Genomic DNA, 57671 nt, shown 5'->3' on the forward strand with positions numbered 1-57671 from the left:
GCCCGTTCAAAACCGACCATAATCCAAGCAAAGCCAGCGTTCGCGCTGGTTTTTTTCTAAATTGCAGGCAAAAAAAAGCCGCGAGGTAAGTGTTCGCGGCACAAGAAGCTATTACAAAGGTTAAAAATGAAGTTTCAACGTTAGTTGACACCAGTCGATTGGGATGCCGATCTGGTAAAGCAAATATACTTCCTATTCCGAACATAGTCAATACCTAAGTACATATTAGTTAAGCTAAGTTTGGGAGTTTATAAAATGAAAAAAGTCTGTATTGTTGTTGGCCATAGTTTTAAAGATGGCGGCGCTTACAACGAAACATTCGGAATGAATGAGTATGGCTATAATCATCCCCTAGCCAGCTTATTGGCCGCCGAGCTACATAAGCGAGACATTCTTCCAGTGATCATGTATCGAGACACCTACTCACGGATGATCAGTGATGTGAACGAATCGGGCGCTGACTATGCCATCGAGTTACATTGTAACAGCGTGGCCAATAAGTCAGTTCAAGGTTCAGAGACATTGCATTGGCATAAGTCGGACAAGAGTCAAGCACTTGCTCAGCGCCTACAAAAAGCGGTGGCTGGACTTATCGGACAGCGTGATCGTGGCCTTAAGCCTATCTCGAACACTGGTACTGATACTCGCGGTTGGCGTTTCTTGATGAAAACCAAAATGCCAGCCGTGATTTTGGAGCCGTTCTTTTTGTCTAACGACGAGTCGTTACAAAAGGGATTGGAACTGCGCGAAAAGCTAGCCGTAGCACTGGCAGAAGCGTTCGCAGAACACATTAAAGAGAGCAACTAATGATGGGACTAGCAAAAGTGTTTACAAGTAGTCTATTTAAGAGCGCCACCAGCGAGAAAGTAGGTGGCATTATCCACGAACTGACCGAGTTTGGTGATCGTGTGTTTACCAGTGACGAAGAACGCAAAGAGTTTGCCTACAAACTGGCAGAGCTTGAAGCGGCCAGCTCTAACACATTGGTACGTACTGGACGCGCCGCTATGATGTGGAGCATCGCGCTGGTGGTCATTTATCAACTCATTGTTCGTGACTTTTTGGCCGTTTTCTATGGGGTTGAGCTTCCAAGCTTAGAGACTGACACACAAGAGCTACTAAGCAACGTGTTCGGCTTTTTGGCAGGAACCCTATAACAACTGAAAATTTTTTAAATTTTTTTTAGATGCCCTTTCCTATCCCCTTTTCTCTCAACAAAAACACACGATCAACGACATAGAAATCCCCTGTCGTTACCATTCCCACAAAAGCGCACAAAAAGACACAAATTCATTATATAACAATAAGTTAAACGAAAATTTACCCCTGTTTTTTTCACAATAAATCTTAATTACTATCCGAAATTGAGCGAATTTTTACCGCTTTTCTGCGGCTTAACGATTCCGAACACACTCATTTAATAACTAAGGTTTATTTACATGGCAGATAAACGTTCTAACTTCAACAAACGCATTGAGGCGATTCATTTAGGCGCTCAAGCAATGCGTAATCTGTGTATCGAATCCCAATTCGATTCACAAACAGGCATGTTTCTAACTGACGACAATTCTCGTGGCGCGGCTATTTTGTCAGCCATTGCGAATGAGCCTATGTTCGAGTCAGTGTCTCAAGAAACAGCGGTTGGCATCGTATCAGGCATGCAGTCTGCGGTACGTGAATACGAAAAGACTTACGGCCACCTACCTAGCGATGAGCTAATGGCATCAGCTCACGCAACTATGCGTAACATGATGACGCTAGAGGGCGCTAAGCGCGATGGCTCAACAGGCGCAATGATGCTTGAGTCTATCAACCAGTCTCTATCAACATCAGAGGGTGTTGAAATCCGCGCGAAAATGGTTGGCCTAGTGCTGCCTGTTCTTCTAGAAACAGCAACACTTGACGCTGTAACCATGATCCCAGCGGGTGCGAACGAAGTTGAGATCTTCAAAGTGTACCGCCGCACTGGCTCAAACTTTGGTGACTTCGCTGCGGGTACTGAAATCGACCAAGCAACGGTTGGCCAATACTCGTCTATGCGTCAGCGCTACAAGTTTGTCGCTGAACAGCAACCAGACGGCACTAAGACAACTCACGTCTTTGACTCTAAGACTGACCTACAACACACCAAGTTTGAAATCCCATTCACTAAGACTTCCGTTTCTCTGTTCGTAAACCACAAGCGAGTGGCGCGCGATCTAGACAGCAACGGCGGTGCAATCATGACTGGTACTCACAACGGTGTAGTGATCAACTGTCAGATTGACCATGCCAAAGGCAAAGTGACTGTTACTCCAACATCGGCACTTCCAGAAGAAACCGTTCTACACATCGAGTTCGAGGTAGACATTGAGAAACGTCCAGATCTGATCCCAACTATCGATCACGACATGGACTCTCGCACGCTACGCCCACGTCAAAACGCAATCGCAGCAGACGCGACTATCCAAGCGATGTTCACAATGCAACGCGAGTTTGGCCAAGATCTGAAATCTCTACAGATGAGCCACATGCGCAACACATTGGCATCGGAAAAAGCGACTCGCCATCTAGTAGATATGGACTTTGCTTGTACGCGCGAAGAAACATTCAATATCTACGTAGCGGCTGGTGAAGATTGGCGTCTACATCGTGAACGTCTAAACGAAGTTCTTCTAAACGTTTCTACGAAGATCCTACAAGCGACTCGCACAACTGGCATGACAGGTATCTTTGCTGGTACTGGCGCGTCAACAATCCTTAAGTCTCTTGGTGCTCCGTATTTCGTTGCTCCGGCTAACTACCAACAGAAAAACGCTATCCACTACGCGGGTAAATTGTTCGGTATGTGGAAAGTGTTCGAGTGTCCGGTAGTGATCGGTACGAACGACATGCTTTGTTACGGTCGCGGTTCTTCTCACTCAGAAGCGGGCTACGTAGCAGGTGATGCAATCGCAGCAACCATGTACACGCATCCAATCGGTAAAGGTCTAGTAGCGTCTAACACGCTATACGAACTGGCCTACGGCGAAATCCATCCATTCGACGGAGAAGACTACTTCTACCGCGTGAAACTTATCGATGAAGCTCCTTTAGCAGCAGCGGCATAAGGCAAGTAAGCGGCAGTCTTACGGGCTGCCGCTCTTGGGGGATTCGATGAAAGAAACGATCGTTTTAATCACCAACCACACACCAAAGGAAATCACGGTTCAGGGTCGCGCTATGCCGCCACTGGCCAAAGATTTCCCTCTCTCAGTTTTCAACGTGAACCGCTTCAAACACGAAGTGGAAGCGGCCTATCCAAACGGCCTCGTTTCGGTTCGCCTTGAGCCAACGGTTTTACCAGAAGTTCAAAAGCAACCAGACACAGCCACCAGCGATAACGGCACAGCGCTATCCGCGCTTGAGCTTAGTGCAAGCGTTGAAAAAGCACTGATTAACCACGGTGTGACAACGGTTGAGCAACTAACCGAAATGACGAAAGACAACGTGATTGCGGTGAAAGGTATTGCTCAAGCGGGTTTGCAAGAAATTGTAGACCAGCTTGCAGCACAGGATCTAACGCTGAAAGAGACAGAGAATGAGTAAGATTGAATTTTCAATGGATAACGTCTCACAAGTTGCGGTTTCGCCAATTAACGCTGACTCGACAACTAAGCAAGGCACTGGCTCTAACCAGCTAGTGTTTGGCGGTGTGATTGTGTCTCAAAAAGGTAAGCCGTTCGAAGTGATTCCGGTAACGGCGGCTAACTTCCTAGACAAGCTAGGTAAGCCTTACCACTCAAGCCTTGGCAAATTGGCTGACGGCATGCGCGTTCTTGATGAAGCCTTGCGCGGCGGTAATGGCCTTGTGGTTCGTGTCGTACCAAAAACGGCAACCTATCCAGCTATCAAGCTAACCAAACCAGCAGACGAAGTGACGATCACTAACGAAGCGATCAACTACTCGGCTGACCTGTCACTTGAAGATGGCGAATTTTTAGCGATCGCTATCAAAGACGGTGCGCAATCCGATAACCGCTCTATCACGCTTGCGAAAGCAGACGAAGCGACTTACGGCGCTGGCATGTTCACTCTTACCCTAGAGGAAGAACAGGCGGCTGGTGGCTCTGTAGTGCTAGAAGAATGGGTTGTATCCCTAGAGCCTACAGCAGTAGACCAAATGGGTAGCGCTGCGTTTATCGAGACTGTTCTTGAAGAACGTTCGCAGTACCTAACTTGTCGCATCGATGCAGAAACAGCGAAACGCGAAGTTACTGCAATTGCGAAAACCAAATTCACTGGCGCGACCAACGGCAATATTAGCGACATTACGGCTGACGACTACCAGAAAGCAGTGAAAGCACTACGCACTACCGTTTACAGCTACAACTACGTTTGTGGTTTGGGCTGCTACGACACTGCGGTAATCACTGACCTTGCGCAAATCTGTAAAGACAAACGCATTTCTGGCTACTTCGATATTGATCCTCGCCTAACGCACGAAGCGGCATTGGAGTTCAAAAAAGGTCTGAACTTCAACAACCATCGCGCTTCATTCGTGCATATCCCTTACCAAGCTAAGTGTCGTTTCTACGGCAACATGGCGGTATGGGGCGGCTCGGGTATCGGCTTTGCAGCTAAAGCGCTTGGCGTTGCTAAGACCTCTCCGGTCGGCGGTTGGCACTACACACCAGCAGGTGTTGAACGTGCTGTTATTCAGCGTACTGGCCTAAAACCAATCCAAGGTGCTGGCGAGCCTAACTACCAAGAAATGTACAAGGCACGTCTAAACAAACTAGGCACAGACGAAAACGGCAACCTGTTCATTGATGACTCTCTAACGTCATCTGCGGCTGAAAACTACCTACGTTTTGAGCAAGTCGTGTCTATTGCTGACGCTATCTCACGCGACTTCTACGCACTAGGTAATCGCCTAAAACACCAACCTGACGGTGCAACGCTTGAGGGTCTAACTGACGGTGTGGCCAGCATCCTAGAGGGCTATGAAGCCGTTGGTGCGCTAGTGACACCTCGTAATCCAGATCAAGACGGCGAAAGCGCTTGGACACTGGAAATCAAGCAAGTCGAAATCGACTACTGGAGAGTCACTTGGTCGTTCTGTCCAACTGGCTCTGCGCGTCGAATCCTTGGTGAACCTGTACTAATCCGTTAATCAACATAAGAGCAAGAATAGAATGAAATCAATGTTTTCTGAGGGTTCTGTTCTTGCTCGCCCATTTGTGATGCCACAAGTGGCCGAGCAGGAACAAACTGAAACTGCATTTTTTGAGTCTGTAACAGAAGACCAACTTCTTGAATCCATCAATCGTGCATCAACCATCATGGCTCGCCAAGACGCAGCAGCGGCTTGTGTTCAGTGGGTTAACGGTGGTGACAGCTCAATCGACAACCTAGACGCAATGCTATTTGGCATGGCTGGTGGCGATGACGATACCGAGCTAACCGATGGCCAAGCAGCACTATACGAATCGCTACAGGAAGCGGCTAGCGAGTTCATTGCTCAAGTTGGCCAGCCAAAAGAGGGCGACATGCTAGAAGCACTGGAAGATCCAGAAGCAGCAGATCGCATCTTTGAATCCCTAGAGCGTGGCCTAGACAACGTGGACTCAGACGAAGCGATTGCAGAGTTCGCCGTTCGTGAATCCATGATGCTTGAAGCGCTTAAGAAAGTGATCCGTGATGGCAAGGTAACTTACATCAAAACGAATCGCCGTAAGCGCCGTATGAGTGCAGCACAAAAAGCAGCACTTAAGAAAGCGCGCGCGAAAGCTCACAGCTCAGCGGCTAAAGCAGCTCGCAAAAAGTCTAACCGCATGCGCGATTCTCGCGGTATGGACAAGTAAGGGTAAGCAATGGCTGTAATTGTCGGCGTACCTAATGATGATGGCGTGTCTATCCACAATAAATGCGCCATTACACAAGTCATAGGCGGTCAAGAGGTTACGGTCATTGGTTACATGACTGATGAGTGTCAGCTTGCCTTTAGAGCGATATGGGAAGCGCCGTTTGAGGGCGATTCCGTGGGTAACATCAATGCCCTAGATAAAACGTCCTCAGTCGCGCAAACCGTGTCGGATAAGACGAGTAAAACACTATGGAACAGTCAGCAAGTTTGGCAAGGAAATGAACCGCCAGAAATCACAGCAACGCTGAAATTTGTCGCGTTCACCAATGCCAAATCAGAGGTTAATGATCCCATAAAATACCTGGCTCAGATGATAAGTCCCGAGCTGCAAAATACTGTTCCAGTCAGTTCCGATGGCCTTGGTGGCCGTGTTCCAAGTGATGCGCGATTCAAGATTGGCAAAGCGCTCAATCTACCCATGCGTATTAGCGAGGTGAGTTATGACATTAACGCACCTAAGACGCGAGACGGGAATTTCGCTTACAACACGGTAACTATTACCGCCGCTCCTAAGCAAATGATTAATCAGTCACAGATTCCAAACCACTTCCAATAGAATAGGTGTAATTATGGCCGGAGCATTTAACGCAAAAGGCGATATGAATTTCTTAAAACAGAAATTCACTAAGAACGTCCAAGCTGGCGAAAAGATGATGGGTACAGAGTTCGAGATGAAAATCGAAGAATACCCTAATCTTAGCGTTTTGGTACGTTCTACTCAGTTTCCAGCAATGGGTCGTGCAGACGTAGAAGATTTTGGCCAAATGGGCTTGGGCTACATCCAAAATGGTGCGCTTGAGAACAAAGGCGAAATCGCGGTGACGTGTGTAGAAACGATCACAGGTACAGTGCTAGAAATGCTACGTGAGATCGTTCGTGAAAAGAAAATGGTCACTGTCGTTATCGAGTCTACGCCTGAATCAACTAAGGGTAAGGGGGCAACCTCGCATCGATTCCGTTTGGAGCACGTAAAAGTACGTTCAGACGTGATCGACCTATCGACAGAAGATTCAGCAGCACTTGTTAAGCCAGCTATCACACTGCAATACAACTGGGTAGATTTCTAATCGCCAACCAGTCCTATTCTATTCCCTACAAAAAGGCCGCCAGTTTGGCGGCTTTTTTGATGCTCTTAAGCTTTGGTTAGCCTATCTTTCAAGTCGGCTGGTGCAATGTAGGTATTCTCGTTGCCTTCCTTTGATTTGAACAGCAATTTCAGCTCCACCAGCTTCTCAAGATACTTGCGCGCAGAGGTATGAGATACGTCAAAATCAGACTGGATTTCCTTAACAGAAAAGACACGTCCGGCTGTTTCTAATCCCTTGGCCAGAATCACAATGTGCGGCAGTTTCAACACGCTCTTAAGCTTGGACTCGCCTAGCAGCTCGCGCACCTCTCTCGTATCTTCAATCTTAGATTTGATGTACTCGTTAAAGCGCTCAATCGCATTGATGATGACCGTTAGCTGGTAGTCCACAAAGTGCGTTAAGTCATTGTCGTCCGTTTCGGTGTAAACGTAGCTTCTAACGTACTTGGTTGGCGCGCTCTTAAGTGGCGCAGAGATCGAGACGTACTTAAAGTTCTCATAACCATGCTTAAGGATAAACCAGTAGAAAAGCGCCCTAGCCGTTCTCCCGTTGCCGTCCATGAATGGGTGAATGTAGCCAATCATGAAGTGCAGAATACAAGCCTTAACGATTGGGTTAATAAAATTGGTGCTGGTGGTATGGTCGGTGTTGGCGAAGTCACATAGTTGCTCGATGAGCTTCAAAACGTGCTCATGTTCTGGCGCTTCATGAATAATATCGCCAGTGGCCACGTCTCTAACCATGACTGCATCCGTTCTGTATTGGCCAGCAACGTGCTCATTCTCTAACACTCCATCGGTGGCGATGCCATTAAACCCGCTAATCAATTCTGGTGTGAGCTCTACATCCTTAAGTTCATCGGCCATCATGATCAAACGCCAGTTATTGATAATCATCCGTTCGGAGTCATCTTTAGGCTCACGTTCTGTTTCAAGCATTTCCTTGGCCACCTTGCGCGTTGTGGCCGCTCCCTCCAATTGAGCGCTGCTAATGGCTTCTTCCATAATCACGCTTTTCACTAGGTGTGCCTTTTTGTCTTGAGCAGATAGCGGCAAATCTTCTAGTTTAAGCTGTTTATCGATGCGGAATAGCTTAGCGTCGAGACTGGCGGCACTAAGCTGGAACGGATTGCCATTTTCATCAACAAGCGAAATGTCGTTAAGGCCACGTCTAATTTTTAGGGCATGCCAAGCGTAACCCTTTTGGTCGCCTTTAAACTCTTTTGAACGGTACTGAAAGTCATTCCAATGCAAGTAGTTACCGCTGCTGTCAAACCCGTATTTAATTGGATCTAGCTTGTCGATTAGCTCTACTACTTTAATAAAATCAGTAGGTTTTGCTGGTGGGATGCTGACTCCCGCAATCTTTTTGCTCATACCGTGAAACTTTTTTAAAATGTTTAATACACCCAGTATTGCATACAGACAGTGGGAGTCAATCGCTTATCTATCTGGTAGTTACAAGGGGTGTAATGCTTTGCTGTGCGGCAACTGAAACACTAAAAGCCTATGTAGATAGTCAATCGACCTCAGATTAAACAGCTATCGCATTTCCCGCTCCTCTAATCAGATACGAGTTTACAGAGAAATTGCCGAAAAGCCGGAATAGCTTAAAGCTATCATGTACGATTGATCCCCAATTTAACAGATACCCCCAACAAGTTTGCCAATGCAATAAACGATGACAACGATGGATTATCAGGTGGGTGTAAAGTGTTCTCGATACCTTTTTGCTTTGCTACAGCCGCCAAAGCGTCTGCAATGATTGCAGGCTCACCAGTGTTTGCCGCTTCATCGATATAGGCTTGTATAGACTGTTTTTTATCTAAGCAAGCCGACGGCTCAAACTCTTCAAGTTGAGTTGCCATATATACCCTCTAATTACAAAAAATTATTTCTGATGCTCAAAACGTCACCAAGTAACAAATGGCAACGAACAGATACACCATGTGTGCTAAGTTTTATATTTTTCTGATTTTAGCTTCGCCGTTGATTGTAAGAAGCCCACTATGCTAGTGGCTCAACAAATGAGTCCGCTACTGCTTACCACAATTATTTATTTTGCAAGGGTGTTTTACAATTGTAAACAAGAAGTATCTTCTACCCAGGGTGCCAACAACTCAGGCAGCATCACTATTCATACGCTTGTACTATGTTTGATTCCACTTAAGAAGTGTTTTCTTAATCCTTCAACGACTCATACACACTTTCTAAGTTAAGCACTAACGCTAAGCTTCCTGTTGCTAAACTAATAATGTATTGTCTCCTTACCACACTCACATCATTTCCTCTATAAGTCTTGATAACAATCAAACCCCTTCATATTAAATCCCCCCTTATAAAATTACCAAGAAAAATAATATATATATTTTGACTTTACTAATGAATAATACGTGAAAATCAATTTAAAAATATTAGAACATCGGACCAGTTAAGTGTTCTATCTAATTTTTCTCATTCTGAGAATCACAATGACAAATATCAACAAATAAATATTAAATAATTTCTCATAATAAAAGTTATAAACGTATCCACCTGATATTTAAGGACTTAAAAAACTGGCACGCTAAGTGCTTAAGTACAGTAAAAGGGAGATTTAATATGAAGAACTCGATATCTACTTTAATTCTATCTTTACTAGCTACTGGATGCTCAAACGGACTTAAATATGAATCCGATATAGTAGAACCTTATTTTAGTAGTCCAGTACTTACAAATGAAACACCATATTCAAAGTGCTTATCGAGTCTATCTAATATTAAAGCCGATAAGTTACCAGTTTTCACAGTTGGTCAAGTAGTTGATAAAACAGGCCAGCTATCTTATTCAACATTCAACGACAGCACCGCCTTATCTCAAGGCGTATCAGAAATGATAATAAGTGCCTTATACAAAACAAAGCGCGTTGTTTTAACAGAAAGATTAGACATTAGAGTCCCTATAGCGGAACAGCAGCTATACGAAAATGGGGCCTTCAAGGGTGAAACCAAAAAGTTATCCGCTATCCCCGCTAACTTTGTGGTTCTAGGCGCTCTGACTGAACTGAATTATAACATTCTTTCAGATGGAGCAAGGTTATATATTGGATTAATCGGAGGTGGAGTAAGAAGAGCAGTCATTAATGTAGGCATTGATCTGAGGTTGGTTGATGTAAGGACGTTACAAACAATTTATGTCAGTAGCCTACAGAAGCAAGTTATTGGATTTGAGGTAGAAACTGGGGTCTATCGTTTCTTCGACAACCAGTTGGTCGAGTTTGACGCTGGCAGCGTTAAAAATGAACCACTTCAGCTAGGCGTACGTTCGGTCATAGAAATTGCCGTGTACAACATGCTTGTGGAAGGCCTCAAGTTTCCACTAACGGACGAGAGCGACAATTGTAAAGTGATTAATCAGTCATTTAAGGAAATATTATGAAAACTGTAAAAATCAATAAAGTAGCACTATCTTTAGGTCTTTTTGGTCTTGTTAGCTTTGGAGCGAACGCGTTTGATGTCGTATATTGGGAGTGGAATGCTTCCGTTGACACAACCGTAACTCAAACAATTAGTGCTAACACTGATGTGACACCGACAGGGCTTACAATGGTTGAAAACGAGCAGGATATGGTCGGTAGTGTATTAGCTACAAGTTCAATCATCGGTGCCGAGAATATCTCGCTCGACCCACTACTTGGTGGTCAAACGAGTGTAGAAAGTACTGCGACCGCTGTAGGTAACAACGCAAGTATTAGTTCAGATGTCCAAATGGATATCGACTCTAGTCAAAGCTTTGCCGGGGACGACTTACTCCTTATTGGCAACATCAGTGCTACCTCTTCTGTATTAGGCACTATTAATGCTTCCGTAGATAGCGCTGCTACCGCTGTTGCCAACAATATGTCGATGGATTTGACCACCACATCAGATCAAGATGCATTTATGCTGGCGAATAATGTTCAGTCATCTTCTGCAAACATCAACTCGCTATCCACTGTTGATGTTGCATTAACAACCGATTACTCAGGTACAGACCCTTTTGTTAGCTCTTCTGCAACCTCAGTCGGTAACAACTTAGATGTAAAAGTAGATGGTATCAACTAAACTGACTAGATAGGTGCCGCGAGATAAATTTTCTCGCGGCTCTACAAGGAGTTACTATGTATAAGCTGACCACTTTTTTTCTTTTGACTCTAGTTTCTGTTTCTATCAACGCTAGACCTCAAGACCCTGTCAGAGGCCCACACCCTTACGACTTTCCTGCGCGTAATGCTCAAACCTCTCTGGTATTACAAGAAAATCGAGATAGAAATAGAAATTCTGGAGCCAAACACCACGGTGTTCTAGGTGGTGATATGAGCGCTGGTGTCATTATTAATAACACTACTATTGCAGCAGGCAACTGGCAGCAGATTGAAATGACTCTCGGTGATGGCTCTGAAGGAATGATCATGTCTGAGTCTCACCAAGATAATACAGGTGACAGCCAAGCAAATAGCCAAGTAAGTAATAACTCAGAGTCACTATCAAACAAACAATCGTCAGATGAGCAATGAGATCGAGGAAGGCGTCATGATAAATGTAATTGAACTTGAACTATACGAGCCACTTTTAGACGAAAAAGTGCTCAAGAGGCTAATTAAAGATACTGATATTGAAACCGTTGAACTCGCTATCGACAGTTATTTGAAAGAATCGATGACTAGGCTTGAAAGGATACACCTAGCATTTGGCAACAATGATGTAGATACATTGGAGCTGGAACTGCACACATTGGGTAACATAGCGCTGACGTTTGGTAACAAGCGCTTAGCCCGCATAGTTATGGATACGGAAAACTGTCTAAGGATAGAGAATAATTTAGAAGCTCAAAAACGTCTAAGGGCATTGCCATCAGTCGCTCAGAAATCTTTCAATACTTTAATTCAGATGCGCTGCAATAATTTTATATGATGTTCCTCAGACTTTTCAAAGTAGGCTTCCTGTATATAACATAGGCACTTGGTTAGTAGCGTACATTTCAGAACACTACTAATAGTGGAGAAGTGTGGCCTCAGTGTAGAAAAATGTGTATTACCCGACCCAAATACGACCAGTAGTAACTGAAGTGCCGAGCTATTATAGAAAGATAATCTATCGCCTCCCCCATTAGTTTAGTTTAAGATTCACCAAGCCTATCCCCTATCTCAAAATGCGCCGCCACTACCGGAGTGGCCATGACACCAACTGAACTACTCGAAGACGTGAAAACGAGATTCCCTGTCTTGCTGCACGACGACGAAAAGGCGCTGTTAAGCCTACTGCGTAAAGCGCTGGCCAAGTACCAAGAGACTGCCGGATTTACCACGAAAATCCGCATCCACCAAAGCGACTTAGCCGATAATAATCAGTTTGAATTGCCGTCCGACTTTGCTGCAAGGCTGGTGGTCAAAGATGACCGTGGTCGTTATGTACGTAGCGAGGTTTGGGGCAACGTTCTTGAACTGAAGTTAACGAGCGCAGAAATATTCCCACTGACATTGATGTACATGCAAAACGTACTCAATGAACCGTTTGATTCGTTCCAGCTTCCAACGCCGTGCATTAGCTTGCTTGGCGACTATCTGGAGTTGCTGATCACTATCCCGAACGCAGAGCGTCAACGCCGTATTGCCATCGCTGGCAAGTTGGATGTGAGCGATATTGCTGCCGAACCTGATCTCGCCGCACGTAAAGCTGAGATTGAAAACTCAATGCGCGCGAACCGTGCCATTGTTCCACCAGTATCGTTGCTCTAAGCGAGGTCGCCATGAATCCATACATGCAGCTCGCCAAACGCTCGACCAATAACTTTATGAATAAGCCGTGGCTGCAAGGCTGGCAATGGGCGGTAGAAATCGACTCGCCGGACGCGCCAACGGACTTTGATATTTACGTAAAGGATATTGATTTTGGTGCTGGCTCTATCGATGCGGATTCATTCCAAGTCGGTTCAGGCTCTATTGCGCTGCCTACATACAGCAGTGTTGGCGAAATCACGCTAACGGTTCGTGATGACGAAAACCTGACTGTTTCTAAATGGTTTGAAAGCCGGATAAAGAAAGTCAGAAACCAAGACGGCACACTCAACATCCCCAAAGAGTACGTGTTCAAAATCAACATATTCACGCTCAATGAGGACGGCAAAAAGTCACTCTATAAGAGCTATCAAGTCTTTCCTACCAAGATTGGCAACGTGATGTTTTCACGCGAAAACGGCAACCAGATCCAGTCATTCCCGCTCATTCTCCAAAAATTTATGTCTGTAGGTAACAAGGTACTGTAATGCACATTCCATCATTTCCACTACCAAGTAACATTTCAGAAGTGATTGAGTTTCGAATCCCAACCGTGGAAGACGCTCTATTGTTCTGCGACCTCAACGAGTACCAAGAGGAAGCCAATACAACTCGCTATCTGAACCACATGCAAGACACCAGTAAGCGCCCTATGAGTGATAGCGGCCTATGGACTGGTGAAGATCGCCGCGCAGCATTGTGGTGGATTTTTATGTCCACCAGCGAGCTAGGCACTATTCCCTTTAGCTATGAGTGCGAGCACTGCAAAGAAACTCACTATCTCGATCTCAATATGGGCGAGCTAATGGAATCGGCCAAAGCGCTCAATGGATTGCCAAAACAAGAGATCACCTTAATCGTGAAAGGCAAGTCATACCTAGCGAACGTGAAACCACTAACCGGTTACGAAGCGGAGCAACTTGAGAACATTCGCAATGAGCGCGACCAGTACGAACCGGACAGCGCTGAATGGAAGCAACAAGCTAACCGCATGGCGCTCACTGAGCTAGCCTACTGCCTAACGTTCGAAGAACAACCCAAAGACCAAGACGATGCCCTAGTGTGGAAAATCGATCTATTGAAATCGATGTACCTCAACACGGAATTTCGTGTGGCCTTTGCCAAGGTTGAAAAGTGCCTACGCAATGCGCGTCACGGATTGCTCACCAAGTACGACGAGGGGCGTTACTACCTAGTCGCCACCATTCCGCAGTGCCAGAAAGTTATCGAGCAAGGAGGTGAAGCAACTCGAACGTTGCTCTTACCCTTTCGGCATAACGACTTCATTGCAACGTTTTGATTACGTTGGTTGGAACGTACTGATTGAGAACTTAACGATCTACGGTGGCCAGCCTATCGATGCGGTATTCAAAACACCTCAAACGATGGCCATAAGCCTAGATAAAGCGCTCCAAGACAAGGTGAAAAATGGACAGAAACCAACAAGAGGTTGATCTTTCACTGGTTGTTGATGCAGTGAAGCGAGCCAGTGACAAAGAGCTGACCGTGCTAGCTGAGATTAGTCGCAAACTCGATGGCAAGACTCTACCAACGAGCCAACAAAAGGCCGTCCTTGCAGTGGATACAAAGGGCATCGAAAAGGCGGTAACTAAGGGCGTTTCCAATGCCTCTCTTAACGTCTCTACTATTCCGAGCATTAATCCACAAAAAGGATTAAAACAGCAATCAAGCGGCACACCTAAACCAAGTGCAACCAAGACCAAGCGTACAGGTGAGATTGAGTTGTCATTTGCGCCTAGTCAGCCAGCAGAAACACAAGCCAAGCCGGACGCCAAAGCGATCGAGCAAAGCAGCTCTGTAAGTGGCGTAAAGTCGATTGCTGACACGCTGAAAAGCGAGGACGCGCGCGAGCCAGTAAAACAAGCGCCCGTTGTCGTGAATGTAGAAGCGCCAGAATCCAATTCTGAACGTTTGGATACCTCAATCCTTGATGATGTGCCAGAGAAGTTAGAAAAGGCTGTCTCTGACGCACTGGCAGAGTTTGAGGGCTATTGGGAAGACGCTAACGGCAAGCTTCGACGCTCCGATGGTCGCTATGCGAGTAAGCAAGAGCAATCGGCTTACAAGAACGCACAGCAAACCGCATTAGAGCGCCAAATTGAAAAGCAAACCGACACGGAAAAGGAAAGCCAGAACGTTTTTGCCAAGGTGGCCACCAGCCTTAAGCAACTGGCCATCAATAACGTGAAAGAGTTCCTACAGGAAGAAAACGACGCGACCGATGCGGCTGGCGCTGCGGCTGGTGGTTCGTTCTTCTACTCCGCTAAAGAGCTTTATCACTTAGGGCAAGACGCTAAAGAAGCATTGGATGATGTGACCGAAAAGGCCACCTCAACCAAGGACAAGCTAAAAGAATCGAAACTAGGCCGACTCTTTACCCGAGGCAAGCAAGCGCCAGAGGCAGACAGTCAGGCCGTCACAGCCATAGAGACAGTTAGCCATGAACAATTATCAGCGACAAAAGATTCGTTCGAGACAAGCCATTCAACGCAAATTACGTCTAGTGATCGACCTAGCCGTGATGGTGCTAGGGGTAACGTGCCTGTCAATCTTGTTGGGAGTGATTCTAGCCGGATAAGCACAGCTAGTGAGATCAAAAGCACCAAAGAACAGAGCTACCGAGCAAACATGCTTGAAGTGCTCCATGAATCGAGTGCTGATCGTGAACGCCAATTCGATGATGTACTAGATAAGCTCGACGATCTGATTTCGGCAACCAAAGCAGTGGCGAACGATGGCCAAGGTGGCCTATTAGACCTAGCTGGCGATATGTTTGAACGCCGCCGTGGTCGTAAAGCTGACGGTAAGCGTGGCCGAGTTAAATCGGTAATGTCAGGCATTGGCAGCAAAGCCTCAAACGTGGCCAACAAGGGCGTATCGATGGCGGGTGCCGCCTTTAAAGGTATGTCTAAAATCGGCTCTGTTGCTGGCAAGGCGATCCCTTTCCTTGCTCCGGCCTTAATGGCCTACGATGCGTTTAGCGGATTCGCTGACCAAGACAAACAAAAAGAGACGTTCAATCTCAAAGATGGCCAAGAAGCGACAACTGGCCAGAAGAGCTCAATGGCATTGGCAAACGCGCTCGATTTGGGTGGCCTAGTCAGTGGCGGTGCTGGTTTGCTTGGTTCGGCGCTTGGGGCGTTCGGCTTTGATGGCGCTAAGGAAGCGTTGACCTTTAATTCTGGCGATATGGCCAAAGGCATTTACAAGCTATTTGGCGGTGAGATTGAGGACGACAAAGAGGCTAAGGATTCTAAGGCTGAGAAAGCTCAACCGGAGAAAGAAGAACACCTTAAGAACGCCGAAGCCTACCACACGGCTAAAGCGTCCAATGACAGCCAAGCCATGCGCGAACTTGATGCGAAAAACTCAATTCAAGTGACCTCTCAAGAGGTATCGCAAAAGGCCAGCGAGCAAGGGATTAGCTACAAAGAAGCTTACTTAGCTGTAGAAAGAGAAAAACGTATTAGCCAGGACAAACGTGTGCAAGTGGCTAATGAAACAGGCATGGATATGTCCGGCATGGTCGAGCATCCCGAGCTTGGCCAAGTTTACTCGCCAGATAAGAAAGCTGAACAAGTGGCCGCCGTCGATGCGGAGATCAAACGCCGTAAAGAGGCTGAGGCCGTAGCCGCACTAACCAAGGCTGCAAACAACACGCAAACCAACAGCGTGACCACAGCCAGCCATGAATCATCCATCAATACCGAGCTAAGTAACCAGAAAACGGACACTCAATCCGTGGTGAAAGTGGACACCGAAAACACCTCGAATAAGACGGTTGCGACTCAATCATCCATTCAACGCAATGAGCGAGTTAGCGAGCTGCAAGCACAGGCAGCAATGAAAGACCTCAAAGAGAGCGGCAAGCCTCAAACCGTGGAACTTAGCAAACATTCACTGGATGCCATTGGGCGCGCGGTTAGCGGCAGTGATAACAACAAACCGACCACTATCTTTGCAGCGCCTAGCGGCAGCTCAAGCAAAGACAAGCCAGCGTCAGCCACTAAGGCTAGCGGCTCTATTCCTCTCAACTTTGATGACCGTTCGTTACAGCGTCAAAGCGCTGATATGGAGTAATAGATGAGCCAAGAAATTGATTACTTACTACGGGTCGATATTGACGGTGTAAAAGTAGCCGATGAGAAACACGCGATCGTTGCGCGCGTCTCTGAATGGCTCGATACACCTCAAGGCCAAGTTTGGGGCGCTCCAAAATGGGGCAACAGATTAGGGGCATACAAGCATGAACCAATAAACGAAACCACAGCAGCAGCTATCGAAAACTCAATCCTATTAACCCTCCCAATTGACGTGAAAGACGCGGTGGTTCAAGGCATTGCCGTAGAGCCAAGCGTGAACGGTATCGATGCCTACAAATTGACGATCGTTGTGAACGGTCAAACGTTGGAGAGAGGTATTACGTTTTGAGCAAGTTAGAAGAAGTCAAAAAGACCTTTAACGAGGCGATTGCTGGTTCAAGCTGGTGGTCACGTCATATTGGTTCGCAGTTCGTTGACTACCTTTGCTTATTTGTGGCCAAGATTGTTGAACGCATGGCAGCAATCAGTAGCCGTGCATTGCAAGAATCCTACCTAACGCTAGCCACTAAACGCACCTCCATTTTGGCGGGTGCTGAAACTGAGGGCTATGTAGGGCGAAAAGCAGCGCCATCGAAAGGCCGTGCGCTAGTGACCAATACCGGAACAAAGCGCGTTACCTTGCCGAAATACAGCCAATGCGTGGCTGACAATCAATTGCGCTATACGCTAATGGAAGCCATTGATCTTATGCCGCAAGAAAGCGCCGCAGTAGAGGTGCAACAGTTCGAAGTGTCCAAGATGACCTACACGGTCGATGAAGGAAAAAACTGGTTGGCCGTGGCGTTCCCTCAAGAGCTGACTAAGCGTATTCATAACATCATCGTGCGCGTGAACGGAGAAGAATGGACGCACGTCTTTAAGTTTCGTAATACGGACGGCAAATCCAAAGCCTACATGGAGTATTACAAGCCAACCGACCAGCTAGGCGTTCGTTTTGGTAACAACAATAACGGTCGCGCGCCAGCGACAGGTGATGTAATTGAGTTTGAGCTATGGCTGACTAATGGTGTGACTACGCTACTCGATGCGCAGCCTTTAGAGCTTATCGATATGGGGATTCAAAGCGCCTATAAAGACCAACTCTCAATCAAAACGTCCACCAGCATCATCGGCGGTGCAGAGCCGGAAGACATTGAATCAATCCGAAACAACGCCCTTTACTCGCCAATCTATGACGAGCAGATAGCGTGGGACTCGGATTACATGACCTTTGTTAAGCGCAATATTTCTGGTGTTACTTGGTTGTCGATTTGGGGTGAAGCGGAGCAGGAAAAACTCACAGGAACGCCGGACGTTCGCAACATCAATACGATCTTTATTTGTGCTTACTCTGCCGATAAAACCGACGAGATTTTGAATCAGGAAATCCAAGTTCTATTCGCTGGCCGAGAGGGCTATAACGAGCGCTATAAGCTGGTGGAGCGTAAGGACGTGCCATTTACCGTGACGGTCAAAGGAAAGCTTTACCCAAGTTCAAATCCAGAATGGGCGACAAAGGTACTGGCCGATGCGTTAGATGAGAAATTTGGCAAACAGACAAGTCGCAATGAGCGCATTACCAAAAACCAAATTTGGGATGTCATCCAAGAGCTCAACGTGACTTTGGGTATTAAAGAGTTTGAGGTCGAAGTTATTGGGATTCTTGACCGCATCCCGATTGATACTTACCACTATTTAGATGTGAATGCGTCAACCATTCAACTGAACTTCGATTACTCATAGAAGTTTTCGCACGGAGCAAGAAAGACACGGATGTTTTCGCATGCGAGAACTTTAAAACACAACATACTATATAGTTTTCGCATGCGAAAACTTTTACACCAACAAGGCGAAAAACATGGCATTTGGAGACTTCAGAAAATGGCTATCTGGCCAGCTAACCAAGGCGCGTCAAAAGGAAACCGCTTGGGTAGATTTAGCAAGCGCGATCGCAGAGTCAATTGAAACTCACGTAGAGTCATACATTGAAAAGCTTAAAGCGCGTTCTTCACTGTACGAAATGGACAAAGAATCGCTGCTAGAAGACATTAAAGAGCTGCGAAAAATCTTCCCACTAGGCGAAGTGGCCGATGAGGACTTGCCACACGTTGTGATGCAGCGTAAGGACGAAATTCACTTTAAAAAGACCATTTATCCACTTATCTCAACGCTCGCGCGTGAATTTAAAGGGTTACGTGTTAAGTGGGAACGAATCTACGCGCCAGTAGACCAAGAGCGATTTCCATACGGCACGTTCTTAGTTCCCGAGTCAGAGTTGGAGCTGCAAAACGGACTAAACCCGAGCGACTTTTTCCTGACCAGTCGCGGTGCTATTCGCATCCCTTTGAACGACATTGCAGGTGAGGACGGCATTACCGAGGAAGCCATTCGAGCATTCGAAGCGAAGATTAAGCGAGTGGTGCATCCTCTTATCCCATTACGAATTGTTTTAGATGGCCAATTGTATTCTATTGAATTTGAAGTCATGGATATGGTGGAAATACCTAACTATTCTGACCATGTTACGGTTGGAAAACAGACCACGACCGATATAGAATCAACACCGAGCTATAAACAGGATTTCGTTCAGACTGGAACGACGACACAGGAAGAACGCCCTGTTAGCCCTATGTATGGTACACCTAGAATGGATGCGATCCCCTTAGATGCGATCTCCATTGATAGACGGTACTATTAACCCTATTCCTATTCCCCGTCCCATTAAAGCGCCACGACTTATACGAGGTCGTAAAGGTGCTTACACAAAAAGTAGTCCTATCGCAGTGTGAACTGCTTAACCGTTATTACGACGAACGCGCCTTGTCGTCGTTGCCTACCAATGGTACTGAGCCTTATTTCCAATTTGGCGATCTTGAATGGGGTTTTGACCTTATCCAAGAAATTGAGGGCAAGCCTAGCTGCATGCCTATCCCACTGGATAAGACAACCGTTGAAAACGTGTTTTACCGTTCTAAGGCGAACTACGCCTATGTGAACGGCAATATCGTAATCACGGCAAACTTGCCAGCGGGTACGCTAGCAGAAGATGAACAATACCAGTTCTCTTGCGTCGGCGTGAAAGATGCGAGCGGCGGTCTAATTCTAGTGGCTGTCACTCAACCAGTTTGGATCTACTCTGACCGTGGTCTATCGATAGAAATCGTGATTAACACGGCTCGCACGGATAGCGCTCAATTGGCGCAGGTAGGTGCCTAATGAGTCGCCCAAACTTCGAAGAAACGATCATCATCCCGCCACTGCTAACGGACTGGCAAGCGCTACCGCTTATCACCGATACGCAGTACCTAGAACCACTGGCCAGTAACAGCCTAAACCGTAAGTTTTACGGCATCGTTCGCGCTGGTATTTTCCGTGGTTTTGAATGTGCTCCGGCTGGTGGAATGAAACTGCGTGTGAGCAGTGGTGAACAATTTGGCGTGGCGTTAGTTGAGCGCGACGACTATGTGTTAACCGTTCGACAACAACACGATGTTGATGTGGAGATTCCGGCTGGTGCCACTTCTTATGTGGTGCTCGAAGCGTTCTATAAGTTTGGCGTAAAGACAAAACAAGTCGATTTAGCGTCAGACATTGAAGCGTCCGAAATTAAGGTGCTTCCGCAGGAAGCGGTTGAAGAACATCATTTGATATTGTGTCGCGCTACCGTGCCAGATGGCGTTACCCAACTCAAAAGTGAACACCTTAACTTTGATGATCGTGAACAAGGCGGTTATGACCTACAAGGTCACGTTTCACATCCCGATCCACATAAGCAATATGCGATGCGCGCCGAAGCCAATGCGCACTACGCAGACCGTGAAAACCCGCACCATGTAACCAAAGCGCAAGTTGGCCTTAGCTTGGTAAACAACTGGGACGCAACCAGTCAGATAAACGTAGATAACGATCAGCTTTATGCCACTGCGAGAGCCATTAAGTTGGTTCACGACAAAGCTGCTGCTGCATACAACAAGTCGGTTGAACATTGGCCGTACATTGCGTCTGGTGGCGAAACAAAAATCGCATTGCCTTACGAAGTGCCGGAAGTAGATTCATTGTCTATCCAAGGTATCGTGCAGACCAAAGACAGTGCTTGGCAATTCTTGAAAGACACTAATGAGGTTGAAGTAGCCGAACCACTTGAAACGGGTGATGAAGTGGTGATTACTCTAGGTGTCCCATCACTAAGCTCAAGCTCTATCATTGCCGAGCTTCAAGAGCATATCGATAACCTTGAAGCCATCATAAACAGCGGTATCGCTGGCGCGCCTATGGAAGTATTCCATAGCCACTTCGCTAGTACGTCGAATACTTTCACTGTTCCACCAGTCTTTGAAGAACGCGCGATTAAGCTGGTGTTCCTACAGGGTGTGCAGCAATCAAGAGATATTGCTTACACCATCTCACCGGACGGTGATGTTATCCAGTTTGTTGACGAAATTGCAGCAGGAACGGAGATCACCTTGGTCGGCTAATCAGTTTTCAAATTCCCCTAGCCTTATTCCCCATAAATGCCCTTTTTACTAACAACGAAATTGGATTTTTTATGGCTACACAAAACAAATTAACTCGCATCAACCGTCTTGTTTCTGATCTTTCAGCGCAAGACGTTGGTGCATTACCAGCGGGCGCTCGCGCAACAGACTCATCAAAACTAGAGGGGAAAACCAAGGCACAAGTTGTCAGTGAAGCGCGCTCCAATCTTGTCCCAACTTCTCGCACTATCAATAACAAACCACTAACGGGCGATGTGACTCTGACTCACTCAGATGTGGGCGCAGCGCCAGCAAGCCACACGCACGACTACATCCCTAACAACAAGAAAGGCGTTGCAGAGGGTGTGGCTACACTAGATAGCACTGGTAAGATCCCACAAGGCCAATTGCCAGCTATCGCTATCAAAGAAACGTTCCCTGTCAAGTCAGAAGCGGAAATGCTTGCTCTTACAGCGCAAGAGGGTGATATGGCAATCCGTTCGGATCTGCGTAAATCATTCGTTCTTATGCGCCAACCAGCGAGCACACTAGCGAACTGGCAAGAACTATTAACACCGACTGACGCCGTTTCGTCGGTTAATGGTCAGCGCGGTAACGTAGTGCTTGAAGCGACTGACGTTGGCGCGGAACCAGCGTTTGAGAAAAAAACAGCATTCAACAAAAACTTCGGCACTAGCGCTAACACAGTGATGCAGGGTAACGACTCTCGCGTTGTGAATGCAGTGCCAAAGACTCGCACCATCAACGGTCACGCGCTAAGCGCAAACGTCGAGCTAACCGCAGAAGACGTGGGCGCACTAGACGCTGGCGCAACTGCCGTTAACGCAGCGAAGCTTGAGAACGCCACTAAATCGCAAATCATTTCACAAGCGCGTAGCGGTCTAGCAGCTAGCGGCGCGTCATACACCAAAGCGGAATCTGACGGTAAGTATGCCACCAAGGATAGTCTAGGCGCCTCAATCAAAGACGCGATCCGAACGGTGGATATTACTGTCGAATCTGCATCAACTACGGTGGCTCTGCCAGCGGGTACAGTCTCAGCAGTCCTTGTTCTAAGCGTTTGCGGCGTAATGCAGAACGCAGGTGTATGGAGTCTATCTGGTAACACAATCACGTTCGGTGAACAGCTACAAGCTGGCGACATCGTGACGGTTATCGGCTTCAAGTAAACATGACCTTTCCTTTCCTACTTCCCCATTAACGATGTGCTCCGGCGCTTTGTCGGAGTTGCTGGTCATTGAATTGAGAAAGGCATATTTCTGAATGGCATTAAAAAAATTGACTCAAGTTGGTGGTAGTCCAGCTCGAAAATTGCGTGAAGAAATCACAACAAAAGTGGATGAACACGCTAGCAATAAAACGAACCCGCACGGAGTCACAAAGGCACAAGTAGGCTTAGGTAACGTACCAAACTATCCGGCCACCAGCTCGGTAACAGATGCGTCCAACAGCAAACTTGCGACCGCTGGTGCTGTTAAACAGGCATACGACAAAGGCATCGAGGGTTTAAATCGCGGTAACGCAGCTTATGACCGCGCAGAACAAGCAGAGACTAACGCAAATACCCACACTGACAACCGCATTAGTGCTTTGATTGGTGGTGCGCCAGCAGAAGCGCTCGATACAATCAAAGAGCTTGGTGACGCGCTCATGGATCAAGAAGATGCGGTAGCGGCCATTACAACCAACATTGCTCAACACAAATCAGACTACTCGAACCCACACAAGGTTACGAAAGCTCAAGTTGGTCTATCAAACGTGCCGAACTACGCATTCACAGCAGCGGTTAATGATGCTAGCGATGTGAAATTTGCGGCGGCAGGTGCCGTTAAGAAAGCGTATGACCTTGCAGCCTCAAAGATGACGCAAGCGCAAGCCGATGGCCGCTACCTAAAACTGTCAGGCGGTACATTGACTGGTGGCCTACTCATTGATGAGGGCAGTTCCAATGTTTCTCAATTGCACATAGGTCATGCAGGTAAGCGCTTTCATATTGAAACGAAAACCGATGGCACCTTTGAGGTTGTAGAAAGTGACGTTTCAAGTCGATTAAAGATCCGCAAAGGTGGTGAATCAACACTATACGGCTCCCTAAACGCTACAGAGTCGGTATCTTCGAATCGTAGTGTTGAAGTGCAAGGCACTCGCGCTGGTAATAACGTTCCATCGAGCGAGCAAGTTAAGCTGGACGGGTACGGGTTGATTGGTAATCGTCGGGCGGTTTACTTAACGAACGGTTCTAATTCGTCGGATGCTTACGTTCAAATCGCGGTGGGTGGTGCTCATAATGGAGGGGACGCCAAGTTAGACCTGACTCGATCAAAGCTTAGTTCCAGTGTCCCTATCGAAGTACAAGGGAATAAAGTCGTTACAGAGGCGTTTAACCGTACAGAGGTTGTGCGCACCTCTTTAGGTAGTGACAACTCTTGGTGTTTGGTTGCCAATGTAACGATGCCTCAATCAAGCTCTACTGCGGTTATTGAGTTCTTTGGTGGTGCTGGCTTTAACACTGACTTGCACTATCAGTCGTCACGACATCAAATGATTCTGCGAGCCAGTAACGGAAACCCTAAAGGTCTAAATGGTCAGGTTATTACAGACCATCCTAGCGGCTTACCATTTAGTGAGTTTGGTTGGGTAAACACTAGCGGTGACAATTACGCCATCTATGTAAAAACACGTAGTGCCTACAGTACGAACATTCTTATTCGATACATGTGTAGTCACACCATTACGCCATACGTTAGCAATAAGGGGGCAAGCCAGCCAGCGGGTATTGTCAAAGGGCGAATGGTCACTAGCTATACGTCTTACAATAAAGACTTAGGGGCAATTAACTCTGTTGATGGAAAGGGTTTAGAGCTTGATTACTCTACAAAGAAAACTTGGATTGGTTCTCGTAATTCATCTTGGTGCCACATGGAGACAGAGGCCACCAGCGGCTTTTACTCTTACTCCTCGTTCACCTTTGCTAAAGGGATTGATGTAATGCTCAATCAGAGCATTTCATTAGGTGGGCGAGCTGCATTTCGTAATACAGACGGCAACTGGCTTCGCATCAATGATTTAGGAAAGTTTACTTCTGGTATCTTTTTCGGTAGCTCACTGGTTCGTACTGATGGTGAGTTTACGGCGGGTTCTTGGACTGGTTCGAATGATGCCGTTCGTATGGATAATAGTTTTATGGATTCATCATGGGCGACGAATGGCCGTGCGGGATTCAGTATCAACTGTAAAGATAGTTCAAGTGCGCATTGGGCGTTAGCCTCTTACTATGATGGCACCAATATCCGTTCTGGTATTCAGATCCTATCTAACTCAGAGGGTCGGATGCGCTTCTACACTAACCGCCGCAGTAAGTATGTAGACATTAAGGACGGCAATGTATATGCAGGTTCGCCTCAGAGCTCGGCTGGTAACTCTCTCGCACGTAAAGACTACGTTGATAGTAAACTAGCGGGTGTTTCATCACGCGCTGGAGAGGTTGCCTTGGGCTGTAATGCGGGGCTAAGAGAGGGCAACCTTACGATAGATGGCATTACATGGGAGTTCAAGAATTGGATAGGATGCTTCCTCGATCCGTTTGATTTGATTAACTACAACGCTCCGGTTGCTGGTTTTGATGTTCGTGTTGAGGGGTATTACGAAATTGAATGGACTGCGATACGACGCCGCAATGCTTCAAACTCATCGACTGTGTACTCTGCAATCGCCAAAAGCAATAAAATTATAGCGGAGGCTCAAAGTGATTCCAACGACTTCGATGCCGTGCCAACGACTTGTCGATGGGTAGGAAAATTATACTACGGTGAGCTTATTCAATTCTTAGACAGAGGTGCATCCACGCCTATTCAGGGTTCGCATTTCTCGATCCGCTACATCAAGCCATAACCATCAACCAAAGGGACACGATGCTGTCCCTTTTTTTTGCAAAAGTTTTCGCATGCGAGAACTTTAAAACATGGCATCCCCTAAAGTTTTCGCATGCGAAAACATGGGCGCATATTGATGCGAAAACCAATATTTATATAATTTTCCTCGTCAAATATCGATTCGACTCGACTATCCTCATTGGAAGTTTTGTATGCGTTTCCGCGCAACAAAACGCTTGGATTAGCCTCTCACCAGCCTTTTGGGTGAGAGGCTTTTTTTATATAGGCTCTTGAAATCTAACTTTTTTCCGCAAAACAGCCCTATTTAATACCCATTCAAAAGTAAGTAACGCCCGTCTATTGAGCAAAAGCCACTATTCCGAATACACTCGCTAGGTAATATACTAAAGGGGGATTTAATGCCAGTGTCAGTTGTTGGTGAGAGCTTTGCGATTAGCGTACTGGCTCTATCTGTCCTCAGTGGTGTTGGGTCATATCTCCAAGGCATACGCGAGCAACGTCTAGCTGGTGGATTCCTTGATTTTTTAACCGAGCTAACGCTGGCGTTGGTGGTCGGTTTGATAGTCGCTTACTTGTGTGAAAGCGAGGGTGTGGAGGCTGGTTATACCAGCGCGCTTGTCCTCATTGCGTCGAACAACGGAGCAGACTCGATCAACTTTATCCGCAAGCTGGCTAGCCAAATGTTAGCGAGATTTTTTAATACCGGAGGGCAAGGCAAATGATGGAATTTGCAGTAATTGGCCTAGCCATTGCTGACCGATTTTTGCTTAAACGAAACGCAGTAAAAATACTGCATGCAAACCAGATGGACGATCCCGATGTGATTCGATTCGTTCTTGGTTATCAATCTCAGCGAGCCATAACGAGTGGGACTTTAACCTATTCGTTGCGCAGTAAAAAACGACCAAAAGCCGTCATTACTCGCACACGTAAGCTCGACTTTTCACACGCCGGACATAACAGCGAATACCTGACGTTCGAACGCAAGTTACTCGAACTCGAAGCGGGGGAAAAGCTGCATGGCGAGTGGATTCTGGACGTTAAGATTGAGCGCTCCTGTTCCCTAATCAATCCGCTGTACAAAATCTTTCCTACCTGTACGACATATTCAGAGGAATTTGAAATTGCGTAACAACAGTAAGTTTGCACTAGACCAGTCACATAACTATGTGGTGGTCGATTTTGACAACGTGACCGAACGCGGCCTTAAGAGTCTGATCACTGCGTTAAAACAAGCTGGTGCGACTGTTACAGACGTAGAAGCCTCGAACAAGAGAACGAGACGAGACGGCGAGACAGTTAAACGCGCCAAGTTATTCTTTGATAATGGCCAGTCAATGACGCTGTTTATTGGTGATGAGGGTGATATTTTCCAAATGACACTCAACAGCACTAAACAGCCTATCCCTAGCGTGAAGAACGAGCGCGAGCTTGCGCGTGAAATGGTTCGCCTAATGAAGCGCAACCAAAGCAAGTTTGACAAGCAAGTTGCACGTAAAGCGGCTAAAGCCGTTAAAGACACCTCAGACATTCAACCAGCTACACGTTCTATTGCTAAGCGACTTGAAGAAGCCAAAGCGGCTGAACAAGTCGCTCAGTCCAATTACACCAATGCCCTAGCCGCTCGGGATAGCGTTCGCACTAAGTTGGAAGAAGAACAACGCCGCATAGCAGATCTCGAAACTGCATTAGAGCAAGAGAAGCAAGAAACCAAAGAACTTGAAGCACAATTAGAGGCGGCAAAGTCATGATGTTTACCAGTCAAAATCAAATCAAGATTGTGGATCGCATCGACCATCTGGCCAAGAAACTCACGCCGGAGCAGATTGAAGCGGTGCTGCAAGGTAAAAACGCCGATCAAATCCTAGAGGCATTGTCACTTGAGGATTTGGAGAACACCTACTTGTATCAGTGCAAACCTGTGCCACAAATGATGTTAGAGGCGTTCAAATCGAAAGCCTCAAGGCTTCAATTTCGTGCTCAGCAATTCGGTAAGCACTTGGAACGTAAAACCCCTACTCTATCGGTAGAAGCCGTAGAAGTAGGCAAACCGCGCAAGTCTGGTGCGGTTGCTGTCCAAATGGTGAAAATCCCGTTTTCAGATGGCCAGAGCATTTCTATTGCGTTCCATGCGCCGGATAACGATCCGCTAAAAATCAATCCAGATGACACGTTAATCGCGTTCCGCTTTCTAATGAACTCGCGCGATATTACTCACGTAGTCGCGCCAAAGGGCAACATGGATTTATCCCTTAAGGAAGTGACCAACAAGCTAGCGCAGTTGCTTGAAAACAACAGCGAGAAATTTGTCGCTGCTAAGGCCAAGAAAGACGCTGACAAGAAAGCATTGGAAGAAGCGCAACAAAAGGCACAAGAACTTGATGAACAAGCTGCGCAACTAGGCGAAGAAGCTACCGACTTGGAACAAAAGCTCGATGAGCTGGCCAAGAAAGAGAAGCGCTTGGAAACTCAGATCGCTACGCAGAACGAAATCCAAGAAGAACTACGCAAACAGCTTGCTGCTATCAGGCCAGCAGCAAATACAGCAACGACAAATGTAAACGCTGGTGGTAGTTCGTCTCAAGTGTTCGAGCAATGGGACGCTTCATGGACTAAGCAAGAGAAACGCGACTTCATCATTAACCGTGCTTTCAATGGCGATCTTGATGCCTTTGTTAAGCAGCTAAGCCAAGAGTTTAAAGACTCATTAGAGTTTGCAGGTGCAGCAAATCAAAACGTTCCTAGCACTTATTCAGAGTCGTATATCAATGATGCGATTTATGACCTCGATAAAGGTGCTATGACGGTATCAGAGCTTGCCGAGGCTAAAGAATACATCCGTGATTCAATTGAAAACGATTTTCCTCAGTTGTCAGACGAAGAACGGGAACGAAAAGCAAATATCGAGCGCAAAGAATGGCTATTGGCTCTTATTGGTCGCAAGACCATTGCTAAGGGCTGGAAGATGGATAAAGGCGAAGATAGCGAGCCGTTTGTCTACTTCGAATCGCCTGACGCGAACGACGATGATAGCTTTGGCCAGTACATGATCCACGCGCGCGATAACCAAACCTTGGCTGTCACTTACGGCGAGGGTTCACCGCTTGCTGGTGGCGACGATCTACAAGGTTGGGAAGCTGCTAAATCACTTATTCTGGCTGACTACGATCGCGAATCTAAGTTGCTTCAAGATACCGATGACAGCAACGAAGAACCACAACCAATTGAGAACGACGAGCCAAACGCGAACGACCAAGACAAAGACGAAACCACGGATAACCTATTCTGGTATGGCCTACGTCTACGCCCTTATGGCTTGGGTACGACGCCGCCACAACATCAAGTGGTTAAGTACCTCGATCCAGAATCGGCTAAAGAGCAATTCGCTGACGCTGGTAATGGCATTCGCCACGGTGCGATCGCTTATGACCAAAAACTGCCACCAGAATTAGTAAGTAACTTTGACCTAGAGCCGCTATTTGGCATGGTTGAGGGCGACCTAGAAGAAGCGGAGCGCATCGCAACCGAAGCGCTAGACCAATGGGTTGAGGACAAAGGCGTTGATGAAATTCCTCAGTCTACGCTCGATACCCTAAAACAAGTGGGCTTCAAAGCAGCGTTCGCTAAGCAGCTACGCCAGCAACCAGAAATGAAGAACCGCAAGGAAAATCCAAACGCGTACAAGCTATGGAGCGCATCGATTGACCTTGTGACGCCGGACATGATTCAAGAGATTGCCGAAGACCTAATGCTGGTTCAAAGCGATGCTGAATTACAGCGCCAAGCAAAACACACGCAAGGCCGCATGCGCTTCCAAGAAGCAGCTCTATCCCAACTTAAGGATATGCAGTCAGTAAACCCAAGCGATCGCAAACGTCTTGTTATGCTAGCTGACCTAACGCTAGGTACTGGTAAAACACTAAAACGTGGCGAGAAAGTGGATGACCAAGCTAAGCGTATTTCAGAACAAGCGCACCTAGTGGAATCACTACAAGGTGAAACCCTAGCGTCACTGGAAGCGCAATTTAAGAACCGCAAAGAGATCACTGATTTCCTAACGGCTCATCGCATTCCATTTAACCGCCGTGCGAAACGCGCTGACCTACTGCAAGCTATCTTGAACTACCGTGACGGATTCTTTAGTGCAACGGCGAAAATGTTCGACCTACGCGCGCTACGTGGCGACCTATACGAGAAGTTTGAGAACGGCGAAGCGTTAGCACTGGATGACGTAGAAAAAGCGTTTAGCGCGACTACGGTTTACCATGAGGGAGACGTAGCTTACACCAAGGCAAAAGGTGAAACCGTCATTCCAGCAATGGCAGACCAAGGCGAGGACTACCAAAAAGTTGAGCGCTTCATTAAGGCGATTGATGACGGTATCTACCCTGACCTGTCCGAACTAAGTTCAGATGAGCTCTTTGCTCAGCACTATGCAATGGCAAGTGTTACCAACCAAGACATCCTGGCAATTCATGGTTTTAGATACTTGGATAACGATGAGCAGATCGACAATGAACAGATGGCGCGCGCTATCCATAACTCGGTCATGCCATTGTGGTACACAAAAGCTATCGAAGCGGAATACGAAAGCCGTGGCTTCCCTAGCCTTGCTGCGTTGCCTGACTTGAACCATAAAGGTCAATTCAAGGCGACACGCGAGAAACGCTACGCACCAGTTGGCACTATTGGCCAATCTGATTTTAGCGTTATCGATACGTACACAGGCAAGGTGCTAGAAACTGGCCTAGAGGGCGCAGCAGCGCAGCAAAAAGCGACTCAACTAAACGACCAAGCAGTGAAAGAAAGCACTATTGCAATCTTTAGCATGCTTAAGGACGGCAAAACGCTTGAGCAAATTGCAGAGACGGAATACAGCGCACCACTAGAGCCTGTCAGTCCGGCCATGTTCACCACAATCAACGGCTTTGAATCATTGTATTCAACGTTAGCCATTAACGGCTCGGGTTCGCTTCACTCGCGCCCAACACTACGCGAGAACGCCGACAAGCTACTAGCTAAGGTGGACGCTGACGGCAAGATTAACGATATTGCGCTAACCGAAGAACAAGAGAACCAAATGGAAAATACATTTGGCTACAGTTTCTTCTCAGCGAAGTCGAACAAGGGTAAAGAGCTACGCTTTATCGCTAACACCAATTCTCGCAGCTACCTAACGGTTGACGGTGCTAACAAACTGCTTGAGCTATTGGGTGCTAAGAACGCCGTAGAATCTGACACAGCAGATGAAGTGAGCAAGGGTGCATCCGAGGAAGAAAAACAACTTCTCGCACTAGACCCAACTCAATATTCATTTGGCTCAATCTATGAGAGCGAGGGCATTCGAGATACGGGTGAAATCGCTAAGCGAATCCGCGCCTTTATCGCTCAGCTTAAGAAAGCTGGCAAGATCAGTAATGACGTTAAAATCTCAGTACGCAAACCTCGCTACGGCACACTAGACCTAACGCTGACTGACTTGCCAAGAAACGTCATGCTCTACAATCCAGCTTACCTACAGTTCGAGATTGATAACCCTAACTCGCCAGCGCCACACGGTATGAGCCGTTATACCGAAGCAGTAGATCAGCTGATCGAGTTCGTTAACGCTTATGTAGGCCAATACGACTACAACAACAGCGACACGATGACCGATTACCACGATCGCAATTTCTTTGGTGGCCGCCTAACCGTGGACTTTGATTTTGGTAAAGAGCGCAAAGTGGTAGAGCTCGCGTCTCTAACTGAAATGCACCAGCAAGGCGAACAGGCAGAGGATGATGTATTAGACGTTACCTCATTCCGTGAAAGCCTAGATGAAGAAGAAGCGAAAGCGCTTGAGCAGCTAGAAGCCTTTACCAACCTAGAGCTAAAACTTGGTAAGCAGGAAGTGACTTTCCCAACAGGCCGAGTGAAGTCGATTAATGCGAAAGATGAGGACGGACTCACTTACAGCCTAGACGTTCTATTCGACATTCTAGCGACCGACTTAAGCGAAAAAGCGAAAGCTCAACTTGAGACGATTAAGGACTGGCAATCTGCGGATACCTACTACAACGAAAAAGGCGCATTGGTACAACCAAGTGTTGCGGCAGGTATCCACTCAGTAAATGGCTCAGTGCCAGCGAACGTGTACGCTCCGCTAATCGCCCGTTCATGGTTAAATGAAAGCCACGCTGACATTTATCCGATCGCTAAAGATGGCGAGTACAAGTTCGCGCTATACCAAGGCAACGACTTGATCGGTGAATTTGACGATACAGCGAAAATGGAAGCGCTATTAGTGAAAACGTTCAATCTAAGTAGTGAGGCGCCTCAATCTGAAACAGAGGGCAATAACGAAGAAATGGAACATGTAGAGAAACTAAAGGAAATCCGAGATTTCACTGGTGAACCTACGCCGGAATTGGTTGATGAGTTCCAAACCGCACTAGAACAGGCTTACGCCCACTTCGAAGCTAACGACCAAATAGCAGAGAACGAAGCGTTGATGGATGCCGCTCTAAGCAACATCACCAGCATGATCCAAGCGCAAATCTAATCACAACCAAGGCCGCCACATCGGCGGCCTAAACCGGAGAGAATCAAGTGTTAAGCTTAAGAGAAAAAATGACGCTCAACCGCGATGCTGCGGGTTTGTTGAAAGAGCTTAAGAGTGGCCAGCTATCGATTGGTGAACGCATCAAAAAGAACCGTGAGCTGGTGGAAATTCTTAATAAACTGACAGGCGCTAACCAAAAGGTTGAGCAGGAACCGGTATCAAGTTCGGATGAGCCAATATCGGTAGAAGAATTTTCCAAGTTAGGCCGCTCCGATAAGATTGAAAAGCTCAATGAAGTGCTACTTTTGCCTAACTGGTACGAATACGAAATGGCGTTTTTCCCTAACTACCAAATGGTTGAAAAGGGGGATAACTACGTTGTTTACAAGGATGGCGAAAACTTCCAGTTTGGCTACAAGGGGCATGTTGCGCGCGGTTTGGACTACTGGAAAAACGATGCGGGCTCAGCCAAGAAAAATGGTGGTTTTGGTAGCTGGTCGCGCGCTGACCGTAGCAAAGCTATCAAGATCATCACTAAGCACATTGAGCAGAGTGAGCGCGACAATGGCGAACGTCCAGTTGAACAAAGCGAACTGGTTGCGAGATTCCTTGCAGGGGAGTTTAATACAGCCAAGCCATCGTTGTTTGTTGATGTAATGCGAGACGTTCACTCAGAGGGCTTGAAGCTAGATAGCATCAAGCAAAAAGCGATTGAATGGTTCGAGCACAATCCTGACAAACTGGCCGCTTAAGTTTTCGCATGCGAGAACTTTTTTGCATGGAGCGCGAAAGACACGGATGTTTTCGCATGCGAGAACTTTAAAGAATCTCGTTCGATATAGTTTTCGCATGCGAAAACTTTTCAGAGAACTTGAGAAAAAACGATGAATGTTTTCACTAAAATCCGAGCAGACTATTACTACAAGCAATCTTTAAACCTTGCACTAGCAGCCAGCGAACGTCATAACTACGCCAAGGCGCTTTTCGCATTGCTTAAGAGCCTTTAATCCTTTTCCCTGTCCCAAAAGTTTTCGCATGCGAAAACTCGCCACTCCACCGGAGCAGTCAAATTGAACCAACTCACATCAATTAGCGCCGAAATCAAAGAGGCGAAAAACATCAATGACCTAGCCGAGATTGTTCAACTGTACGCAACAGACAATCCAAAACCCAAGCTAGGTCGCACCAGCTACGTTGTGACAGCAAAAGGCGACGAAGTGGAAACAGGATTTAAAGTCGTGGAAGCCAGCGACCTTATTCCATCGAACGACTTAGACGGTCGAATCAATCCGAACTTCCCGCAAGAGCTGCAACCGCGCGACCGTACTCGCGTATCCTCAAAATTGCAGATCTCAAAGATGGCCAACGATTTGCGTCCACAACAATTAACCGATTCTGGACTATCTAGCCACGGCGCACCGATTGTTGGCTCGGATAATGTGGTGGAGTCGGGGAACGGTCGAACCATCGCTATCATCAAAGCGTATCGAGAGGGCAAGGCTGATAAGTACCGCCAGTTCCTAATCGACAATGCGGAGCGCTTCGACCTATCACCGGAGAAAGTTGAGAGCATGCGCGAGCCAGTGTTGGTTCGAGAACGTGTCACCAAAGTTAACCGTGCTAAGTTTGCCCGAGACTCCAACCTCTCTGACTTGCAACAGATGAGCGCCGCCGAGACGGCTTGGGTTGACGCAGAGCGCATCGATGACCGCATGATTGCTCTATTCCAACCGAGCGAAACAGGCAACCTTTTGGCCAAGTCTAACCAAGGATTTATAAACAGTTTCTTAACTGAAATTGGGGATAATTCAACCGCCGGACTACTTACCGAAGATGGCCGACCAACCAAGCAACTGATTGAGCGCATGCAAAATGCCGTGTTTGCCAAGGCGTACAAAAACGAGAAGTTGGTGAAGCTGGTAGCCGAGGAAGCCGATCCCGAAATTCGCAACATTTTGAGCGCGCTAAACGGCGCAGCAAGCGCGTTTGTTGAGATGCAATACCTTAGCGGAGAGGTGCATAAAAACACGTCTGGAACGCTGGCAGAAGCCGTGGAAATTAACGCCTCACAACCTGACCTCGCTAAGTCAGCACTTGACTCACTGGTGCAAGCAACCGAGTTAGTGAGACAGGCCAAAGATTCCGGTCAGCACATCGATGAGCTATTAGCTCAGTCCGGTTTGTTTGGCGACAACGATCCCGAGGCCGAAGCGCTGGCGAGATTCATTGCTGCTAACAACCGAAGCGCAAAACGCATGACACTGGCATTTAAGGCAATGGCCGAGGCAATCAATAGTGAGTTGCTTCACCAAGGCCAAGCGCTCGGGGATATGTTTGGCGGCGGCGGTGCATCGCTTATTGATATTCTTGGGCGTGTAAATCAAGAGCTAGAAAATGAGGGGGTACAAACAGGCTTTATGTTCGAGTCTAGTGTGCAACTGGACGAACTTGCAAACGCTTCGAGGCATGCTATAAAATAGTTCTTGGCATATATTGCCTATACAACCTTTATAGACACAAAAACGCCAGATTTAATTGTCAAATCTGGCGTTTTTGCATTTGGGAGTAGGGGATGTTTACTATCAGGCATCGTTATCACTACGGGCTAATCGACATAAACGAAGACGGCGTTGCCGATGGCCATTCAGTCGCAGGGAATGAGATCCCCGCTTTAAGGAAAGATGGCGAGTATATCTACAGACCATTTAAAGGGGCGCTAGATAATATCTATCTACTGCATGTCCAAAAGGTAAAGCTGGTGAATATCGTCGCTTATTGCGATGACGAACTAGGGCTATTTGGCTGGCAAGACGTGCCGCTCGATCACTATGTGGTTGGTGTCTACCGTGACGGCGGGTATTACGTCCTAACGAAAAACGGGCAGCTAATTAGCCACCCGCTTTAAAAGTTTTCGCATGCGAGAACTTTACACACGATACCCAACTAATTGAGCTTCACCAACTGGCACTTGCTCAAGTTCGCCATCATCAAACAGTACCGTTAGCTTGTCGCTATGCTTACCAGATGCGAACACCAAACCATGACGGTCATTAACCATCACACAAATGCTGGTAGGCTTTTGGTTTGCCGTAGGCTTTTTGCTTACTGGTGTCTTATCGGTCTTTTCTGCTTTCTCTGGTTTGCTAGGTTGAGGTGCAACTTCCACCTTGCTATCTAGCTCGCCAGTGCGCAGTTTTACACAATCTTGGCGTGTTAGCTTCTCGCCGCTTTCCAGCGCTTCACGAACGCGCTCAGAGTTATCGACGGTTGCTTTGCGTAGTTCGTTGATGGACTCTACATCACCAATAATCCCTTTTTGGAATGCTTCCAAAACAAAGTCAGGAGCTTTAAGCACATTTAGGTATTTCGAAATGTAGCCGTCTGATTTGCCAAGGCGCTTAGCCAAGCCACGGTTATCCAGATTGTGCTTTTTCTTTGCTTGGTCAAACGCCTTACCTAATTCGATTGGCGTTAAATCTTCTCGCTGAATGTTTTCGATGAGCTGACCAAAAATATCGCCCTTTTCACGGACAATACATTCAACGTGAGTTAGCTTGTCGCTCAACATAGCGGCGCGCCAACGGCGTTCACCCTCTTGGATTTTGTATCCCTTGCCATCGAACGGGTAAACAACGACAGGTTGAATTTGGCCGTTTTCTTCTAGGCTTTCGCATAACTCAAGTAGTGATTCATCGTTAAATTCTTCACGAACTTGCTCAACTGAATACAAAGAGTCTTTAGGGATAGCCAGCACTTTCGCTGCATCGCGGATTTCTACCGCTGATTCATCCAAGAGATTATCTAGGTCGCTAAGCTTGATTCGATCTCTTAAGCTTTTGGTCATGCTGTCACCTCTACCATGCGCTTGCAAAGCTCATCACAAACCGCTGTAAAGCCGAATTTATCAGCCGCTTTAGGGTTGGTTTCAATCAGTGCTTTGCCTTGGTTTAGAGCTTCACTTACGCGCGTTGTTTTAATCAGTTTGTTTTCAAAAACTAGGTTGCCGTACTCTTTACGAAGTTCCGCTTCCTGTTCGCGCTGGTCGTTTGTAATGTTGGCTTCGATAAGGTTTAGGACAATGCCTAATACTTCCAAGTCAGGGTTCATTCGACGGATTTGGCGCGAGGTCTTAACCAGCTCATTAACGCCTTTGATCGACATTTTTTGTGCTTGGCTAATGATAAGTAGCTTACTGGCCACAAGTAGCGCTGCATGCTGTAGCGCGTTCGCCGCTGGTGGACAGTCGATAAAGATATAGTCGTAGTCGTCTTTGATAAGGTCGATAGACTCAGCCACGTTTAAGATTTGTGATTGAGTAATGTTACCCATGCGCTTATCGCCGCCAATAACGTGTACGTTTTCGCTGACTTCGAAAGGTTTAGCCTTTACTGGATTTTCAAAAAGGTTGTAAGCGTTGTGTAGGCAGCTCGCAGATGTGTACTCTGGATTCTCGACCATTTCCGGTGCGATTGAGCCGCCTAAGTTGTTTTGTGGGTCAAAGTCCAGGAATAGACATTTGTTGCCTTGGCTAGCGATGCTAATGCCAAAGTTGTAAGTACAAGTTGTTTTACCAACGCCGCCTTTTTGGTTGGCAATCGCCATGATAATGCTCATTAATTAATTTCCTTTGCTGGTGGAATTTGTTTGCTGTTTTGGTTTGCTCAGTGCTACCTCAAGATCCTCGATATAGCACTGAACTACGTAATCAGTTGTACCGCCGCCGTGCATTGCTTTGTAAATAGCAGTGTGGCAAGGGCTTACACCCTTAACGCCATCAATGAGCTGCTTGGCTTTTCTGGTACTTCCTGCCTTTTGGACTAATTGATTTAATCTTTCGCATCGTTCCTTGGATGCCATATCAATGCCTCTCGATTGTTGTCACTGGCAACAGGCACACACTATACGTTGCCAGTAGCAACAGCACAAGAAAAAAAAGTAACAAACAGAACCGATTGCACAAGTTTTCGCATGCAAGAACATTAGATAAATTGTGAGATTGATTCCATGTGTTTTCGCATGCGAAAACTTTTTGACAATTCTATTACTTAACTAGGTTACAAAGAGCAGCGTCAACAGGCATAAGAAGGGAAAAGCACCTAGTTGCATAATTCATTGTTTTTAATAAAAAATATTGAAAAACCTGTTGAATATGAAAATTATTTCATATACATTAAATTACAGATAGGCGGCAACAAAACTATTAGGGGTAGGATTGATTGCATCAAAGCTTATCTGTTCAACGTGCAATCCCCGCCATTTGTTCAGTGGCGGGGTTTATTTTTTCTATCTCAAAAGTTTTCGCATGCGAGAACTTTAAAACATCCCATTCCGTATAGTTTCGCATGCGAGAACTTCTTACCAAATTTCATGCAAAAAAATACCCGCCAAAAATGACGGGCATGCGAAAACTTAACGCATCGATTTGCTGTTAACACTCCACGCTTCGAGATTTACGTCCTCGATAGAATATTCAAATTCTTCATCATCGACGTAGTAGGTATGTAGGTTTGCTTGCCAGTAGCCTTTATCAACTTGCTCTTGCTGGTACGCCCACGCAGCACACAACAAAATCGCAGGGTCTTCGAAATTGAAGTGTTGCTCTGTGATCACTTCTGAATCGCTGCCAAGGTCATAACCATGCTTGGCCATGAGCGATTTAACCGCCCACCAATAAGCGCCATAGTGACGGTACATGAGCGGATTGGCTTTAAGTGTTTTGTAAATGCCATCTACTTGAGCTTGGATAAATGCTTCTTTGCTTTGCGCTGCTTCTAGCGCCTCATCGAGTAAGGGCTGTAGATCTTCAACGGTAGGCAATTTCACTTGGGTAATCATTGTTGTCTCCAAAAAGTTTTCGCATGCGAAAATTTGAGTTAGGCAGCTTCGGCCATTGTGTTATGAATGGTTAATAGCGATTTCGCTAGCAATTCCAAATCCGCTTTCGCAGAGATAAACCACCAGCCGCCATTAAATTCACTGCTTGTGTTTGATGCGAAGTCAGCGCCGTACTCGGCCTTAGCTTCCTTGTCACCAGCGAACATCACTTTAAGCGAACCTTTAAGGCCATTGTTGTCCATCAAACCAATGCGCTCGTATGGCTCTACAACAATCTCTTTTCGGTTGCGACCGCGCTTAGGCTTCCAGCTAATTGGTGAAGTCACCATTTTAACGTCGATGCCAATGCCTGACATTAGTTCGCTAAACTTCTCGATGCTCTCTACGTTAATGGCAGAGATATTATCGATTTTCACTTTCTGCGTTTCGGTCACTTTAACCTCGGCCTTTTCCGGCTTATCCGCATTTAGGTACTTCTCGATAAATTCCTCACGCTGTGCGCTGCGATAAGTGAATAGCGAACCATACGCACCTTTCATGCGATTCAATGACCAGTCATCCGAGAAGATTAGGCCATCACCGGATAGGAACTCACGTTCGCCAATAGCGTGTAGGTCAGCACATACCTTAAGCATGGTTTCTTGTGAGTTTTCGCCGTAAATCGCATCGACCTTTTTCAGTAGGTGAGTATCGGTCGTTGGTTTGTATTGCGTCATCCAGTACGCGATCTGTGATAGACGTTTCGCACGGTCAGGGTCGTTAGCCACCAGCTTAGTGAAGTCAGCGAATAGCTTATCTTCCAGCTCTGTGCGGTATTCGCTAGAGCGTTCGGTCAGAATATCGGTGTAACGAGTGAACTCACGAGCCGATAGGCGGCGCGCTTCGTGTGCGTTGGTGTAACCTGTCCATTTCAAATTGCTTAGATGGTTATCTAGCTCTTTAAGGAAAGTGATAGACGTTTTGTAAGTCGTCTCTGCTTTCAGCAGCGCTTCTTGATAAAGCTCAGGGTATTTTTCCTCGAATGCTTTGATCTCAAGTGTCACCAGTTCAACAACTTCCTGTTCGCTCACTTGGTTGCCGTTTTCCATCGCCTGTTTGTCCCAATCGCTACCGATAAAGAAACTTAGAATGTCGTGTTCCAACATCACGCGACCTTTATCTTCCAATTGCTTGGTTACTTGGTCGAGTAGGGCTTTCACGATCGCTTTATCGCTCGCATCTGGATAAATCAGCGTTTGGTCTGGTTCAACATCCAACCCCCACGGCGTAGAGAATGAGCCGTCAGCATTGCGCACCAAACAACGGCGGCTATTACCGTAGGCTTTCATTTTCTTCTCTGCTACCAGTTCAAAGAACGTCTCACGGTCAAACGTATGAGCGACTTCACTTAGTGGTACACCTTGGAGCGCTTTTGCTTCTAGCGCAGCTCTATCCTGATTCACTGGCGCAATTTCAATGATGCGCTCAACAGGTAGATCGACATAGTTGCGTGACGCTGGTTCGCCGTCCATTTCAGTAATAAAGCCGTCCACCGTGCCAGATTTACGGTCGAAGTTGGTGATCATGATTGTTGCTTTTGAATCGTACTCGGCGCTCCAAGAACGGCTCTTAACTTCGGCTTTGTAGGTGTAGCCATTACGCACAATCACACCGTTGCGAACAATGTATAACTCTGGATGAGTTAGGAAGTCAGGGTAATCCTTTAACACACCGTCATTGATGGCCAGCTCCATTGCTGGTTTCAATTTCTTGATGGTATCGCTCGCTTTGTCGCGGTTTTTGGTCGCTGCCTCATAGGTTTTGATTTGGCTTTCTAGCGCAAACAGTCTGCCTTTGGTGCGTTGGTAGTTTTTGTGCTGCCAACTGCCGCGCTTCTCGCCCTCGGCACGTAGGCGATCTTCTTCCACCTCTTTGCGTAGTGGCTCTAACTTCTCGCGTAGCTCGGCCAGCTCGCCCTCAACCGCACTCACATCCAAAGCAAGCATTTGGGTGGCTTTGATGTACTTGCTAACGTTAATACTTGCTAGTCGGCGTTCCTCTAATTTGCGCTTGCGCTCAGCTTGACGCTTAGCCGCTTCGATACGGGCTTTCGCCTCTTCTGGATTTGCTGCCAGCATGATTGCAGTTTCGTCGGCTGCGTCTGCATCGGCGTTCGCAATGTACTTTTCATCACCTTTGAACATTGTCTCAATCCAAGTGGCTTTGCGTTGGATTGTGGCCAAGCGGAAATCATCGAATGAGCCTTTCGACGTGTAGTAGTGAACGTTCACGCTGTTTTGTTTAGAGCCAACACGCGCGCCACGGCCATTACGCTGTGTGATACTCATTGGAGTCCAAGGTAGCGTTAAGTGGTGAATATCGGTTGTGCCATGATGCAGGTTGATGCCGACTTCGCCTTTTTTATTGAGGATCATGAATTTGTATTTCGAGGTGTTGTAAGCATTGGCCATTGCTTCCAAACCCGCTTCCTCATCGTCCTCAGTCGCTTTAGAGCCTTTCTTACCCGCAACGGTATCGCTGTTCAAAATACCGATTTCAGACAGCTTACAACCAACAAAATCCGCAATGATTCGCGCGACTTTCTTGTGCTGTGTTTTTTCTTCGGTAAAGACAAGCTGCTTACCGCCAGCCAGATAAATCTCGCGCGCGTTCTCAAGGAACTTGGCGTACTTAGGGGAGACAGGGTGCGTAAATTTCAACTTGGCCTTGTCACAAATGTTTGTGAATCGGTCATCAAGTTGCTGGTGGAGCTGAACCACGCAGTGATCGCCCTCGACCTTAACGCTCTTATCAACCTTAACTTGGATTTTGCTTAGCTTAACCGTGCCGTCTGGTGCCACATCCTCAAAAGCGACCGTGACGGTATTTGGTAGCTTAGCGACTGCCGCCTCTACCTCTTTCTTGCTGTCCTTGGCGAATCGGTAGGTAACACGCTCATAGTACAAATCAAGGTCTGTACTTACCTTGTCCATTTTACGGATTAGGCCGAAAACCGTGTCGTTAGGGTATTGCTCGACAATCTCTTGGTTTTCGTCTTTGTCTGGATTACTGATTGCGTCAGCGCGCTGGCGTAGTTCCTCATATAGCGCTTCCTGTTCGCTATTCATTTGGACAACGCTTTGCTGGCTAATCAGGTCAGGAATGTGAACGTTGGCACCAACGGATTTAGCATCCTCGATCGTCATGTAGCGGTTAACGATGTTTCGAAGTGCGTCTAGGTTTTGGAATCCGAGTAGGGCTTCACGCTGTTCAACTTCGCCCGAGATCTTAGTAACCAGCGCTTCGCCAGTCTTACCAAACATGCGGATAAAGTCGTCGCTGTCAAAGATCCCCATCTTGGCAAACGTGTCTGCCGGAATGATGTGGGACAGCATATTGAACATATCAACAGGGCTGTTTACGGTTGGCGTAGCTGTTAGGAAGTAAACGCCTCGACCGTCATTGCGAGCCTTAATGACGTTGTTCTTAAGCTGCATATCGATAGCGCGATCGGCTTGCGCTTGGCTAGGCAAGAATGCCAGATTGTTTCGGTATGAGCCGCCCTTGTACGAGTTGCGGAAATCATGCGCCTCATCGACCATAACCGAATCGAATAGCAAGTCCTCAAAGTACGGTAGTTCTTCGTTTTTGGCCGTACCATCGTCAGCATATTTCGCTTCAAAGCGCGCGTTCTTCGCTTGCTCTGTGTGACTTTCCGCTTCCTTAACTAGCTTGCTTGAACCAGCAATCAAACCAGCATCGCGCATTTCAAGCACGTTGGCCGAAATCGTTTCCGGCTTCAATGGAATGCGGTTGTACACGTCTTTTGTCATTACCACGATGCGAGCGGTTGACTGTGTAAGCTGGTGGAGCTGTTCTGCTACGCGCTTGCCGTTTGTGTCTACGGTCAGTTTGGCGCGCAAGATAGGATCGCCTTTCTTGTCTAACTTCGGTTCGCCCGTTTCATCTAATACCGGTTCCCGAATGATTTTTCCGTCATCGTCTTTGTGAACTTCAAGGCCGATAAATACCTTGTCAGATAGATTGCTTTCACCAAAGAACAGGTCGGACTCATAGAACCAGTTCTCTAACACGGATTTAGGAACAACGATGGCCACACGGTTAGCGCGTTTGGTTTCTAGGTTGTGCTGCACGAGGCCAAGGCCAGTGAGCGTTTTACCCAAGCCAGTACCAAAGGCAATAATGCCGTTACCGTCTGCACTGTGACGGCGAATCGTTGAGTTTTGGTAAGGTAGGAACTCAATCGCACCAGATACGCCATTTAGCGTTAGTGGTGAGTCATCAAACTCCGGCTTAATCCAACCGTTAAACGTATTGTTGTAAACCTGTTCCAAGTATTCTGAATGGTCAGATGATGCAATCCATGTGGAAAACTCATCATCGAGGCGGCGCATTTGTTCACGGATAAGTGATTTATCTTCGTTCTTACTACCGCCACGAACCGCACCATAGTTGATGTACGATTCAATTTGACGCTCAAATCGCTCATCGCTGTTCGCTGCTTTACCTTTCACGCCATTACGAGTTAGGCCGTCAATCCATTCGCCATCACGCCAGCGGTAGCCAGTAAGGTATTGGCCGGATTCGCTTTGTACGAAATCCTCAAAGCCGTCCTTATCCTCGGTAAAGTCGCCCAAGATAAATTCCGTGTAGCCACGGTCATGCAGGAACTCAAGCATGATGTTTTTAGGAATCCACTTATCGGTAAGCTTCATCTTCACATCGGCAATCGAGATCTTGTTTCGCTTAGATTCGATGGCTTGGATTTGGCGCATGATGTTAGCTTTCACGGTATCGCTGGTGGCCGATACTAATTGTGCGGTCAGCTGATCCATGCGCTTACCGACTAGGCCAGTCGTCGCTTTATGGAATGCCGTCACCGTGCCGTCAGGGTTTACCGCTACCTCATCCATGTTCGCTAGGTAATCAAGCAACTGCTCATCGCTCATCGCATCGATACCGCTTGCGGTGTAATACGTGCGAACGTCATGCAGTGTCAGTGTGGTTATGCCTAGTTCACGGTCACATAGATGGAACACGTCACCAATGCGAGACGAACGGTATTGAACGGTCAGCTCACGCTTAAGGTCGCCTTTGAGTAGGTCAGACAGTTTGCCCTTAGAATCGATCGATGAGTGGTAGTAATTCCATGCAGAGACGTACTTCTCGCTTAAGTTGCTTAGCGCTTTCTTCGATACCTTAGAGCCGCCCATTAGTGCGTTCAGCTCTAACACTTCGCCGCTTAACTTCACGCGATATTGTTCGGTCTGGAAGTCCTCCGCGCCCATTGCCATGTTGGCCAAGTCGCTATTGGATGTCGTTCGGCTACCAGCAACCAGCGTTGCAAGTGTTTGAACTTTCATGCCAAGTAGAATGCCTTTGTAAGCGTGTTCTTGGCTTGCTTTTGGCAGCTTGGCAATCTCGCGCATTAGGGCTTTAAAGTCGTCATGACACAAGTAACCGTAATCTTCGAAAAGCTTGAGCGCTTGGCTGGCCGATAGCTTAAGCATCGATTCAGTAGAGTAGGTGATAGAACCGATCTCATCGGTGTTATCTACGCCATAGGTCGCCTTACTGATAACGCCTGTTTTCGCATTGCTTTCAGATAGCTCCCATTCGCCATCAATCATTTCGTACTGCTGGCCATTGCGGAAAATCGTGTCTCCATCGGAGTATTTCGCGCTCACTGGCTCGCTAACCGCTTCATCGAGTAACATCCAATCAATGCGACTGTCAAAGCGGCGCATTAACGACTCTTTAATATCATCGTTAGAACGGTTGCCACGCTTCACGACTTTGCGCGCAAACTTACCTACGCCCTCAACAGTCTGTTCGCCGTTGATGAATTTCTTACCCTCGCGCTCGAACCACTTACCTTTGAGCCAAGTGTCCCAAAGTACGTTAGATTCAATCAGCGTGTCGCGGTCGGCGCTATCAATCAGTGCTTTCGCTTGGTCGCTGTGTTTGCGCCAGATAACAAGGTCAGTTACTACGCCCGTATCAGCGAACGTGCCCGTTGGTAGTCGGTGCGCGCCCAAAAACTCCGCTTTAAGCGCGAGTTGTGTACGCCACTTCTCAAGGTTTTTCGCATCACAAATACGAGTTGGCAGCACTAGGGCAATCAAGCCACCAGCTTTCGCTTTATCGATAGAACGAGAAACGAAATACTGATCAGCGTACTTAATGTCTTTGTACGCTTTGTCTTTCATCGCGCTAGCGTCTCGAACACCATAAGGCGGGTTGCCGATCACTAGGTCAAAGTCGCCAATGCCAGGATTAGTTGCTACCGCTTCGAATGCCGATTGGATTACATGGTCTTCGGGGTGAAGAATTTGGTTGATGGCCGCTGAGGTCTGATCCATTTCTACCGATGTAGTCAGGGTGCCTTTAGGTTTGGTTTCGCTAAATACGCCCACGCCCGAACTTGGTTCAAGTACGCTACCGCCAGTAAAGTCATAGGAACGAACTGCATCCCAAGTCGCGCTCGCCAGCCATTTAGGCGTGTAGTATTCGTTGGTGGAGCCACCGATACCGCCAAAACCTGTGTAGTCGCGCAGAGCTGCTTTATCTTCGGGTGAAACGTTGGAGTAGTCGCCGTTGTACTTGGCGAGAATGTCTTTGGCTAGTTGGTTAGCCTTAAGGCGCTGGTGGCCTTTTGGAGTGTCGCTAATATCGACAGCGAGCAAGGCTTCAAACTGGCGTACCAGTTCATCGATTGTTGTCGCCTGTTCAATACTGCGGGTTAAATCAGTGTTCATTGAACGTGCCTTTTATTCTTTGGATAAAAGCCAAAAAAAAAGTCGAGCTTTCGCCCGACTTTTTCCTTTCCTATTCCCCATCCCAAAAAAACGCCACTATCAATATCAATTTAAGTTAATGAATAATCTAAAATATCTAAGGAAGTAGATTTTTAGGGACGAGAGAATTATTCCGAACACGGTTATTATCATCAAGAGTAAAAATTAGTGTTTTTGGTGAGTAACCAAGATTCAAAGGCAAGCAGTTGAACTTTGACTAAAAAAAATTAACGCATAGAAAATCAATGATTTATTAGCGTATTGGTCACATTGACGCGATGCGCTATCATCCAAGATCATCCCCATCCCTGTAAAAAGCGCCTCAAATTACCGAGGTCGCACATGTCGCAAAACAAGGCATCAATTGGGCTAGCGGCAGCTTTAAAACAAGCGTTCCCTTTCTTTAACGAGAATGACGATAAAGAGAGTGGGATAAGTTTTGAATCTGGCGCTGGATACACGGGATCGCCATTCCACGATCGCGAACACCAATTAGATGAAAGCAACGGCGCTCTGACCAATGACGGTCGAAAAAGCTCAAACCGCTTTTTTCTGCACAAGCTGCCGAAAGATCGCTTCATGCTATATCCGATACTCAAGGAAATGGCCGAGGACAGCACGATTGATGCCGCGCTCAATCTGCACCTTGGTCACGCTCTTTCGGTATCAAACGACAATGGCATGGCTGTGTATCTTCATCCAACCGATGAGAAGTACGCCGAGTACGTAGGCCGTCTTAACCGAGAGCTGCTAACTCCAATCAACGAAAACCTAATGAACTGGACGTATTCAACGCTGGTTTATGGGGTTAACTATGTTCGCCCATACACGAAAGAGGGCGTGGGTATTACTCACTTTGAGGCCAACTACTACACGTTGCCAAACCAAATTCGTGAGTACGAACGTTCGGGCGAGCTAGCGGGATTTACTGCGGAATATCTACAAACCCGAGCGAACGGCGAACAGGTACGCCTTGCCGAGCCTTGGGCGCTTATCCCACTAAAAATGCCAATCTGGCGACCAGATATGGATATACCGCCAGTTAACTACACTGGCCAGCGCTACTCACTTTATGACGATGCGTATTCACGCATGCCAATCGAGACGCAGAACTACGGCACATCCATTCTTCTTACCTGTTTTGAGGCTTGGTCGATGCTTCGCCAGTCCATTGCAGCGCTCGGCGCAAGTCGTGTGAATGCTTCACTTATCGATCGCATGGTAGCGGTAAACACTGACGGCTTAGATGCGGCCGGAGCTGCGGAATACATCAACATGGTCGCTGACCAGATGAAGCAAGACCGTCAAGAGGTGGTAGACCGTTCCCGCAAGCTAGGTTTCATTCCAACCGTCATCAACACGCTATTGCCATTTATGGGCGGCGCTAAAGGTGGCTTGCAGATCGATACCTTTACCACTGACCCGAATATCTCCCACATCGAAGACATTATGTTTCACCTTAAACGCTTAGCCGGAACGCTTGGCGTAGACCCATCCATGCTTGGGTTTGGTGATCTTCTTTCTGGTGGACTAGGCGAGGGCGGCTTCTTCCGCACTTCGATTCAATCTGCACTACGCGCCAACCAAATCCGCGCAGCCGTGGTGGCGTTCGTTAAGCGCGCTATCGACATTCACACCATCTACCGAGACGGCAAGGTGTGGAATGACAACGATATGCCATTCGAGATCCAATTTAACTCTCTCAACACAGCTATCGAGCAAGAGAAGTTGGCCGCAATGGAGTCGCAAGCGAACTACGCAACCATGCTGACTACCGTGCTTGACCTTATCGAGCAATCCCCAATCGGCAAGTCTCCGAAACTCAAAAACCATCTTTACACGTCCGTTGTTGGCCTCGATTCCGAGCTGGCCAATGAAGTCATTTCCGAGCTCGCGGCTCAAGTGGCCAAGAACGACAAAATGATGGAATCCATTGGCATGACTGACCAAAGCGAAGCGGAACGATTCGTTAGAGACGTAGTTCTCGACCTACTAACCGAAATCCAAAGCCATTAATGGAGAAAAGAAAGTGACAGCAAAAGCACTTAAACAAGTATCCGACCGTTTCAGCCTATTCAATGACGGTCGCAAGCTTAGCGCCAACAAGCGCAATTACATCATCAAAGCCGTGCAAGCGATGATCAACAGCCCACGAACTCAAGAGCTACTACGACTAGGCGAAGCGTATGGTTACTATGGCCATCAATCCCGCCAACGCGCTAATAAGCTCTCAATCGGTGAAACTGAGGTGATCATGATTAATGGTCGTCCGGTTGTGGTAGAAAACGTGCCATCTAACCGCACAGTCTCTATCACCTGTTCAGATGACGGTATTGTTGAACACACTCAAGAGTTTTTAGATACCGATACAGGCCGTATCGCTTTAGGTTTGCACAATAGCCGTGCTGGTGGTTGGAGTTGGGCGACTGGTGGCCAAGATACACGCGAGGCATCGATCACGACTTCATATCACGGTATGGACTACGTGTTGCAGCCGAACTATATCAGCCTAGACCATCCGGCCATGATGATGGAAAGTGCGAACAGCAAGCAAATGATCCTCGAATCGCTACAGGAACAAGGTTTTGATGAGGAATCCGCGCGTAATATCTACGCGAACATGACTCAACAGACCAATGTTGAGCTTGTCGGTGATCTTACTAACCAGCTTATGTACCTAGAAAGCGTGAATGCAGAGTTGCGTGAAAAGGTAGAGCAAAACGCTAAGGCAACCTCGATGCTGCTTGATGTTGTGGACTCTTTACCTATCTATGTAACCGATGCGCAGCGCAGAGCGATCGCCAACATGGCCACCAAGGAAGATCATCAAGTGGTGCGAGCTATGTTTGAGTCGCTAGGTTCCCGAAAAATGGCAACTTTACCGACAAATAGCTACGTTCCAGTAGAGCAAAAAGTGAGTGTTGCGCCTCAAATTAAACAGCAATTCGTCAACTTCGGATCTTCATCACGAAAATTCCAATAAGTTGATCAATTAAAAAGCGCCACCAGCGATTAGTAATTAAGTACAAAAAACACTCAATTAAATCGAAAATTCTGGTGGCCAATTCGGAATTTTATAAATCACTAGGCGCGACAGGACGCAAGTAGAGTTTATCTTTCTTGAAGTGCGTTGGTCGCCAGTCCCAACCAGCGATAGATACGCTATCTCGCGCGCCAGCAATATACGACACTGAGCGCAACACATTGACACCCTTATCAAAGTTAATCGCCTTATCGGCCTTTAGAACGAGTCTGCCGTCTTTTTGGCTATGCAAACCAAAGGTGCAACCTGAGATTGTTACTAACAAATCCAACGGTAGCGCTGGGGCGTTCTTTTTTGGGAACTGTCGGCGCTTAAATTGTTGTTTTAATTGGTTAACTTGAGTTTCTAATTGCTGTTCAGCACTTGGTGGGGGAGTAAATTTCATCACAGAGTTATCCACAAAATTAGGTGTGTTCGGAATATTAACACGTCCAAAAGGAGTTTAAATAGATAAAATTTTTGGTAAACTCTAGCGCCAGATGGTAACGCCCCTTGTTCGGAATCACTTTGATACAGGGACTTGTTTGATCAACCATTTACGATCAATAATAGGGGAGTTTTTCTGTAATTAGATCATGACGATACCGTGATAGAGAGAAAGTGATTCGATTTCGGGCAACAGAAAATAAAAAAGCCCGCTTTGGCGAGCGGGCTTTCTTACTCAAATCGAGCTTTAAGCGGCAAACTTAAAGCGTCACGACAAACGAACTTAAGGAAAGTCATTATGCCGTAATGAATTAGACCGAAGCCTAATCAGGTGAGACAACGAGGTTGGCAGCCAAGAAGTCTCATTTAGATTGAATGTTTTTAAGCGATTTAGAACATCAATCTCAGCGAGCGTTACTTACACCACACTGAAGCAGGTGTAAGTATAACGTTCAAAGAGATCGGTGGCAAATTTTTGCGTCTTTTTTTTGAGCGAATTTTATGCAAATTACACCTCTTTTGCTGAATCCTCGTTACTGGAAGTCAGGATTCAGAACACAAGCTTCCAATATCAAAGCCAATAAACCATTGGCACAACGTAAGCTTGCTTGCCTACTAGAAACTATCTCAAGCTTTATCCTTAAGCATGGTCACACTTGCTTTGCATCAAGCGATACCTTAGCGCGCACCTACAACGAGAACTGTCACCGTTACGGTTGTAAGCCAATCATAAAGCGCACTATTGATAACTACATCAAAAGCGCAAAAGAGCTTGGCCTGATCGCTTATGGCCAGCCAAAGCCAAACAATGCAACAGGTCAGAGTCAACGTCACATCACTCTATGCGTTGATGGCATCCAAAACATGTTCACTGGTGCATACAAATACGCGCTACAAGCGGCAGAGAAGTTTTGTAATAGACAAAAATTGCATTTAGGGGGGGCTTCTGTGGAAAAACCTCTTGAAGCCAGTGCTGACAAGGCTTGCGAGCAATCAGACAAAAACAAAAATTGCAGCATAAATACAAAAGATCTCTCTACAGAGAGTAAAAATAAAATTAATAACGGTATCCCGTCTGATTCTTGGTTTTTGAAAATCTTCAAACGTGACGCTAACGAGGTGAAAGAACTTCAACTAGCTGCTAAGCAAGGCCGCCTATCAGCTAGTGGAGCTCGTCGTGTTATCAAGCTGTACAACAAGCACCAACAGCCTTTAGCGCCTAAGTTCATGTCATACCTTAAGTTTGTAATTGCTAGCTGGCACAACAAGGCTGCAAGCGCCGTGAAAGCTAGCGTGAACAAGGTTCGTGATACAGCCACCATGTTAGCAGAGTACATGAACACCATTTCCGAGAAAGAGTCTCAAGGCTTAGTTGAATACTATCGTGACGCAGTTGGGCGAGTACAAGTCAGGTATCTGTAATCACTGCTTGATGTGAGTATTTCTATACATGCGTGACCTAAAATGTGTCATAATTACCTAAATCTTGTTATTTATGGATGTGCATTTGCATGAGTGATGAAGAATATTTCTACCCTGCGGTAAGCGATAACCTCCCGAAACATATCAAAAAAGGCCATCAACTGGTCTTTAGTCGTCAAGATCTATCCGCTAGGGAAGCAGATATGTTTGCGTTGATGATTGCACATATGAAACCAAGTGATTGGGAACAGAAAACACCACACTATGAGTTTACTTCACATCAATTATCAGAGTGGTTAGGTGTTGAGTCTAAACATATCGGTAGCAACTTAAGTCCAGTAGCGAACCGCCTAGCTAGTCGAAAAATCGGGATAAAGGTGGAAACCCCGAAAGGTGATATTGAATTCGACTATAGACCTCTTTTTAAACATATCGCTTATAAACACGGCATACTTACGATGGTTCCTAACGATATGCTCAAACCTGAGTATATTGAATATAATCAAGGATTTGCTCTGATTAATACTCGCAATTTCTTTGAGGTGAAAAAGGAGTATTCTAAGCGCTTGTACGAACTGCTTAGTCGCTTCAAAGACAAGGGCTTTGAAATGCATGCGCAAAAGCTTAGTGAACTGAAAGGAATATTTGGGCTTTTGGACGAATCAGGGAAGCTGAAAAAAGATAAAAGTTCCTTCAAAAACAACAGCGTATTTATGAAACGTTGTATCAGGGAAAGCATTAAAGAACTTTCTGAACACCCTCAGATTAGCAAAGAGCTTCTATTTTTAGAAAGCAGCCAAGGTGATAAGGGTTTTGAGGTTGTAAAGAAAGGTAGAACCATTACTGGAATCAAGTTTCTCTTCCGGTGGGTTAAACTAGGTTCAATTGATGAACTAAATCAACACGATGCTCTTAAGACAATTCGACAACTTGAATTGAAAAGGCTTCAAAACCAAGTCAGACTCACCGAGTCTGAACTAGAATCACTTGCCATCGCGTACCGCTATGTGGGTAAAGAAGACCACGCTCTTAAAGTTGAAGCTAGCTTGTCAAAGCGACACTCAGAAAAAGAGCAACAAAAGCATGATGATGGAATGCATGAATTAGAGTCGTTAATGGAAAAGATAGATACCCTTTCAGAACTAACCGATACACACGATTACTGATAGCTAACAAGTTTTAGGTCATGGGCTCGATAGATGACATTTTCTAGGTTGAAATGAGCTATGTGACACATTTTAGGTATATGGGAGGGAATTCGACGTGATCATTGACTCGAAAGTAGAAAAAACCGGACAAGACTCCTATACAACCATCTCACACACCTAAAATATGTCATTTAAGAACAGAAACACCTAAAACCTGTTATCCAATCACCTGATATATGATCACTTTCACCTAGATTATGTAGCACTAAAGCCTGTAAGAAGATCACAAACACCTAATAAATGATCAATTAAACCTAGATCTTGTTACTTAAAGACCTAAAAAAAGATCTTTAAACGAGTTAAAACCAATTTAAATCAATACGTTACGGTTCCTATAGATCTTATAGTTCTATAGTTCTCATAGATTGATATAGTTAAATATAGATCTTTATAGCGTATGTGGATAACTGGAAAATCAAAGATTTACACAGTTTCCCACATACACAACAAGTTTTTGTTGTTTGGATGAGTTAATGATCCTAGCTATAGACAACGGCATGCTACAACGAATAACGACCGCATTTGTGTGAGTTCTTGACAAAAACACGAATTGACAGGAAATATTAATTATTGGATAGTTGTAAGTGTGCTCTAGAAGCAACAATGTACTTCTAGAGCGACAACGTTGTCTAGCCGAATAGTGCTTGCACTATGGCTGTGACTAACTTGATTAAAGCAATCAAGAGATCAACTAACTTGACCATATCTACCTCTCCAAAGGCTTATGGTTAAAGACAACGCACAAGGGTTTTTGATGGTGGCCGCCATCGTTTACCCGCATGCACGAAGTGAAGCTTTCTAGCTGCTTCGAGCTTGGTTGGTGATTACATAATTACCTCCTAATTAATTAAAGGTTGGGTTCTTCGAATCCAGCCTTTTTTTATATTCTTCACACCAGCAATGGTTGTGGGGGAACGTTTTGTTCCAATCCTTGCTGAACTTAGTATTTCAGACTCTTAGCCCATTTTGCAAACGGCGAAATGGTATAAAACCTTCTTTGCCGCGAATGGATTCATTCTATTGCATCTCGTAAAAAATAGCCCTGAGATGGCTTTGTGTTTGTTTGCTTTCTGTACATCACCGAGGTTAATGAACGTCTTTGTGTTTGTCTATAAAGATTCGACGTTGTGTATATAGCTCCGTCATACTCAAACTAGGCCGATTATATAACACCTTAAATTTAAACCGGAAATCATCTCGTCCCATAAGACAAATTTGGTCATTATCTATTCAGTTGCTCAGCTTGGGCTCTCATCAAGTTATCCGTTAGCAGCATTAAACACAACTATTTGACGGTGATAAGACGCTAAACGATCCGGTATCACATAAGGCGTTTATTTTTCACTATACCGCGATTTTAAATGGAATGCGTGCTAACAGAACCTTACGGACGAGGTTTCTTGATGAATCAGTTCAAACTATCTTTCGCGATTGATGCTTTCTAATTTCTATTTTTCTTTTATAAAGCGACAGTGTTGTTGTTTAATTTTGTTGGTTTTTGTTTATTTTTGTTGCTGGTGGATGTTTTAATGGGTTTCCGAACGATAAGCTTTTGCTCTATGAGTAGGTGCTTTTTTTATGCCTTAAATTCTTGAACGTTCGGATTAAGTATTGAAGCGAAAAAAAGCTTCGAGTTTCCCCGAAGCTTTTCATTACTCTTATCCCGATAGCTAAACGTATCCGTCTATGCGAGGTGGATTTTATCATCATCCACTTTGAAAAGAGAAGTGTTTATCTTGCTAAGTAGCTTATCTACTGGGATTTTCCACTTTTTACACAAGTCATATAGGTTGTTCTGACCGCTCTTAATTGCATTGGCCAAAGCGAAGTCTAAGACGCTGTTCGAGGTGTTGGTCATGTACTCTTTAACGTCTGCTTGGATTTGGTCGTGAACTTTTTTGCTGTTGTTCTCTGACATTTGCTGATTCCTCATATGAGTCTGTTTGCCTGTTTGCTGAGACAAAAATACATCGTTTCGTTTTTTGTATCAATACTTTTTGCATTGTTTTTTAAGTGGGTTTATACTCCGCATAAAATTTATGTGTTCGGAATGAAAGATGAGTGAGGAAATTTCTGAAATTAAGCGATCTCAACTGGAACAACGGCAAAGAGAGCGAGACAAAAGCTCACCATCAATCCTGGATACATTCGAGGGCATAGAGCTTACGGACGAACGCGAAGCTCTGGCGAACCGGTTACAAGATGCCGATGTGACATTGGATGACAAGCCGGATCGCTGCCCGACTTGCAATGGCACTGGTTACACCAAGTCGTTATTTAGCAAGTGGGAGTGCTGTAGCTGTTTTGGGACGGGTTACGACCTTTCCGATCCGGTTGCCGTTATCAAGTGGCAAAAGCTCTGCCTCGATTGGTCAAAGAATCGGTTACATGAATATCGCGTTGCCTTGATTAAGGCGACCACAACCGAGGAAGAACGACTAGCAAGTGAAGTGGAGAGCTTCTATGAAAATGCGAGACGCAAAGACTAAACAGGCCGCTCGAATCCAATCGCTTGAATATCGACAGCAACGTGCAGCGCGAATCAAGCGAGCGAGACGGCATGCAGATTTAACCATACTCGAAATGAGCAGGTTAATCGGGTTATCACCAGACACTTATCGAAAAATCGAGAATGGCGAAGTGAACCCAAGGGTGCAAAACCTAGAACTGATAGCGGTCTACACAAGTACAGACGTGGGTTATTTGTTCTTTGGTGATGCGATTTCTAACAGAGACGAAGCGGTAAAGAGAGATACCGGAGAATAACGAATGGCTTCAAGAGGCATTAACAAGGTCATTCTGGTTGGTAACTTGGGGTCAGATCCCGAAATCCGATACCTACCAAATGGCGGCGCAGTAGCGAATATCACGGTCGCTACATCCGAAACTTGGCGCGATAAAGCGTCAGGCGAGAACCGAGAAAAAACCGAGTGGCATCGAGTGGTGTTGTTCGGCAAGTTGGCCGAAGTGGCGGGGGAGTTCCTACGCAAAGGGTCACAAGTTTACATCGAGGGTCAATTGCAGACTCGCAAATGGAAAGACCAGCAAGGCCAAGACCGTTACAGCACAGAGGTAGTAGTTCAAGGCTTTAATGGCGTGATGCAAATGCTTGGCAATAACCGAGCTGGTGGCCAGCAACAACAAGGCGGTTGGGGTCAACCTCAACAACCACAGCATTCACCACAGCAACAGGGTGGTTGGGATCAATCTCAACAGCAATACGGCGAGCCACCAATGGACTTTGACGATGACATGCCGTTCCAGAACGAGTTCCGTCATTACAAGATGTTGAGTTACGTGGCGGCTTAAACCATGAGTAAACAAAATTTAGCGTTAGCAACTCAAGACGACTTACTGATTGTACTGCGTCGAATGACCACTAAAGCGCTTATGGAAATGCGCGAAGCGACAGGCGAAACGGACTTTACTGACACACCGAATGCTTTCTATTTCAGTAACCGCGCAATCGCGGCAGAGGTAAACGGGTGTTCGCGAGAGGTGGCCAATCTAATCCAAGAAAGTGATCTCGACTACGTTCACAAAGGTAGCGAAATACTGGTTTGGCTGGATGACTTAGAAGAACGCCTTGAGCGCTTTGCTAACCAAGAATAAGCAAACTTTAACCCTATTCCCTTATCCCAATTTTTGAGTAGTAGAGAAATTTTCCTATGAGCGATGTTTTTACTGTAGAGCTTCCGTGGGGACTTCCTGAAAATTCGCCAATTGAAATCAAAGAATTTGAGATCCCGCTTGTTGGTTTGATGCAGCACATCATCGATGACTTGCAATTCAAACTATCCCAACGCACGGCCAAGGCCGACGAGGCGCTAAAGCAAAAATATCAGGCAATGCTTGATGAACGTACCGAAATCCTTGCAGCGCGTGACCGCGCAATGGCTGGTACTGAGGTGATGCGTAAAAAGCGTAATGAGGCCGAGCAGATCGCAGCCGAGCTACGCGAAGAAAACGAGCGTCTAGGTAAGGACAACCAACGCCTAGAAGCAGAGATCAAACGCCTTACCACTGAGTTGCGTCACGCTCAACAAGAACTGGACGGCATTCCTAAGCTGGTGGAGAACAAGGTAGCCGCTGCATTGGCTAACCAAGTGGCATCATCTGGTGAACTGGAATCGCTTAATCAGCAACTTGAGAGTGTTCAAGAGCAACTACGCATTGCCGAGGATAAACGCAAAGCAACCGCCGCTAAGAACGCGACATTGGATGAGGCATACAAGGCCACTGAATCAGAGCTCACCAAGAGCAAAGAGCACATCGAAATGCTAAGTGAGCTGGTGGCGACTCAAACCGAGCAAATCAACAGCATGAGCGAGGGATTGAAGAACGCTGACGAGAACTATCACTACGTGATGCACAACATTGATGAGGTGTTGGCCTACGCAGCGATCATTGCTCACGAAAACGAAGAACTGCGCAACGACAACCTATATCTAGGTGAAGCGGTTCAATACCACGATCTTAAATCCGTTTGGAAAGGCGGTAACTGGCAAGCCTACATGCTTTGCAAGGCGACAGCGATTCAGCCTCAAGAGGGTCTAGGCAAACCGGATCAGCGTTTTGGTCTGATTTACCTAATGAACACGCATACCGGAGCTGGCCACACGGCTTACATTGGTGAAGATGGTTCCCTATGTATGTCTAAGCTGCTACACGAATCGTGCGTACTGCCACAAGAGTATTGGGAAGAATTTACCGAGGCCGCTAAGCAAGTGCCAGTAGACCAAATTGAGCGAGCTTTAGACCGTGCAGTTAAGCGCACAAAGAAAGTCGTGAGTGTGGCCAAAGTCCTCGATTTGGATTGGTGTACCCAAGTGAACCTAGTAGAGATTGCGCAGCGCTTAAGTGATTACGTGCCTCAACATGAGCTAAACCGAGCGCTAACACACATTGAACTTGCGAAAGAGCTTGCACCACGCAGCGTAAGCCTAATTAAGCGCATCAACAAACGATTCAATACAGAGTACGCGCTGCATTCCGCTGGTGGCCGTATTCCAGATTCACCAAAGAAACCAAGCAAGCCTAAACGTAACCAGAAACGAGGTAAGCGTAAGTGAGCGAGACATACAAGCCATTTTCAGCCGTGCTAGTGACGTACCAATGCGATGACGAGCAGTGTAAAGGCAATGTAGTTCGATTAGGTAAGGTGCGCGTCGATAATGAGTTTGCGCATCGATGCGAGAAATGCAGCAAAGGGTACATGCTGGAAAAGGAATACCCACACTTGGCGCACCAAAGCCACAAATACTGAGATGAATTTAAACCCGCAAGGGATACGCTCCCTTGCTTTTCCTACCCCTAATAAATTGTTTAAGCCAGAAAGCGAGAGGCATGAGCATGAACACTCAAGAACAGTTCGAAACATCCTGCGAAGTTAACACAATGATGGTCGGTTTTAATCCCGAAACAGGCGGAGTGGTTTTGATGGCTCCCTATTATTACGACCATTACCGCGCTGTGCGTGATGTGGTTCTTCAAGCAATTCCAATGCACGTAAGCAAGGTGTACGAGTATGACGAGAACGACAAAGATGCAGTACCGCCTCAAGTAGTCGTGGGAGTGGCGACCAAGATTGCTGAAACGCTACTTATGGACAGCAAGCTATTCCAATTGGCGATGAGTGCCGCTAATGAATTGGAATATGTGTACAAGGGGGAGGAAGAATTTGATCCCGAAATGCACTTGCCTTTGGTGTTAACGAACCTATCTCAACAAGCTTGCGATTACCTGACGAACGAGCTCAAAGACAACATTAAATCGGCAGATGATCGCCCTGGTGGTACGTCAGAAGAAACTAAGCAGATGCTTAGCCTTGTTATGGATATGCTTGACATGCTGAAAGTGGAAACCAAGCCGGATTCAACCGTAGAAGTTAAGAACGTTCAACGAGTTGTAGCTGACGGGGAGACTATTCACTGATGCTGAGAAAATTTACACTAGCGGCGGCCTTGCTGGCCGCTTTTCAAGCGCATTCAGCGCCAGTAGTAACCCCTGTTCGAGTTGCACCTATGCCAGTTCGTGTTGCTCCTGCGCCTGTTCGTCCGGCAACGCCAATCAAAGCATCCACCAGCACAACAAGCACGGCGGCGAATGCTGCTTTAATGATGACCGTGCCAATGATTGTTGCTAACAGTTCTGCGGCACAAACCGATTCTAGCGGCTCGCTGGTGGTCAATCCGATGTTCTTTACGGCTTGCTCGACAGAGCAGTATGAGAGCGCCTTGGTATTCCAAGAGGTGTGCAAGGTAACGAGAGGCATCAATTCATCGTATTGCCCTATCTTGTCGTTCTTTCGAGAGTGCGACCGAGTGGAGTCTGTAGAGGGCTTACAACCAATCAAACCTGAGTATAAACACGTATTTTTTAAGAGTGAGTAAAACAATGACTGAGCAACATTGCGGAACAAGACTTGTTAAAGGGCTGTCTTTTAAATTTGACGAGGAAAACAAGCGTGTTCACTTAAGTCCAAGTTTTTATTTTGACCATTTAAGAAATGTTCGTGAATCGATGAGGCGCAAGCTTGATGAACGAATGTCGGGTGCGCCAGATTCGGTGCTTAAGAGCTTTCCAAAGCTCTTTAATAGTGTATTGGCTGACGAGCGTTTGATGACATTCTCTCAAAAGTGCTCCGAAGTATTGAGTAAGCCTTGTGAGAGCCGTGAGGATGCGCGTCAACAAATGGGAAACATTGCTAGCGAGCTGGCCAATCAATGTAACAAGCAAGTGGCCAAGGTGCTAAGAGCTGAAAATGACATTTTAAAATCGAAAAACGCAAGCCTTGAGGGGCAGCCATCCCCAATTGAGCTGATAGCGATGGTGCTGGAATCGATGCGCTCAAAAGCTCGCAAAGTACATAACCCCGAAATAAGCACAATACACTAATCGAAAGATCATAACGTTAGGCCGCCTTGCCAAGCAGTGTGAGGCGGCAAAAAAGAGGTACAAAGTGGCTAACGTTAACGACTCCAATATCATTTCCCGTTTGTTATCCATTCCTGAGTGTTATCAGCTCGATTTCTTTGTTCGCAGTGCGCCAGCTATCCAAGACGACTCAACCTATTGGGACACGCTAGGAACGCTATGGAAAGCGCAAGGCTCGCACCAACATCAATGTGTGTGGTCGT

The 57671-nt window shown here is 46.4% G+C and carries 55 protein-coding genes (1 of these 55 running past the window's edge); 45 read left to right on the forward strand and 10 right to left on the reverse strand.

Translation table 11 applies throughout. From position 1 onward, the window contains the following. Positions 1 to 205 (reverse strand): hypothetical protein (locus tag R7E47_RS19625; RefSeq protein WP_318085015.1); only part of this gene is annotated, 205 nt, incomplete at its 3' end. A gap of 50 nt (positions 206 to 255) precedes the next feature. Between R7E47_RS19625 and R7E47_RS19630 the strand changes: the two genes are divergently transcribed. The 8 genes from R7E47_RS19630 (at position 256) to R7E47_RS19665 (ending at position 6954) form a co-directional block, all read left to right on the forward strand. Continuing rightward, the gene (locus tag R7E47_RS19630) at positions 256 to 807 is read left to right on the forward strand and encodes an N-acetylmuramoyl-L-alanine amidase (protein ID WP_206954293.1); all 552 of its coding nucleotides are present in this window, start codon (positions 256 to 258) and stop codon (positions 805 to 807) included. Further along, on the forward strand, positions 807 to 1157 hold the full coding sequence (locus R7E47_RS19635; protein WP_042522741.1) for a hypothetical protein: 351 nt from the start codon (positions 807 to 809) through the stop codon (positions 1155 to 1157). The genes R7E47_RS19630 and R7E47_RS19635 overlap by 1 nt, the downstream gene beginning before the upstream one ends. Positions 1158 to 1439: 282 nt before the next feature. Continuing rightward, positions 1440 to 3089: a hypothetical protein gene (locus R7E47_RS19640; RefSeq protein WP_206954291.1), complete on the forward strand. Its 1650-nt coding sequence runs from the start codon at positions 1440 to 1442 to the stop codon at positions 3087 to 3089. Positions 3090 to 3135: 46 nt separating this feature from the next. Next, the gene (locus R7E47_RS19645) at positions 3136 to 3567 is read left to right on the forward strand and encodes a DNA-directed RNA polymerase subunit alpha C-terminal domain-containing protein (protein WP_206954290.1); all 432 of its coding nucleotides are present in this window, start codon (positions 3136 to 3138) and stop codon (positions 3565 to 3567) included. Then, positions 3560 to 5134 carry a hypothetical protein gene (locus tag R7E47_RS19650; protein ID WP_206954289.1) on the forward strand — a complete coding sequence of 525 codons (1575 nt, stop codon included), beginning with the start codon at positions 3560 to 3562 and terminating at the stop codon, positions 5132 to 5134. The genes R7E47_RS19645 and R7E47_RS19650 overlap by 8 nt, the downstream gene beginning before the upstream one ends. Positions 5135 to 5156: 22 nt before the next feature. Beyond that, complete coding sequence (locus R7E47_RS19655) at positions 5157 to 5825, forward strand: hypothetical protein (protein WP_049879884.1); 669 nt, start codon at positions 5157 to 5159, stop codon at positions 5823 to 5825. Between the two features lie 9 nt (positions 5826 to 5834). Beyond that, positions 5835 to 6443: a hypothetical protein gene (locus R7E47_RS19660; protein ID WP_017635635.1), complete on the forward strand. Its 609-nt coding sequence runs from the start codon at positions 5835 to 5837 to the stop codon at positions 6441 to 6443. Positions 6444 to 6456: 13 nt separating this feature from the next. Continuing rightward, positions 6457 to 6954 carry a hypothetical protein gene (locus R7E47_RS19665; protein WP_042522736.1) on the forward strand — a complete coding sequence of 166 codons (498 nt, stop codon included), beginning with the start codon at positions 6457 to 6459 and terminating at the stop codon, positions 6952 to 6954. Between the two features lie 65 nt (positions 6955 to 7019). Here the strand turns inward: R7E47_RS19665 and R7E47_RS19670 are convergent, their stop codons facing one another. Both R7E47_RS19670 and R7E47_RS19675 read right to left on the reverse strand, forming a co-directional pair. Continuing rightward, positions 7020 to 8351, reverse strand: a complete 1332-nt coding sequence (locus R7E47_RS19670; protein WP_206954287.1) for a Fic family protein — start codon at positions 8349 to 8351, stop codon at positions 7020 to 7022. A gap of 242 nt (positions 8352 to 8593) precedes the next feature. After that, the gene (locus R7E47_RS19675) at positions 8594 to 8842 is read right to left on the reverse strand and encodes a hypothetical protein (protein WP_017635630.1); all 249 of its coding nucleotides are present in this window, start codon (positions 8840 to 8842) and stop codon (positions 8594 to 8596) included. A 733-nt stretch (positions 8843 to 9575) separates the two neighbouring features. Between R7E47_RS19675 and R7E47_RS19680 the strand changes: the two genes are divergently transcribed. The 23 genes from R7E47_RS19680 (at position 9576) to R7E47_RS19790 (ending at position 34706) form a co-directional block, all read left to right on the forward strand. After that, a complete protein-coding gene (locus R7E47_RS19680) occupies positions 9576 to 10391 on the forward strand; it encodes a CsgG/HfaB family protein (RefSeq protein ID WP_017634036.1) in 816 nt (271 codons plus the stop codon). Next, positions 10388 to 11056 (forward strand): hypothetical protein, encoded by a 669-nt coding sequence (locus R7E47_RS19685; protein ID WP_176311772.1) that lies wholly within the window; start codon positions 10388 to 10390, stop codon positions 11054 to 11056. The genes R7E47_RS19680 and R7E47_RS19685 overlap by 4 nt, the downstream gene beginning before the upstream one ends. A 56-nt stretch (positions 11057 to 11112) precedes the next feature. Next, positions 11113 to 11508: a hypothetical protein gene (locus R7E47_RS19690; protein WP_017634038.1), complete on the forward strand. Its 396-nt coding sequence runs from the start codon at positions 11113 to 11115 to the stop codon at positions 11506 to 11508. Between the two features lie 16 nt (positions 11509 to 11524). Next, positions 11525 to 11905 (forward strand): Hpt domain-containing protein, encoded by a 381-nt coding sequence (locus R7E47_RS19695; RefSeq protein ID WP_158174282.1) that lies wholly within the window; start codon positions 11525 to 11527, stop codon positions 11903 to 11905. 263 nt (positions 11906 to 12168) lie between these two features. Beyond that, a complete protein-coding gene (locus tag R7E47_RS19700) occupies positions 12169 to 12729 on the forward strand; it encodes a hypothetical protein (protein WP_206954286.1) in 561 nt (186 codons plus the stop codon). Between the two features lie 11 nt (positions 12730 to 12740). After that, positions 12741 to 13256 (forward strand): hypothetical protein, encoded by a 516-nt coding sequence (locus R7E47_RS19705; protein WP_170894054.1) that lies wholly within the window; start codon positions 12741 to 12743, stop codon positions 13254 to 13256. Then, positions 13256 to 14068 carry a hypothetical protein gene (locus R7E47_RS19710; RefSeq protein ID WP_206954285.1) on the forward strand — a complete coding sequence of 271 codons (813 nt, stop codon included), beginning with the start codon at positions 13256 to 13258 and terminating at the stop codon, positions 14066 to 14068. The genes R7E47_RS19705 and R7E47_RS19710 overlap by 1 nt, the downstream gene beginning before the upstream one ends. Beyond that, on the forward strand, positions 14055 to 14222 hold the full coding sequence (locus R7E47_RS19715; RefSeq protein WP_206954284.1) for a hypothetical protein: 168 nt from the start codon (positions 14055 to 14057) through the stop codon (positions 14220 to 14222). The genes R7E47_RS19710 and R7E47_RS19715 overlap by 14 nt, the downstream gene beginning before the upstream one ends. Beyond that, entirely contained in the window at positions 14197 to 16869 is a 2673-nt protein-coding gene (locus R7E47_RS19720; RefSeq protein ID WP_206954282.1) for a hypothetical protein, read from the forward strand. The genes R7E47_RS19715 and R7E47_RS19720 overlap by 26 nt, the downstream gene beginning before the upstream one ends. A gap of 3 nt (positions 16870 to 16872) precedes the next feature. After that, the gene (locus R7E47_RS19725) at positions 16873 to 17220 is read left to right on the forward strand and encodes a hypothetical protein (RefSeq protein ID WP_033905435.1); all 348 of its coding nucleotides are present in this window, start codon (positions 16873 to 16875) and stop codon (positions 17218 to 17220) included. Continuing rightward, positions 17217 to 18614: a hypothetical protein gene (locus R7E47_RS19730; protein WP_206954281.1), complete on the forward strand. Its 1398-nt coding sequence runs from the start codon at positions 17217 to 17219 to the stop codon at positions 18612 to 18614. The genes R7E47_RS19725 and R7E47_RS19730 overlap by 4 nt, the downstream gene beginning before the upstream one ends. Positions 18615 to 18729: 115 nt before the next feature. Further along, the gene (locus R7E47_RS19735) at positions 18730 to 19569 is read left to right on the forward strand and encodes a hypothetical protein (protein ID WP_054579128.1); all 840 of its coding nucleotides are present in this window, start codon (positions 18730 to 18732) and stop codon (positions 19567 to 19569) included. A gap of 56 nt (positions 19570 to 19625) precedes the next feature. Next, the gene (locus tag R7E47_RS19740) at positions 19626 to 20087 is read left to right on the forward strand and encodes a hypothetical protein (RefSeq protein ID WP_033905433.1); all 462 of its coding nucleotides are present in this window, start codon (positions 19626 to 19628) and stop codon (positions 20085 to 20087) included. Next, positions 20087 to 21346, forward strand: a complete 1260-nt coding sequence (locus tag R7E47_RS19745; protein ID WP_140203103.1) for a hypothetical protein — start codon at positions 20087 to 20089, stop codon at positions 21344 to 21346. Before R7E47_RS19740 ends, R7E47_RS19745 begins: the two co-directional genes overlap by 1 nt. A gap of 71 nt (positions 21347 to 21417) precedes the next feature. Next, positions 21418 to 22536, forward strand: coding sequence for a hypothetical protein (locus tag R7E47_RS19750; RefSeq protein ID WP_206954279.1), 1119 nt, complete (start codon positions 21418 to 21420; stop codon positions 22534 to 22536). A gap of 94 nt (positions 22537 to 22630) precedes the next feature. Next, the gene (locus tag R7E47_RS19755; protein WP_206954377.1) at positions 22631 to 25258 is read left to right on the forward strand and encodes a hypothetical protein; all 2628 of its coding nucleotides are present in this window, start codon (positions 22631 to 22633) and stop codon (positions 25256 to 25258) included. Positions 25259 to 25658: 400 nt separating this feature from the next. Beyond that, on the forward strand, positions 25659 to 25982 hold the full coding sequence (locus tag R7E47_RS19760; protein ID WP_017634052.1) for a hypothetical protein: 324 nt from the start codon (positions 25659 to 25661) through the stop codon (positions 25980 to 25982). Continuing rightward, positions 25979 to 26392, forward strand: a complete 414-nt coding sequence (locus R7E47_RS19765; protein ID WP_206954278.1) for a hypothetical protein — start codon at positions 25979 to 25981, stop codon at positions 26390 to 26392. Before R7E47_RS19760 ends, R7E47_RS19765 begins: the two co-directional genes overlap by 4 nt. After that, positions 26385 to 27011, forward strand: coding sequence for a hypothetical protein (locus R7E47_RS19770; protein ID WP_033905426.1), 627 nt, complete (start codon positions 26385 to 26387; stop codon positions 27009 to 27011). Before R7E47_RS19765 ends, R7E47_RS19770 begins: the two co-directional genes overlap by 8 nt. Next, positions 27008 to 31801: a hypothetical protein gene (locus tag R7E47_RS19775; protein ID WP_318085022.1), complete on the forward strand. Its 4794-nt coding sequence runs from the start codon at positions 27008 to 27010 to the stop codon at positions 31799 to 31801. The genes R7E47_RS19770 and R7E47_RS19775 overlap by 4 nt, the downstream gene beginning before the upstream one ends. A gap of 68 nt (positions 31802 to 31869) precedes the next feature. Next, positions 31870 to 32553 carry a hypothetical protein gene (locus R7E47_RS19780; RefSeq protein ID WP_206954276.1) on the forward strand — a complete coding sequence of 228 codons (684 nt, stop codon included), beginning with the start codon at positions 31870 to 31872 and terminating at the stop codon, positions 32551 to 32553. A gap of 318 nt (positions 32554 to 32871) precedes the next feature. Then, a complete protein-coding gene (locus R7E47_RS19785) occupies positions 32872 to 34281 on the forward strand; it encodes a hypothetical protein (protein WP_318085024.1) in 1410 nt (469 codons plus the stop codon). A 92-nt stretch (positions 34282 to 34373) separates the two neighbouring features. After that, positions 34374 to 34706 carry a hypothetical protein gene (locus tag R7E47_RS19790; protein WP_079878982.1) on the forward strand — a complete coding sequence of 111 codons (333 nt, stop codon included), beginning with the start codon at positions 34374 to 34376 and terminating at the stop codon, positions 34704 to 34706. 21 nt (positions 34707 to 34727) lie between these two features. Here the strand turns inward: R7E47_RS19790 and R7E47_RS19795 are convergent, their stop codons facing one another. The 5 genes from R7E47_RS19795 to R7E47_RS19815 form a co-directional block, all read right to left on the reverse strand. Then, positions 34728 to 35645, reverse strand: a complete 918-nt coding sequence (locus R7E47_RS19795) for a ParB/RepB/Spo0J family partition protein (protein ID WP_158174272.1) — start codon at positions 35643 to 35645, stop codon at positions 34728 to 34730. Continuing rightward, the gene (locus R7E47_RS19800; RefSeq protein ID WP_054579117.1) at positions 35642 to 36415 is read right to left on the reverse strand and encodes a ParA family protein; all 774 of its coding nucleotides are present in this window, start codon (positions 36413 to 36415) and stop codon (positions 35642 to 35644) included. The genes R7E47_RS19795 and R7E47_RS19800 overlap by 4 nt, the downstream gene beginning before the upstream one ends. 3 nt (positions 36416 to 36418) lie before the next feature. Beyond that, positions 36419 to 36658 carry a hypothetical protein gene (locus R7E47_RS19805; RefSeq protein WP_017634062.1) on the reverse strand — a complete coding sequence of 80 codons (240 nt, stop codon included), beginning with the start codon at positions 36656 to 36658 and terminating at the stop codon, positions 36419 to 36421. 552 nt (positions 36659 to 37210) lie between these two features. Then, positions 37211 to 37636: a hypothetical protein gene (locus R7E47_RS19810; RefSeq protein ID WP_206954274.1), complete on the reverse strand. Its 426-nt coding sequence runs from the start codon at positions 37634 to 37636 to the stop codon at positions 37211 to 37213. Between the two features lie 38 nt (positions 37637 to 37674). Beyond that, positions 37675 to 44394 carry an SNF2-related protein gene (locus R7E47_RS19815; protein ID WP_206954273.1) on the reverse strand — a complete coding sequence of 2240 codons (6720 nt, stop codon included), beginning with the start codon at positions 44392 to 44394 and terminating at the stop codon, positions 37675 to 37677. A 381-nt stretch (positions 44395 to 44775) separates the two neighbouring features. On the opposite strand from R7E47_RS19815, the gene R7E47_RS19820 reads away from it, so the two are divergent. Further along, positions 44776 to 46449 carry a portal protein gene (locus R7E47_RS19820; RefSeq protein WP_238952808.1) on the forward strand — a complete coding sequence of 558 codons (1674 nt, stop codon included), beginning with the start codon at positions 44776 to 44778 and terminating at the stop codon, positions 46447 to 46449. A 13-nt stretch (positions 46450 to 46462) separates the two neighbouring features. Then, positions 46463 to 47416, forward strand: a complete 954-nt coding sequence (locus R7E47_RS19825; RefSeq protein ID WP_206954268.1) for a head processing protein — start codon at positions 46463 to 46465, stop codon at positions 47414 to 47416. 91 nt (positions 47417 to 47507) lie between these two features. Here R7E47_RS19825 and R7E47_RS19830 read toward each other — a convergent pair whose 3' ends face one another. After that, the gene (locus R7E47_RS19830; RefSeq protein ID WP_064369748.1) at positions 47508 to 47861 is read right to left on the reverse strand and encodes a hypothetical protein; all 354 of its coding nucleotides are present in this window, start codon (positions 47859 to 47861) and stop codon (positions 47508 to 47510) included. Between the two features lie 542 nt (positions 47862 to 48403). Here R7E47_RS19830 and R7E47_RS19835 point away from each other — a divergent pair. Both R7E47_RS19835 and R7E47_RS19840 read left to right on the forward strand, forming a co-directional pair. Further along, on the forward strand, positions 48404 to 49324 hold the full coding sequence (locus R7E47_RS19835) for a hypothetical protein (RefSeq protein ID WP_206954370.1): 921 nt from the start codon (positions 48404 to 48406) through the stop codon (positions 49322 to 49324). A gap of 89 nt (positions 49325 to 49413) precedes the next feature. Then, the gene (locus R7E47_RS19840) at positions 49414 to 50490 is read left to right on the forward strand and encodes a replication initiation protein (protein ID WP_054577229.1); all 1077 of its coding nucleotides are present in this window, start codon (positions 49414 to 49416) and stop codon (positions 50488 to 50490) included. Between the two features lie 1726 nt (positions 50491 to 52216). On the opposite strand, the gene R7E47_RS19845 is transcribed toward R7E47_RS19840, so the two are convergent. Next, positions 52217 to 52450 (reverse strand): hypothetical protein, encoded by a 234-nt coding sequence (locus R7E47_RS19845; protein ID WP_206954369.1) that lies wholly within the window; start codon positions 52448 to 52450, stop codon positions 52217 to 52219. A gap of 139 nt (positions 52451 to 52589) precedes the next feature. On the opposite strand from R7E47_RS19845, the gene R7E47_RS19850 reads away from it, so the two are divergent. The 10 genes from R7E47_RS19850 to R7E47_RS19895 form a co-directional block, all read left to right on the forward strand. Beyond that, on the forward strand, positions 52590 to 53021 hold the full coding sequence (locus R7E47_RS19850) for a hypothetical protein (protein WP_161441356.1): 432 nt from the start codon (positions 52590 to 52592) through the stop codon (positions 53019 to 53021). Then, positions 52996 to 53298 carry a helix-turn-helix domain-containing protein gene (locus R7E47_RS19855; RefSeq protein ID WP_017634072.1) on the forward strand — a complete coding sequence of 101 codons (303 nt, stop codon included), beginning with the start codon at positions 52996 to 52998 and terminating at the stop codon, positions 53296 to 53298. Before R7E47_RS19850 ends, R7E47_RS19855 begins: the two co-directional genes overlap by 26 nt. A 3-nt stretch (positions 53299 to 53301) precedes the next feature. Continuing rightward, positions 53302 to 53841: a single-stranded DNA-binding protein gene (locus tag R7E47_RS19860; RefSeq protein ID WP_206954368.1), complete on the forward strand. Its 540-nt coding sequence runs from the start codon at positions 53302 to 53304 to the stop codon at positions 53839 to 53841. A 3-nt stretch (positions 53842 to 53844) separates the two neighbouring features. Beyond that, complete coding sequence (locus tag R7E47_RS19865) at positions 53845 to 54144, forward strand: hypothetical protein (RefSeq protein WP_206954367.1); 300 nt, start codon at positions 53845 to 53847, stop codon at positions 54142 to 54144. A gap of 56 nt (positions 54145 to 54200) precedes the next feature. Continuing rightward, positions 54201 to 55604 carry a hypothetical protein gene (locus R7E47_RS19870; RefSeq protein WP_206954366.1) on the forward strand — a complete coding sequence of 468 codons (1404 nt, stop codon included), beginning with the start codon at positions 54201 to 54203 and terminating at the stop codon, positions 55602 to 55604. Next, positions 55601 to 55798 (forward strand): hypothetical protein, encoded by a 198-nt coding sequence (locus R7E47_RS19875; RefSeq protein WP_169628928.1) that lies wholly within the window; start codon positions 55601 to 55603, stop codon positions 55796 to 55798. The genes R7E47_RS19870 and R7E47_RS19875 overlap by 4 nt, the downstream gene beginning before the upstream one ends. Positions 55799 to 55884: 86 nt before the next feature. Next, positions 55885 to 56466: a hypothetical protein gene (locus R7E47_RS19880; RefSeq protein WP_206954365.1), complete on the forward strand. Its 582-nt coding sequence runs from the start codon at positions 55885 to 55887 to the stop codon at positions 56464 to 56466. Continuing rightward, a complete protein-coding gene (locus R7E47_RS19885) occupies positions 56466 to 56924 on the forward strand; it encodes a hypothetical protein (protein WP_169628926.1) in 459 nt (152 codons plus the stop codon). The genes R7E47_RS19880 and R7E47_RS19885 overlap by 1 nt, the downstream gene beginning before the upstream one ends. A gap of 4 nt (positions 56925 to 56928) precedes the next feature. Continuing rightward, a complete protein-coding gene (locus R7E47_RS19890) occupies positions 56929 to 57429 on the forward strand; it encodes a hypothetical protein (RefSeq protein WP_206954363.1) in 501 nt (166 codons plus the stop codon). A 64-nt stretch (positions 57430 to 57493) separates the two neighbouring features. Further along, positions 57494 to 57671, forward strand: the 5' end (the start) of a protein-coding gene (locus R7E47_RS19895) for a hypothetical protein (RefSeq protein WP_238952809.1). 287 nt of this gene lie beyond the right edge of the window; 178 of the gene's 465 nt are visible here — the first part of the coding sequence; the start codon lies at positions 57494 to 57496; its stop codon lies off the right edge, out of view.

This window comes from Vibrio sp. Vb1026 (assembly GCF_033338745.1).
Taxonomy (GTDB): Bacteria; Pseudomonadota; Gammaproteobacteria; order Enterobacterales; family Vibrionaceae; genus Vibrio; species Vibrio alginolyticus.

Bases quoted from the DNA above. Each gene is read 5' to 3' on its own strand.
- R7E47_RS19630 (WP_206954293.1), top strand. From the start codon at position 256: ATGAAAAAAGTCTGTATTGTTGTTGGCCATAGTTTTAAAGATGGCGGC.
- R7E47_RS19635 (WP_042522741.1), top strand. From the start codon at position 807: ATGATGGGACTAGCAAAAGTGTTTACAAGTAGTCTATTTAAGAGCGCC.
- R7E47_RS19640 (WP_206954291.1), top strand. From the start codon at position 1,440: ATGGCAGATAAACGTTCTAACTTCAACAAACGCATTGAGGCGATTCAT.
- R7E47_RS19645 (WP_206954290.1), top strand. From the start codon at position 3,136: ATGAAAGAAACGATCGTTTTAATCACCAACCACACACCAAAGGAAATC.
- R7E47_RS19650 (WP_206954289.1), top strand. From the start codon at position 3,560: ATGAGTAAGATTGAATTTTCAATGGATAACGTCTCACAAGTTGCGGTT.
- R7E47_RS19655 (WP_049879884.1), top strand. From the start codon at position 5,157: ATGAAATCAATGTTTTCTGAGGGTTCTGTTCTTGCTCGCCCATTTGTG.
- R7E47_RS19660 (WP_017635635.1), top strand. From the start codon at position 5,835: ATGGCTGTAATTGTCGGCGTACCTAATGATGATGGCGTGTCTATCCAC.
- R7E47_RS19665 (WP_042522736.1), top strand. From the start codon at position 6,457: ATGGCCGGAGCATTTAACGCAAAAGGCGATATGAATTTCTTAAAACAG.
- R7E47_RS19670 (WP_206954287.1), bottom strand. From the start codon at position 8,351: ATGAGCAAAAAGATTGCGGGAGTCAGCATCCCACCAGCAAAACCTACT.
- R7E47_RS19675 (WP_017635630.1), bottom strand. From the start codon at position 8,842: ATGGCAACTCAACTTGAAGAGTTTGAGCCGTCGGCTTGCTTAGATAAA.
- R7E47_RS19680 (WP_017634036.1), top strand. From the start codon at position 9,576: ATGAAGAACTCGATATCTACTTTAATTCTATCTTTACTAGCTACTGGA.
- R7E47_RS19685 (WP_176311772.1), top strand. From the start codon at position 10,388: ATGAAAACTGTAAAAATCAATAAAGTAGCACTATCTTTAGGTCTTTTT.
- R7E47_RS19690 (WP_017634038.1), top strand. From the start codon at position 11,113: ATGTATAAGCTGACCACTTTTTTTCTTTTGACTCTAGTTTCTGTTTCT.
- R7E47_RS19695 (WP_158174282.1), top strand. From the start codon at position 11,525: ATGATAAATGTAATTGAACTTGAACTATACGAGCCACTTTTAGACGAA.
- R7E47_RS19700 (WP_206954286.1), top strand. From the start codon at position 12,169: ATGACACCAACTGAACTACTCGAAGACGTGAAAACGAGATTCCCTGTC.
- R7E47_RS19705 (WP_170894054.1), top strand. From the start codon at position 12,741: ATGAATCCATACATGCAGCTCGCCAAACGCTCGACCAATAACTTTATG.
- R7E47_RS19710 (WP_206954285.1), top strand. From the start codon at position 13,256: ATGCACATTCCATCATTTCCACTACCAAGTAACATTTCAGAAGTGATT.
- R7E47_RS19720 (WP_206954282.1), top strand. From the start codon at position 14,197: ATGGACAGAAACCAACAAGAGGTTGATCTTTCACTGGTTGTTGATGCA.
- R7E47_RS19725 (WP_033905435.1), top strand. From the start codon at position 16,873: ATGAGCCAAGAAATTGATTACTTACTACGGGTCGATATTGACGGTGTA.
- R7E47_RS19735 (WP_054579128.1), top strand. From the start codon at position 18,730: ATGGCATTTGGAGACTTCAGAAAATGGCTATCTGGCCAGCTAACCAAG.
- R7E47_RS19745 (WP_140203103.1), top strand. From the start codon at position 20,087: ATGAGTCGCCCAAACTTCGAAGAAACGATCATCATCCCGCCACTGCTA.
- R7E47_RS19750 (WP_206954279.1), top strand. From the start codon at position 21,418: ATGGCTACACAAAACAAATTAACTCGCATCAACCGTCTTGTTTCTGAT.
- R7E47_RS19755 (WP_206954377.1), top strand. From the start codon at position 22,631: ATGGCATTAAAAAAATTGACTCAAGTTGGTGGTAGTCCAGCTCGAAAA.
- R7E47_RS19760 (WP_017634052.1), top strand. From the start codon at position 25,659: ATGCCAGTGTCAGTTGTTGGTGAGAGCTTTGCGATTAGCGTACTGGCT.
- R7E47_RS19765 (WP_206954278.1), top strand. From the start codon at position 25,979: ATGATGGAATTTGCAGTAATTGGCCTAGCCATTGCTGACCGATTTTTG.
- R7E47_RS19775 (WP_318085022.1), top strand. From the start codon at position 27,008: ATGATGTTTACCAGTCAAAATCAAATCAAGATTGTGGATCGCATCGAC.
- R7E47_RS19780 (WP_206954276.1), top strand. From the start codon at position 31,870: ATGACGCTCAACCGCGATGCTGCGGGTTTGTTGAAAGAGCTTAAGAGT.
- R7E47_RS19790 (WP_079878982.1), top strand. From the start codon at position 34,374: ATGTTTACTATCAGGCATCGTTATCACTACGGGCTAATCGACATAAAC.
- R7E47_RS19795 (WP_158174272.1), bottom strand. From the start codon at position 35,645: ATGACCAAAAGCTTAAGAGATCGAATCAAGCTTAGCGACCTAGATAAT.
- R7E47_RS19800 (WP_054579117.1), bottom strand. From the start codon at position 36,415: ATGAGCATTATCATGGCGATTGCCAACCAAAAAGGCGGCGTTGGTAAA.
- R7E47_RS19805 (WP_017634062.1), bottom strand. From the start codon at position 36,658: ATGGCATCCAAGGAACGATGCGAAAGATTAAATCAATTAGTCCAAAAG.
- R7E47_RS19810 (WP_206954274.1), bottom strand. From the start codon at position 37,636: ATGATTACCCAAGTGAAATTGCCTACCGTTGAAGATCTACAGCCCTTA.
- R7E47_RS19815 (WP_206954273.1), bottom strand. From the start codon at position 44,394: ATGAACACTGATTTAACCCGCAGTATTGAACAGGCGACAACAATCGAT.
- R7E47_RS19820 (WP_238952808.1), top strand. From the start codon at position 44,776: ATGTCGCAAAACAAGGCATCAATTGGGCTAGCGGCAGCTTTAAAACAA.
- R7E47_RS19830 (WP_064369748.1), bottom strand. From the start codon at position 47,861: ATGAAATTTACTCCCCCACCAAGTGCTGAACAGCAATTAGAAACTCAA.
- R7E47_RS19835 (WP_206954370.1), top strand. From the start codon at position 48,404: ATGCAAATTACACCTCTTTTGCTGAATCCTCGTTACTGGAAGTCAGGA.
- R7E47_RS19840 (WP_054577229.1), top strand. From the start codon at position 49,414: ATGAGTGATGAAGAATATTTCTACCCTGCGGTAAGCGATAACCTCCCG.
- R7E47_RS19845 (WP_206954369.1), bottom strand. From the start codon at position 52,450: ATGTCAGAGAACAACAGCAAAAAAGTTCACGACCAAATCCAAGCAGAC.
- R7E47_RS19850 (WP_161441356.1), top strand. From the start codon at position 52,590: ATGAGTGAGGAAATTTCTGAAATTAAGCGATCTCAACTGGAACAACGG.
- R7E47_RS19855 (WP_017634072.1), top strand. From the start codon at position 52,996: ATGAAAATGCGAGACGCAAAGACTAAACAGGCCGCTCGAATCCAATCG.
- R7E47_RS19860 (WP_206954368.1), top strand. From the start codon at position 53,302: ATGGCTTCAAGAGGCATTAACAAGGTCATTCTGGTTGGTAACTTGGGG.
- R7E47_RS19865 (WP_206954367.1), top strand. From the start codon at position 53,845: ATGAGTAAACAAAATTTAGCGTTAGCAACTCAAGACGACTTACTGATT.
- R7E47_RS19870 (WP_206954366.1), top strand. From the start codon at position 54,201: ATGAGCGATGTTTTTACTGTAGAGCTTCCGTGGGGACTTCCTGAAAAT.
- R7E47_RS19880 (WP_206954365.1), top strand. From the start codon at position 55,885: ATGAACACTCAAGAACAGTTCGAAACATCCTGCGAAGTTAACACAATG.
- R7E47_RS19885 (WP_169628926.1), top strand. From the start codon at position 56,466: ATGCTGAGAAAATTTACACTAGCGGCGGCCTTGCTGGCCGCTTTTCAA.
- R7E47_RS19890 (WP_206954363.1), top strand. From the start codon at position 56,929: ATGACTGAGCAACATTGCGGAACAAGACTTGTTAAAGGGCTGTCTTTT.